Raw genomic sequence first — 57,671 nt, forward strand, 5'->3', positions numbered from 1 at the left:
GTGAATTGCACTGACGGTGAGAGGCACTGTATTTTTAGCCTCATCTTGCTTCACGGCAACGCCACGCACATAACGTCGCAACATAAACGTCATGACACTAGCATTGATCAGCACAGCAATCGTAGCCTTCCAACCCAGTTGCGTTGCCATAAATACAGTATCCCACTGCCAGGTCGCGGCCACCATCAAGACGGGCGGAGCAGCATATGCGGTCAATGTTCCGCCAATAGAGACATTCACGAAAAGCACGCCGATAGTTGCGTATTTAAGCCACTCTGGCATCTCCGGTTTGAACACAAGCGGTGCCAAAATCAATGCTGCCAAAGTCATCGCGGCAGGTTCTGTAATCAAAGAACCGAGTAAAGGTACGATAGCCAGCCCCAGCCACACCTGGACGACTAAGTTATTCAAAGGAACAAAACGAGCAATTTGAAGTATGGCACGCTGCACCATAAGCAGAATTGGGCGTGAAGCGGCAACAACCATCACCACAAAAACAAAGAGAGGCTCAGTGTAGTGACGCGACTCAACATAACTCAACGCCTCACTACCACCAGCGATAAGCGCCATCAAACCTATTAAGATAAAAGCCCAAAAACCAAAAACGACTTCTACTTCGCCCAATAAATGCATTAAACCGGCATGTCTCGGGTACTTGTGCGCAAGCACCTCGATAGATTTAGCACTAAACGTATGTAATAGCGCGACCCCAAAAACAATCGCTGCAATGATTTCTATCGCGGACGCTGTCACCAGCTATTTGCTACACATCTAGGTTATTAACACCCAAAGCATTGCTTTCAATGAAAGCGCGCCTTGGCTCAACTTGATCGCCCATTAAGGTCGTAAATATCTCATCAGCAGCGATCGCATCATCAATCTGTACCCTGAGCAAACGGCGCACTTGAGGATCCATTGTAGTTTCCCAAAGCTGCCCAGGATTCATCTCACCCAATCCTTTATAGCGCTGAATATTCAAGTTGTGTTTGGCTTCTTCAAGTAACCAATCCAACGCTTGCTTAAAGGTGCTGACTGATTGTTCTTTTTCACCACGCTTAATAGTAGCGCCTTGACCCAACAGGTCTTGCAGCATCACAGATACACGGCTGATCTGACGATAATCGCCACTACCCATGAATTCAGCATCAATAATGCAACTTTGCAAGTTACCATGCACATATTTATTGATCTCAAGACGATATGCGCCCATTTCCTGATCAAAAGCCACGATAACTTCAGAGCCGATAGCACCTAGGATAGGACGTAACTTACCAGCGGCGGACTGTGCACTTGCTTCATCCGCCAAACTGATTTCGCCCAAATCTTGCATCGCACGTAACACGCTCTCATCATACAGGGATGAAATCCGGCGAATCACCGCTTCAGTAAGCACCATTTGCTTGGCAATCGCAGCCAAAGGCTCATCCTTGATCGTGTCACCACCCTCGCGGGTAAGCAACTCAGCCCCTTTTAACGCGGATTGCAGCAGATATTCATCTAACTCATGCTGATCCTTAAGGTAACGTTCATCTCTACCCTGTTTCACTTTATAGAGTGGCGGTTGTGCAATATAGATATGCCCGCGCTCGACCAATTGCGACATCTGACGATAGAAGAAGGTTAACAACAAAGTACGGATGTGTGCGCCATCAACGTCAGCATCGGTCATGATGATGATGCGGTGGTAACGTAACTTTTCTACACTAAAATCATCTTTACCAATCCCTGTGCCAAGAGCGGTGATAAGCGTGGCGATTTCCTGAGAGCCGAGTAGTTTGTCAAAACGTGCTTTTTCTACATTGAGAATCTTACCTTTCAAAGGCAAGATAGCTTGATTCTTACGATCTCGCCCTTGTTTCGCTGATCCACCTGCAGAATCACCCTCAACCAGATAGATTTCACACAAAGCCGGGTCTTTTTCTTGGCAATCAGCCAATTTCCCCGGTAAGCCCATCGTATCCATTACGCCTTTACGACGTGTAATCTCGCGCGCCTTACGTGCCGCTTCACGTGCACGTGCCGCTTCGACGATCTTGCCACAGATGATTTTTGCATCAACGGGGTTTTCTTGTAGAAATTCCACAAGCTTGGCGGATACAACCTCTGATACGACAGGTTGCACTTCAGATGAAACCAGCTTGTCTTTCGTTTGTGATGAGAATTTTGGGTCGGGTACTTTCACGGATAATACGCAAGTGATACCTTCGCGCATGTCATCGCCTGTTGTTTCCACTTTGGCTTTCTTCGCCATCTCACTTTGTTCAATGTATTGATTTAGTGTACGCGTCATTGCAGTACGCAAACCAGTCAGGTGGGTACCGCCGTCCCGTTGCGGGATGTTATTGGTAAAGCACTGCACGGTTTCACTATAGGAGTCATTCCATTGCATGGCCACTTCAACTGTCATGCCGTCTTTTTCGCCAATCGCGTAAAAGGTCTTGGGGTGCAAGACTGTTTTTGTACGGTTCATGTATTCAACAAACCCTTTTACACCGCCAGAGTAAGCAAAGTTCTCAGATTTTCCATTACGCTGGTCGATCAATTCGATCTTGACACCATTATTCAAGAAAGAAAGCTCACGGATACGTTTAGCAAGTATCTCAAAATGATATTCAACCAATACGAATGTTTCAACGGAGGCTAAAAAGTGAACTTCTGTGCCACGTCGCTCTGTCGTTCCTGTAACAGCAAGCGGGGCGACGGGTACACCTCGCTTGAATTCCATTTGATGCACTGTGCCGTTACGATAAATCTTCAGTCTTAACCAATCAGATAATGCATTGACCACCGATACACCCACGCCATGCAAACCACCGGAAACCTTATAAGAGTTTTGGTCGAACTTGCCGCCAGCATGTAATTCTGTCATCACGATCTCCGCCGCAGAGCGTTTGGGATCATGCTTATCGTCGTTTTTAATGTCTGTTGGAATACCGCGGCCATTATCTGAGAGGCTAATCGAGTTATCTGGATGGATAATGACCTTGATATCGTCACAATGACCAGCCAGCGCCTCATCAATCGCATTATCTAGTACCTCGAATACCATATGGTGCAAACCACTGCCATCCGAAGTATCGCCAATATACATACCTGGACGTTTACGTACGGCATCTAGGCCTTCAAGAATCTTAATACTGGATGAATCGTAATCAGTCATGCTTTGTCTTTTCAAATAATCTTGCTGTAGGTTTCACGTGAAACATTGGTCAATATTTTTAATATCTAGATGCGCATCGGCATTACTACATATTTGTAGTTGTCATCTTCCGGAACAGTAACGAGGCAGCTGCTATTTGCATCTGCGAATGAGAATATGATGTTTTGGTTATCTACGTTATTCAATACATCAATCATGTAAGTAACATTAAAACCTATATCAAGGGAGTCGCCAGCATACGCTACTTCCAATTCTTCTTCGGCTTCTTCCTGCTCACTATTAGTACTGATTAAACGTAAACTATCTTTACCTAACACCATACGAATACCGCGATATTTCTCATTAGACAATATCGATGCTCGTTGCATAGATAACAGAATTGTCGTTCGATCCACAGTAAAGTTATTCTGGTGGCCTGTTGGAATCACACGCGTATAGTCCGGGAATTTCCCATCGATTACCTTAGAAATCAAACGGATATCGCCAAAAGAGAAGTTTGCTTGGCCGCTTGTGATCTCAATCGTGACTTCTTCGTCACTTTCATCCAGTAACTTGATTAGCTCAATAACCGTTTTTCTTGGCAGGATGATTTCCTGTTTTTCATAAGATTGCGTGAGCTCCGTTGATGTAAAACTTAAGCGGTGCCCATCAGTACCTACAACATTTAAACGATTACCTGATACTTCAAACAATAAACCATTCAAATAATAGCGAATATCTTGTTGCGCCATTGCAAACTCAACCTGTTTGAATAATTTCTTCAGGTTTCTCTGAGCAATGGTAACCGTTGTGCTAACACCACCAACAGCTTTGGTCATCACCGGATAATCTGCTGCAGGTAAGGTTTGTAAGTTAAATCTGCTCTTACCGGTTTTTACCTGAATTCGACTATCAGTAGTCGTCATTGTGATCTCAGCGTCTTCAGGCAACGATCTACAGATATCGACCAGTTTTTTAGCTGAAACCGTGGTCGATAACTCACCGCCAATGTCGGTATGCACAGCTAAAGAAATTTGCATTTCCAGATCAGTTGCCGTTAATACGATTTTTTCATCTTTAGCTTCAACTAGCAGATTGGAAAGAATCGGTAATGTATGCCGTCTTTCAACAATGCTGCTTACGGATGAAAGTGGTTTAAGTAAAGTTTCACGGTTTATTTTGATATTCATCTTTTATAGTCTAAATATAGTATTTAAATTAATAGTAATAATAATGTTGGTTAAATCTGTTGATTATTTAATAAAATATTAATAATCATTTACTTAGTATTAAAAACTGCTTAAGTATAACTACACAGTTTACTGTGGATTAAATGTTAATCATTTTACGCGTATATGAAAAACACAGGTAAACCACATTTTCATACACAGCTTATCCTGCACCTAACTAGTCCCTGATGACTTGTGTTAGAAAACCGATATCACGTGCCAGATTCGTATCATTCTGGCGTAAGCTTTCTATCTCATCACAGGCATGCATGACGGTTGTATGGTGCCTACTACCAAAGGCCTCCCCTATTTCAGGAAAGCTATGATTAGTCAATTCACGGGCTAATGCCATGGCGATCTGTCTTGGCCGGGCAAAATTACGCGAACGCTTTTTACTATACATCTCGGCGACTTTAATCTTATAGTAATCTGCCACGGTTTTTTGTATATTTTCAATCGTAATCTGGCGACCACGTACTGCAATCAAATCCTTAAGTGCTTCTTTCGCGAGATGGACATCAATCGCATGGCCGGTGAACTTGGCCATGGCAACGATCCTGTTCAATGCGCCTTCGAGCTCTCTTACACTTGATCTCACCTGCTTGGCAATAAAGAAAGCCACATCTTCATGTAATAGGAACTTAGCCTCTTCCGCCTTCTTTAATAAAATCGCCACCCGCATTTCTAGCTCAGGCGGCTCAACAGCTACCGTTAAGCCCCAGCTAAAGCGAGTTCTTAACCGTTCATCGACATCCACAATTTCTTTAGGGTAGGTATCACAGGTAATAATAATCTGTTTTTTAGCTTCAATTAAGGAGTTGAATGCATAAAAGAATTCTTCTTGTGTTCGCGTCTTCTTGGCGAAGAATTGAATATCATCGATCAGCAATAAGTCTAATGAATGGTATTGCCGTTTGAATTCGTCAAAAGCTTTGTGTTCATAAGCTTTAACTACATCAGAGACATAGCGCTCAGCATGTAAATAGCGGATCTTGGCGTCTGGTCGTTGAAGCTTTAAATGATTGCCAATGGCTTGTAGCAAATGGGTTTTACCTAATCCGACACCGCCGTAAATAAATAATGGGTTGTAAGCAGTGCCCGGATTCTCGGCTACTTGTAATGCAGCAGCGCGAGCTAACTGGTTGGCTTTACCCGTTACAAAATTGTTGAAGTTAAATGAAGGGTTAAGCCCGTTTGATTCAATCTGGTGCGGCTTGCTCTTTTTGGCAGGCTTTTTCGTGGCTGAGTCATTGTCAGCTGCTGATGACGGTATACCTGCGATTACCTCGGGCAGAATGAGGGACTTTTCAACTTTTGTCGCATGGCTCTTATGGTTTTTCTCTAAAAGCGCTAGTTCAATTTCTACGGGCTGGGGCAATAGCTCTTCAGCTAAAGTCTGAATACGGTTTAAAAACCGGTCTTTTACCCATTGCTGCACAAATCTGTTAGGTGCGAGCAGGCGCATTGATCCCTCTTGGGCTTCAAAATGCAGGGGTTTAATCCAGGTGTTGAATTGTTGTGCTGACAGCTCTTTCTCAAAGCGTCCAAGACAAATAGACCAAAAATTTTCCATCGGTTGCCCGATACCTCAACTGATAGTAAGAATGGTATTTGCTCGAAGAGTCATATTTTTTATATTTCGAGCCCCTGATGCCAAGCAAAACTCAGATGGTCTATTCTCAGATTTTCCTATTCAATGATAGGTTCTAGAATAGCGCCTGATTTTCAATTGGCTTGTGAATTCATTCTAGCGTGTTTGTGAAAACTTATCCACAGGCTTGAGACATAAATTAGATCGCAAGTGATTTGTTAAATAAACATTGACAATGTACTGTTAAATCAGGTTAAATTACGCCCTTTGTTTAGAAACGCACAGAAGTAATCGGAGATTATTATGAAACGTACTTACCAGCCTTCGAAAGTTCGTCGTGCTCGCACCCATGGATTCCTTGTGCGCATGAAAACTCGTGGTGGTCGCGCTGTTATCGCTGCGCGTCGTGCCAAGGGTCGTGCTCGCTTAGCAGTTTAGATTTGTGACGACTTTCGGTTTTGCTTGATTTGATATCTGAATCCAGCTTAGCCAAATACTTAGCTTGACTGATTTTAAGTTCCCACGCCAAGCAAGATTAATTAAAACGGATGATTTTTCATCCGTTTTTAATTTCCGCAAACGGTTATCCGGTCATTTTCTTGCAATACATTATCAATATAACCAATTAGGTTCGCCTCGTCTGGGTTTGATTGTGGGGAAAAAGACAGCACGTTTGGCGGTTGATCGCAATTATATGAAGCGTGTGTTGCGTGAACTTTTTAGAGTGCATCGGCATCAACTGCAAAGTGTAGATCTGGTGATTCGCACGCAGAGAGCGTTTGATGCAAAGGTTTATATGTCGGTTGAACAAGAGTTCAAGCGGGTTTTGACGAAATTGATGCTTAAAACCGAATAGCGGAATATTAGGATGGCGCGCTTATTGGTTTTGCTCATCAGGTTTTATCAATTAACATTGAGCCCGTTTTTTGGCCAGCAATGCAGGTTTGCGCCAACATGTTCGCAGTATGCGATTGATGCGATCAATAAGCATGGTGCTATTCATGGCACAGTTTATAGTGTGCGTCGTTTATCCAAGTGTCACCCATGGCATCCGGGTGGACATGATCCCGTACCATGATGCAGAAGTATTATTAATATTTAGATAAGAGATTTATGGATACTAAGCGACTGATTCTTTTTGTTATTTTCTCTTTTTCAATTCTAATGCTTTGGGATGGTTGGCAACGTCAACATGCCCCAGCGGTCGATCCTACGGTCGCTACGCAAGAACAAGATAGCAGTGTCCCCGAATCCACCAAGTCGCAAACCGTAACTCAACATGCTGAGTTACCTAAAGACTCAGGTTTCAAATTACAGACAGATAAAAACGTTCTGGTTGCGACAGATCTGTATAAGGTGAACATCGATACAGTGGGCGGAGATCTGCGTCGCATCGAGTTAGTAAAACATCGTGCAGCGAATACGGAAAACAAGGACGAGAATCTGATTTTGTTGGATGATCGCTTGTCGCCAGTGTTGTATGTGGCACAAACGGGATTAGTTGGTAATGACTTGCCATCGCATAAGAGCGTCTTTAATACGAGCGCTGATAGCTACACCCTTCAGGAAGGTCAAAGTGCGCTTGAAGTGCGTTTAAGCTGGACTGGTAGCGCGGGTGTGCAAGTGGACAAGGTCTACACTTTCCATCGTGAGAGTTATGTCATTGATGTTGCTTATGAGATTCATAACAACAGTGATGTTGCGATTGATCCTTTGGTTTATTACCAGATCGTGCATGACAGTGAATCCAATCAAGGCTCCGCAATGATGCCTACCTTTACTGGTGGTGCTTATTTCACAGAAGCTGATAAATATAAAAAGGTATCTTTTAAGGATATGGCGAAGACCAACCTTTCGAAGAATACTAACGATGGCTGGGTTGGCTTGGTTCAACACTATTTTGTCAGTGCATGGATACCTCAAGATGGTTTGGCTAGAGAGTTCTATTCTAAGAAACTAACAGATAACATTTTCTCGATTGGTGCAAAAAGTGATCTTGGTACTATTGCGCCTGGCGACACTAAAACAATTGAAGCAAAGTTTTATACGGGCCCTCAAACGCATGATGAACTTATCAAGGCTGCTCCGGGGCTTGAGTACACTGTAGATTATGGCTGGTTGACGATTATTGCCTCGCCGTTGTTCTGGGTATTGTCGGCTATCGAAGATATCGTACATAACTGGGGTGTTGCGATCATTCTGTTAACCATATTGCTCAAGCTGGTGTTTTATCCGCTTTCGGCCAAGAGCTACCGTTCAATGGCGCATATGCGTGAGCTTGCACCGCGTATGCAGCGTATGAAAGAGCAATTTGGCGATGACCGCCAAAAAATGCAGCAAGCTATGATGGAGCTTTATAAGACTGAAAAGATCAATCCGATGGGCGGCTGCCTGCCGATATTGGTGCAGATTCCAGTCTTTATCGCCTTATATTGGGTACTGTTGGGCAGTGTTGAAATGCGCCATGCCCCATTCGTCTTATGGATTCATGACCTCTCTGCAGTAGATCCTTACTATGTATTGCCTATACTGATGGGCGCTACGATGATCATACAGTCCAGATTAAACCCTGCACCTACTGATCCTGTTCAGGCCAAGGTCATGATGTTTATGCCTATCGTATTTAGCGTATTCTTCTTCTTCTTCCCGGCGGGCTTAGTGCTTTACTGGTTGGTGAATAACGTCCTATCGATTGCGCAACAGTGGCATATCAATCGCTCTACAGAGCAAGCTGCAGCCAAGAAGAAAGGAAATGCAGTTCGCTAAAGTATCCGCCGATACGATCGCTGCAATCGCCACTGCCTCCGGTTCGGGCGGCATTGGCATTGTGCGAGTATCCGGCCCTGCCTCTGCATCTATTGCAGCAAGTATTCTGGGCGCATGCCCTCCTCCTCGTCATGCTGCTTATCTTGGTTTTAAAGAAGCAGACGGCAGCTTAATAGATCGCGGCATCGCGATCTATTACTCATCGCCTAATTCATATACTGGTGAAGACGTATTAGAGCTGCAAGCGCATGGCGGGCCTGCGCTCATGCAACTTCTTCTTGCGCGTTGTCTGGCACTTGGTGCGCGACAGGCTGAACCAGGTGAATTCACTCGACGTGCGTATCTCAACGATAAATTAGACCTTGCGCAAGCTGAAGCTGTGGCCGATATCATTAATGCTTCAACCGCTGAAGCCGCGCGCAGTGCTATGCGTTCTCTTTCCGGAGAGTTTTCTCTTCGTATTAATGCCTTGCTTGATCGCCTGATCAATCTGCGTTTGTATGTCGAAGCATGCTTGGATTTTCCTGAAGAAGATATCGACTTTATTACGCAAGGCAGAGTCAGTGAAAAACTGAAAGACATTAGTGATGAGCTTGCTTCTGTTTTCAAAGAAGCAAAGCAAGGTAATTTATTGCGTGAAGGTATTCAGGTCGTACTCATCGGCCAGCCAAATGTCGGTAAATCCAGTTTGACCAATCAGTTGTCTGGCGAAGAGATTGCGATCGTCACACCGATTGCGGGCACAACGCGAGATACGATCAAGAACGTCATCCAGATAAATGGCGTGCCTTTGCATATTATCGATACGGCAGGCCTGCGGGAAACAGAAGACGAAGTGGAACGTTTTGGCATCGCTCGAACTTGGCGAGCTCTAGAAAACGCCAATGTCGCATTATTATTGCTTGATGCAGCTCACGGTATTACGGAAGCAGAAAAATCGATTCTAGCGCGATTGCCGCAAGATTTAGCAAAAATCTGGGTACATAATAAAATTGATCTGAACCAACAGTCACCTAAAATCGAAATGATAGACGGTGACGCACATATTTACCTCTCAGCAAAAACGGGAATTGGTGTCGAGCTGCTTAGAGATCAATTATTGAAGCTTGCTGGATGGCAGGCAACTGGTGAAGGGGTCTTTATGGCAAGGGCTAGGCATCTTGATGCGCTGCAGGTTGTACGGACGCATTTAGGGTTTGCTGTAGATAATCTCTCGTCCCCCGAATTGCTGGCTGAAGAGCTCAGGATTGGCCAGGAGGCGTTAAACAGCATTACCGGTGAATTTACACCGGATGATTTGCTTGGCGAAATCTTTAGCCGATTCTGCATAGGTAAATAGTTTAAATAAAATCAGCAGGTTATTTCTTCGCTCGTTAGTATGCATTAGCCTTGCGTAGTCTCAAATCCAATATCAAAACGCTTAATGTTTCACGTGAAACATTAACTATCACATGACGTGCATCGCGCTTTGCAGTAACATACCCAACCTTACGGCTGATTTAAGTGTAAATGCACATGCAATTCCCTGAAAAATTTGATGTTATTGTGGTTGGCGGCGGTCATGCTGGTGCCGAGGCAGCCCTTGCTGCTGCTCGCATGGGGCAAAAAACACTGCTGCTTACGCATAATATCGAGACTTTGGGGCAAATGTCTTGCAATCCATCGATTGGTGGTATTGGTAAAGGGCATTTGGTGAAAGAGGTGGATGCACTTGGTGGCGCCATGGCGGCTGCTACTGATGAAGGTGGCATACAGTTTCGCATTCTGAACTCCAGCAAAGGCCCGGCAGTCCGTGCTACGCGGGCTCAGGCAGATCGTGTGCTTTATAAGGCGGCCATTCGTCGTCGTTTGGAAAATCAGCCTAATCTTTGGTTATTCCAACAAGCCGTAGATGACATTATCCTGAATGGTGAAGAGGTCGCTGGCGTGGTGACGCAAATAGGCTTGCGCTTTGAGTCGCGAGCGGTAGTGTTGACAGCGGGCACCTTTCTGGCCGGTTTGGTACATGTTGGCTTGTCAAATTATCAAGCCGGGCGTGCTGGTGATCCTCCCGCGGTTTCTCTGGCGGCCAGACTTCGTGAGATTGGTTTGCCAGCAGGCCGTTTGAAAACCGGTACCCCGCCACGTATTGATGGTCGGACAATTGATTATTCTGTCATGCAGGAGCAGCCGGGCGACAATCCTTTGCCTGTATTCTCATTCCTAGGCAATGTGCAGCAACATCCGCAGCAAGTGCCTTGCTGGATCACACATACCAATGAAAGAACGCACGATATCATCCGCAGTGGTCTTGATAGGTCACCGATGTATACCGGCGTGATTGAAGGGGTTGGGCCGCGTTACTGCCCTTCTGTTGAAGATAAGATCCATCGTTTTGCGGATAAAGAATCGCACCAGATTTTTCTAGAGCCTGAAGGCTTAACAACGAATGAGATCTACCCTAATGGAATCTCAACCAGCCTGCCGTTCGATATTCAATATCAATTAGTACGCTCTATTCGCGGACTTGAGCATGCACATATCTTGCGCCCGGGGTACGCGATTGAGTATGACTACTATGATCCACGTGGCCTTAAGAATTCGCTAGAAACTAAAATGGTAAAGGGTTTATTCTTTGCCGGCCAGATCAATGGTACGACCGGGTATGAAGAAGCTGCCGCACAAGGTTTATTGGCTGGTGCGAATGCAGCTTTATATTCAAAAGATGAGCCTAGCTGGTGTCCTGCACGCGACCAAGCATATCTGGGTGTGTTGGTTGATGATTTGATCACACGGGGCGTCAGTGAGCCTTATCGTATGTTTACCAGCCGTGCAGAATACCGTTTGCTGTTGCGGGAAGACAATGCTGATATGCGATTGACGGAGGCTGGTAGAAAGATCGGCTTGGTTGATGATATCCGCTGGGAAGCATTTTCCCGCAAACAGGAAGCCATTCAACGTGAGCAGGAAAGGCTTAAGCGTACTTATATTCATCCCCAGCATTTAACGAAAGCTGATGCTGAGCGGGTGCTGGGCAAAGAGATTGAGCGTGAATATTCCATGTTTGAATTATTGCGTCGTCCAGAAGTAAGCTATGAAGCGCTACTCACTTTGCCAAATGCTGGCGAGGGGGAGTCTGATATTGATGTTCGCCAACAGCTCGAGATAGCAGCTAAATATCAAGGCTATATTGATCGCCAGTATGAAGAGGTTGAGCGTAGTCGTGGCAATGAAGATACCAAATTGCCTGACGATTTGGATTATAAAGATGTACATGGGCTATCTATCGAGGCGCAACAAAAATTGAGTGCACATCGTCCTCAAACACTAGGGCAGGCTGGCCGCATATCTGGCATTACCCCTGCTGCTATCTCATTGTTACTGGTTTATCTAAAACGTAAAAACCGAAGCAAAAAAACGGATATCGCTGCATGAGTGTTGCTCAAATCGCTACATGGGCTGAGAGCTTTCCCTTTGCTTCGCTTGAGGCAAAATTAAAGCTAGGGTTGGAGCAAGCGAATATCGTTTTGCCCGATGCTGCTTGTGAAAAGCTAATGGTCTATCTCGCCCTCTTGCAGAAGTGGAACAAAGTGCACAATTTGACGGCTGTGCGCGACGCTGAGGAAATGGTGACCTTGCATTTGCTGGATAGCCTCGTGATTCTGCCCCACGTAAATGGCGAGAGATTGTTGGATGTGGGTAGCGGCGCCGGGTTGCCAGGTATTCCCTTGGCGATCTGTCTGCCTGATCTTAAAGTAACCGTAATGGATTCTAGCCAGAAAAAAGCCAGCTTTATGCGTCAGGTAAAAGCGGAGTTGAATATTCCTAATCTCGAGGTGATGTGTGGCCGGGTCGAGCAGTTCAAGCCAAAAGAGAAATTCGATATCGTGGTGTCGCGGGCTTTTTCTGAAATCTCCCTTTTTATCAAGCTGACCAAGCATCTCATTAAAGATAATGGGCAATGGCTAGCGATGAAAGGGGTTTATCCAGAGGGTGAGCTTGCCCAGATCGATGCAAAGCCGTCACAGATAGTTCCATTAAGCGTGCCAGGGTTGGATGCACAACGACATTTGGTGTTTATTCCTTTTAGTCATCTCGGGGTGGTTTAAATCATGCGAATTCTCGCCATTACCAATCAAAAAGGTGGGGTAGGTAAAACCACCACGTGCGTGAATCTGGCAGCTAGCTTGGCCGCGACCAAACGCCGTGTATTGCTGATCGATCTTGACCCTCAGGGGAATGCCACCACCGGTAGCGGCATAGAAAAGACGACGCTGAAAAATACGATCTATCATGTGCTGATTGGCCAAAAGACATTCAAAGAGGTAATTCAAACCTCTGAAAAAGGGAAATTTGATATCGCCCCTGCCAATCGTGAGTTGGCTGGTGCAGAGGTCGAGCTGGTGAATGAGATCGCCCGTGAGACAAAACTTAAACACGCATTCGTTGAGCTTGGCGATAGCTATGATTATGTGCTCATCGATTGCCCCCCTGCCCTCAATCTTATTACCGTCAACGCCCTAACAGCAGCGCACGCGGTGATGATTCCGATGCAGTGCGAATACTATGCCTTGGAGGGTTTGTCAGATTTGGTGAATACCATCAAGAAAGTCCGTGCGCATTTAAACCCAGGGCTGGAAATCGAGGGCTTGTTGCGTACCCTTTTCGATAACCGCAATATGCTAGCGCAACAAGTGTCTGCTGATCTTTCGCAGCATTTCGGCGACAAGGTCTATCGTACGGTGATACCGCGTAATGTTCGCTTGGCTGAGGCGCCTAGTTTTGGCGTGCCTGTGTTGTTTTACGACAAAGCATCTAAAGGCGCTAAGGCTTATCTGGCGCTGGCTGGTGAAATCATAAGCCGTGCAAAGCGCGCCGCAAAAAGCGCGACTGTATAAATAAATAACTCGATTCATCACACGATTTAAAGAATATTAGGAATATCGATGGCAAAGCTTAAAGGTTTGGGACGTGGTTTAGATGCATTACTTGCAGGGGATGTCGGCAGTGTCGGCGAGGCTGACTCGCTGCGCATGCTTAAGGTTGATCAACTTCAACCTGGTAAATACCAACCGCGTACGCACATGGATGAGGCTTCGCTTGCTAGCCTAGCGGATTCGATCAAGGCGCAAGGCATCATGCAGCCTATTGTGACGCGTCAGGTAGCACCCGATCGTTTTGAGATCATCGCTGGTGAAAGGCGTTGGCGTGCTTCTCAGTTAGCTGGATTACAGGAAGTGCCTGTCATCGTGCGCGAGATTCCTGATGAATCTGCCTTAGCGATGGCCTTGATAGAGAATATTCAGCGCGAAAATCTTAATCCTCTGGAAGAGTCGACTGGTATCAAGCGCCTGATCGATGAGTTCGGCATGACGCATGAAACCGCGGCTCAAGCCGTTGGCCGTTCTCGTAGTGCCGTGACCAACCTCCTCCGTTTGCAAAATCTGCATGCGATTGTTCAAGATAAGCTCATGCATAGCCTGATTGATATGGGGCATGCGCGTGCGTTGCTGGGTTTGCCAGAGGCCAAACAGATTCTCGCTGCAGAGCAGATCGTGCAAAAAGGCCTCTCGGTACGTGATGCCGAGCAATTAGTAAAAAGATTGTCTAGTGAAGCCAAAAAACCTGCGCCAGCAAAGACGGCTGATAAAGATGTGCTGCGATTACAAGAAGACATCGCAGAAACGCTCGGTGCCGATGTCAAAATCGAAACCTCAAGCAATGGCGCGGGGACCGTGAAAATTCGTTATTCCAGCCTGGATCAGCTCGATGGAATTATCGCGAAATTAAAAGGTTAGGCTTGACTTAATACCGATTAAACAAGACAATCACGGGCTTTTCACGGTTAGCTAAATGCGCTGTAATAAATTTTCTTAGCGGGATACCCGTTTAAGCGTAGCGATGCGGCGCTTATAAATGTAGATAGTGAACAATGGAAAATAACAAAACAGCATCCGTGTACAAGCAAATGGCAAAGTGGCAGATCATGGCGACTTTGTTGGTAGCAGTAGCAGCATTTTTAATTGCAGGCATCCATGGCGCAGTATCTGCGCTGGCGGGGGGTGGTTCTGCAATAGTAGGTGGATTCGCGGCGTCATTAATAGCCAAACGCAGCGAGCGTAATAAAGAGGCTGGAGCCATACTAATTGGCTTACTAAAAGCAGAAGCGGTCAAGATTTTTACGATCATAGCGCTGCTATTTATAACATTTAAAGTTTACTCGGATAAATTGGTGCCCCTAGCGTTGATCGTTGGTCTAGGCGCGGCGGCGATTTTGTCTGGGGCGGCAGTAACTGCCTTAAACGATGAAAAAAGTGAAATATAGGGTTTTGATGTTATGGCGACACACGAATCAACAATGACACCATCAGGTTATATAGCCCACCACTTATCTTTTAATACAAAGTCGGTAGGTGACGGTAGCTTTTGGACATTGCACCTTGATACATTGATCATGTCCGGTATTCTGGGCATCGTTATCTTTGGTTTGTTATGGTGGGTAGTCCGTGGGGCGACGTCAGGTGTACCGACCAAACGCCAAGCGTTTGTTGAATTGTTGATCGGTTTCATCGACGATCAAGTCAAGAATATCTTCCACGGCGACCGCCACAAATTTATTGCGCCTGCCGCACTAACAGTATTTGTCTGGGTGTTGATGATGAATGCCATGGATTTCTTACCTGTGGATGTAATGGGTAAATTCTACGGATTTATCGGTCTTCATGAGTGGCGCAGCGTACCGACTTCAGACGTGAATGCGACATTCGCACTTGCACTATCTGTATGGTTGTTGATGATCTTCTTTGCTATCAAGGTTAAAGGTATCGGCGGCTGGATTCACGAATTATTCTGTTCTCCGTTCGGAACACCTAATTTCAAGAGTATTTGGGGTATCTTGTTTGGCTGGTTGTTGCTTTTAGCCAACTTCGCATTCAACCTGATCGAATACATCTCAAAACCGCTTTCACATTCACTCCGCTTATTTGGCAACATGTATGCGGGCGAAGTGATTTTCTTGCTGCTCGGTCTCTGGGCAGCAACTGGACTAACCGGCACCATATTTGGCGCAATCCTCGGTGCAGGCTGGTCGATTTTCCATATTTTGATTGTCGTGCTACAAGCATTCATTTTCATGATGCTTACTGTCGTCTATTTGTCGATGGCGCACGAAAGTCACTAACTTAAGTAGTAACAAACCTCAATAGCGAAAGGAAATACGATGGAGAGTTTACAATTAGTTGCCATGATTCAGGCATACACAGGTGTTGGTATTGGCCTGATCATTGGTCTAGGTGCTGCTGGTGCCTGTATCGGTATCGGTATCATGTGTGCGAGCTTCTTGGATGGTGCTGCACGTCAACCAGAAATGATCCCTGCTTTGCAAGGTAAAGTATTCCTGTTGTTAGGTCTTATCGATGCTTCATTCATTATCGGTGTTGGTCTGGCTATGATGTTTGCGTTTGCAAACCCATTGTTAAGCGCTGTCGCTGTTTAATCAGGGCTGTTCTAGCCAATAGGCTTAACAGTTAGGAGTAAAAATGAATATTAACCTGACACTATTTGCACAAGCCATTTCATTTGCTGTATTGATCTGGTTCACAGTGAAATTTGTTTGGCCGCCTTTATTGAATGCGATCGAAGTGCGTCAAAAAGAGATTGCTGATGGACTGGCTGCTGGTGAGCGCGGTAGAACAGAATTAGAGCAAGCCTCTAAGCGTTCTGCTGAAGCGATCAACGATGCTAAACAACGTGCTGCTGAGATCATTGCGCAAGCTGAAAAGCGTGCTACTGATCTTGTAGAAGAAGCCAAGGGCAACGCAAAAGCTGAAGGCGATCGCATCATCACTGGTGCTAAAGCTGAAGTTGAGCAAGAAGTGAATCGTGCTAAAGAAAGTCTGCGTCAACAGGTTTCAGAACTAGCGATTGCTGGTGCTGAGAAGATCTTGCGTAAAGAGATCGATGCGAAGGCGCATGCTGAAATCTTAGACGCTATTGCGAAAGAGCTATAAGACATCATGGCTGAAGCGATCACCATAGCAAGACCTTATGCCTCAGCAGTGTTCCGCTTGGCAAAAGAAAAGAAATCGTTAGCGGCTTGGTCAGGTGAACTGGCCTTGCTTGCTGCAATCGCATCCAATGAGCAGATCAAGCTTTCGATTGATGATCCTAAATTAGACGCTGTTGAACTTGAGGCACTAATCCTCAAGATCGCTGAAGGTAAGTTAGGTGAGCAAGCTGTCAACTTGGTAAAAGTCTTGGTTGAATATGGTCGCCTTGCCTTGTTGCCTGAGATTGCAGCTGCCTATGAAGATCTAAAAGCGCAGGATGAAGGAACGTTAGAAGCAGAAATCACTGCGGCAGCGAAACCAACAGATGCGCAAGTGAAAACCGTGGTCAAGCAATTAGAAGCGCGGTTCGGTAAAAAGATAGAAGCACAAATTAAGTTAGACCCACAGATTATTGGTGGAATCAAAATTGTTGTCGGCGATACGGTCATTGACGCCTCAGTCCGTGGCCAGTTGCAAGAGCTGGCCTACACGCTGAAAGGTTAGGAGATTAGGAATGCAGTTATCTACATCAGAAATCAGTGAGCTGATTAAAAGCAGGCTGGAGAATTATTCCACGACTGCTGAAGCACGTACTCAAGGTACCGTGATTTCAGTTACAGACGGTATTGTTCGTATTCATGGCTTGTCCAATGTAATGGCAGGCGAAATGATCGAATTCCCGGGCAACACTTTCGGCTTAGCACTCAACCTCGAGCGCGACTCTGTCGGTGCCGTGGTTCTGGGTGATTATGAACACATTACAGAAGGCGATACCTGCAAATGTACAGGCCGTATTCTGGAAGTGCCAGTTGGTCCAGAGTTAATTGGTCGTGTGGTGAATGCACTGGGTCAGCCGATTGATGGCAAAGGCCCGATCAATGCCAAGTTAACTGACAAGATTGAAAAGATGGCGCCTGGTGTTATTGCGCGTCGTTCTGTTTCACAACCTGTACAAACAGGTATCAAGGCGATCGATTCCATGGTTCCAGTTGGCCGCGGCCAACGTGAGCTGATCATTGGTGACCGTCAAACTGGTAAAACAGCGGTAGCTGTTGATGCGATCATCAACCAAAAAGGTCAAAACATGACCTGTATCTATGTAGCGATCGGCCAAAAGGCATCAACAATCGCTAACGTAGTACGCAAGCTTGAACAATACGGTGCGCTGGAATACACGATTATCGTTGCAGCTTCAGCATCTGATTCAGCAGCATTGCAATACATCGCACCATATGCTGGTTGCACGATGGGTGAATACTTCCGTGACCGTGGTCAAGATGCATTGATCGTTTATGATGATTTGACCAAGCAAGCGATTGCTTATCGTCAAATCTCATTGCTATTGCGTCGTCCACCAGGTCGTGAAGCTTATCCAGGTGACGTGTTCTATCTACACTCACGTTTGCTTGAGCGTGCTGCTCGTGTGAATGAAGACTATGTTGAAGCTTTCACCAAAGGTGAAGTTAAAGGCAAGACAGGTTCATTGACCGCATTGCCTATTATTGAAACACAAGCTGGTGACGTTTCTGCGTTCGTTCCAACTAACGTGATCTCGATCACGGATGGTCAGATTTTCTTGGAAACAGACTTGTTCAATGCTGGTGTACGTCCTGCGATCAACGCCGGTATCTCGGTATCTCGTGTTGGTGGCGCTGCGCAAACTAAGGTGGTTAAGAAACTTGGTGGCGGTGTACGTCTGGCATTGGCTCAGTATCGTGAATTGGCAGCTTTTGCGCAGTTCGCATCTGACCTTGATGAATCTACACGTAAGCAACTTGATCGTGGTCGTACCGTAACAGAACTGATGAAGCAGGCACAATATGCGCCATTGTCAGTGTCTGAAATGGCAATCACCTTGCAAGCAGCGAACAAAGGCTATTTGGATGATGTGCCAGTGAATAAAGTATTGGCATTTGAGTCTGCGTTACACGCATTCATCAAGTCTAAGTACAAGGCATTGTCTGACAAGATCGAGCAGACGCTTGACCTTTCAAAGGACGACGACAAAGCATTGTCTGATGCCATTGAAGATTTCAAGGCCACTAGTGCTTATTAATAGCGCGCTTATTCTAGCCGGAGTTAAAAATGCCTGGTAGCAAGGAAATACGTACCAAGATCAAGAGTGTTGAAAATACACGCAAGATCACTAAGGCGATGGAGATGGTCGCTGCATCCAAAATGCGTAAAGCGCAAGAGCGGATGCGTGCGGCTCGTCCATATGCTGAGAAGATTCGCAATGTAGCAGCGCATTTATCACATGCTCAAGCTGAATACCGCCACCCTTTCTTGATAAAGCGTGACGTTGTTAAGAATATCGGTTTGATCGTGGTGACATCTGATAAAGGTTTGTGTGGCGGCCTAAATACTAACGTATTGCGTATCACCATCAACCAGATGCAAGCATGGGAAGCGCAGAATCATGGTGTGCAGATAAGTGCAGTTGGTAACAAGGGCCTGAGCTTTATGGGCCGTATCAATGCCAATGTTAAGTCACACATCACAGGTCTCGGCGATAAGCCACAGATGGAAAAGCTGATTGGCCCTGTGAAAGTGATGCTGGATGCATATGTTGCTGGCGAAATCGATCAGCTCTATATCGCATACAACCGCTTCATCAATACCATGAAACAAGAGTCAGTGTTGGAGCAATTACTGCCATTGTCTGGTGACAAGGTCGGTGCTCCGGCTGGTCATTGGGATTATATCTACGAACCGGATGCACAAGTCGTCGTTGATGATTTGATGGTGCGTTATATCGAATCATTGATCTTCCAAGCGGTTGCCGAGAACATGGCATCCGAGCAAAGCGCACGTATGGTAGCAATGAAGTCTGCTTCTGATAATGCGAAGACCGTGATTGGTGAATTGAAATTAGTTTATAACAAAGCGCGTCAAGCTGCGATTACCAAAGAAATCTCGGAAATCGTCGGCGGTGCAGCGGCAGTATCAGGTTAAAAGTATTTAAGTAAGAACTACTCAGCATGCTTACATAGGTAAGCATGGGTTATACAAGCAGTATAAACACATAAGTTTAGAGGGAATCTCAAATGAGTGAAGGTAAAATTGTTCAGTGTATCGGCGCCGTAGTCGACGTCGAATTTCCGCGTGATCAAATGCCCAAGGTATATGAAGCCTTGCTGGTGAGCGATGAAGGTTCTACGGCTGAAGTTGGTCTGACCCTCGAAGTTCAACAACAACTAGGCGATGGTATCGTGCGTACGATCGCCATGGGCTCAAGCGATGGCTTGCGTCGTGGTACGGTTGTTAAAGCGACAGGCGCTGGTATCTCTGTACCAGTAGGTACTGCGACACTTGGCCGCATTATGGATGTGTTGGGTCGCCCAATCGATGAAGCTGGCCCGATCGCTACTGAAGAGCGTCGTGAGATCCACCAGAAGGCCCCTGCTTTTGATGAGCTATCTCCTTCTGTGGACTTACTTGAAACAGGTATTAAAGTGATCGACTTGGTATGTCCGTTCGCTAAAGGCGGTAAAGTTGGTTTGTTCGGTGGTGCTGGTGTAGGTAAGACCGTGAACATGCTTGAGCTGATCAACAACATCGCAAAAGAACACTCAGGTTTGTCAGTATTCGCTGGTGTAGGTGAACGTACTCGTGAAGGTAACGACTTCTACCACGAAATGGCAGAAGCTGGCGTTATCAAACTGGATAACCTTGCAGAATCAAAAGTAGCCATGGTGTTTGGTCAAATGAACGAACCACCAGGAAACCGTTTGCGCGTTGCGCTTTCTGGCTTGACGATGGCTGAGAAATTCCGTGACGAAGGTCGTGACATTCTGTTCTTCGTTGATAATATTTACCGTTACACGTTAGCTGGTACTGAAGTATCTGCGCTGTTGGGTCGTATGCCTTCTGCTGTGGGTTATCAACCTACATTGGCTGAAGAAATGGGTCGTTTGCAAGAGCGTATCACTTCAACTAAGACTGGTTCTATTACTTCTATCCAAGCGGTTTATGTGCCTGCGGATGACTTGACCGACCCATCACCAGCAACGACTTTCCAACATTTGGATTCAACCGTTGTGTTGTCTCGTGATATTGCTTCATTGGGTATTTACCCTGCGGTTGATCCATTGGATTCTACTTCACGTCAGCTTGACCCATTGGTTGTTGGTGAAGAGCACTATGGTGTTGCACGTAGCGTACAACAAACATTGCAACGCTATAAAGAGTTGCGCGACATTATCGCGATTCTGGGTATGGACGAATTGGCGCCTGAAGATAAGCTTGCAGTAGCCCGTGCACGTAAGATTCAACGTTTCTTGTCCCAGCCTTTCCACGTTGCTGAAGTGTTTACTGGTGCACCAGGTAAATACGTATCGCTAAAAGACACCATTAAAGGCTTCAAAGGTATTGTGAATGGTGATTACGATCATCTGCCTGAGCAAGCTTTTTACATGGTTGGCGGTATCGAAGAAGCTGTGGAAAAAGCGAAAACGCTTTAATTAGCCGGCAATCAGATAGGTAAACCACATGGCAACAACCATACATATAGATGTCGTAAGTGCAGAAGAGTCGATCTTCTCTGGTGAGGTTGAGTTTATTGTGGCTCCAGCATTGATGGGTGAAGTGGGTATCTATCCAAAACACGCACCATTACTGACTACAATCAAAGCAGGTGCTTTACGCATCAAGTTAGCTGACGCAAGTGAAGAACAACTGATCTTCGTTTCTGGCGGCATACTTGAAGTTCAGCCAGGTATCGTGACCGTGTTAGCTGATACAGCGATTCGCGGGCATGATTTGGATGAAGCAAAAGCGCTTGAAGCTAAGCAACTTGCTGAAGAAGCAATGAAGAACAATACTTCTGAAGTGAATTATGCGAAGGCACAAGCTGAATTGATGGAGGCCTTAGCGCAATTGCAGGCAATTGAGCATCTACGCAAGGTCGGCAAGCGCTAATACGATAAGCAATGCACTAATATGAAAAGGTAGCGTAAGCTACCTTTTTTATTGGACATCAATCCTGATTGATTCGTCTGAACAATCTTTAATATCGAAATGAGTAGTGATTTGACCAAATACGAAAGCATCAGCTGGGTAGAAAATAATCGACAGCATGCTGCCAGATGGCGTTCGGAGAATGGAACCGCTGTCCCCAAACGGGTCGAGGTCATTGATGACACGATGACAGCAGATATTGCCTACAGATTGGCATGTGAAGGGACGGCTTTGCTCTGGCGTGGCGATTTCCAGAATGCGCGTCAATTATTGCAGGCGATGGCAAGGCGTATCGAGAGTAAACCGCGAAAATCAAAGCAGGCTAAAGTGGTGTCGATCACCGAGACATTTCATCTTCACCGACAAGCTCAGGCGCAACGTGCCCGCACGCTGGGTATGCTATTAGTGGAAGTTGGGGTGCAGCATGTAATCAACTTACGCCGGGCGCCTGACATCCGCGAAGCTGCAGAGCAGTTATTTGGCGCTGGCGATAAGCATTACGTAATCTCATTGCGCGAGTTGCTCGGTATCATCGGTGCTTATGAATGGCGTAAGAAAGGCGTCGATATACCCGCATTGGGAGATCGTCGCATACATCCGCATTATGGGGTGTTCTCTCCTGTACGCGGCGAGTACGTAAATCTGGTTGCCGAAACGCCTCTACCTTCAATGGAGCTTGCATTCGATATTGGCACAGGTAGCGGAATACTGGCTGCAGTACTTGCGAGTCGTGGTGTAAAACGTGTTATTGCGACTGATCAAGATACGCGTGCGCTAAATTGTGCACGTGAGAATATCAAGACGCTTGGTTTCAAGAATGTTGAGATTGCGAATGTGGACATGTTCCCTGAGGGGCGTGCGCCTTTGGTGGTATGTAATCCGCCTTGGATACCTGCAAAACCTAGTTCACCTATCGAATATGCTATCTACGATCCAGATAGTCGTATGTTAAAAAACTTCTTGAATGGCTTGGCAGCGCATTTAACCCCTAAGGGCGAGGGTTGGCTGATACTTTCAGATATCGCAGAGCATTTAGGTTTAAGAACACGTGATCAATTATTGCAGTATTTCAACGAAGCCGGTTTAGAGGTCATCGCCAAGATAGATACACGCCCGCATCATCCTAAAGTAATGGATAAGGATGACCCGTTGCATAAGGCACGTGCGGCTGAAGTGACTTCGTTATGGCGATTGGCAGCCATTAAAAAATAATCAGGCAGCTTTTCTATTAGGCCAAAGTAATAGTAATGCGGCGACCAATATGCAAACTGGAATAAATAGCGCTGCATTATGTAGTCTGATCGTAGCAAAAGCGCCGATGAGGGCACCTAATAAAAAGCACAGACAGATCAGGCCAAATAACTTGGCCTCTCTAAAAGCGAGTGGATTGCGTGGCCCTACGGTGCCTTTGAATAATGCTTCAATGCTGCGGCGCAGATTACCTGTTGTCATCACTGAGTTATAAGGTAACGATTCGATATGCGTGAAGCTAGAGTTCTGCATTGCAGCGACAAAAGCGATACCCGGTACCAACCAGTTGCTGGGAAAGGTGTCTGGCAGGAATGCGCCCATGAGCAGAAAGATAATCTCCAGGCCCAGACAAGTGAGCGGCGGATTTGCAAAATATTTTTTAAATTGTGGTAAGCGCATGCAATGCGCAATAAATACCCCAATGATAAACGCGATGATAGGCGGTATATGGCGAAATGCCTGCGCCCAATCGGCTTCAGCGGTGTATACCCCTAAAAGCACGATATTGCCGCTCATGGCGTTGGCAAAGACATTACCGTGACCAACATAGGTGAATGCATCAAGAAAACCGCCTGAGAGCGTTAGTAAGGCAGCAACGCTCATGGAGTTCTCAGATAAAGGGGATGTCGTGGCTATTTTTACCATCATCATATTTCAGTGAATACCAAGAGCCTAGCCGAATTCTTAAAAGTGCGCTACTTGCGCGTATCAGTCGCGGTAAAGCGTGCATTGTGGTTTAATTCTATCTTTGCAAATAATATCTTTTGCGCATCTAATTTATGTCTAAATCCCTGCTTAATATCGTGATCCTCGCTGCGGGCAAGGGCACGCGTATGCATTCGAACAAGCCGAAAGTATTGCATCATCTTGCGGGTGAGCCATTACTGGCACATGTTTTGAAAAGTGCAGCAGCATTAAATCCTGAAAAAATAGTCGTTGTATACGGCTATGGCGGTGAGGCAGTGCCTCAAGCGTTCGCCGATAAGCGTATCACATGGGTGAAACAAACAGAACAATTGGGTACGGGTCATGCTGTTCAGCAGGCAGTACCTTATCTTGATGATGATGCAACGACCTTGATTTTATTGGGCGATGTGCCTTTGATCAGTGCTGCGCACTGTGAAAGCTTGGTTGCGCAGGCGCATAGTCAATTAGCGCTCTTGACCTTCATTAAGCCTGACCCTACAGGGTATGGCCGTATCGTGCGAGATGATCAAGGTAATCCTGCCAGCATCGTCGAGCATAAAGATGCAACAGATGCGCAACGCGCTATACAAGAAGTGAATAGCGGCATCATGGCGGTGTCGAATCAGTATCTAAAGCCATGGTTATCACAGTTGAACAACGAGAATGCCCAAGGCGAATATTACCTGACTGATATCGTTGCCATGGCAGCTAACGATCATGTCACGATAGCAGCTGAGATCTGTGATGATGAATGGCAAGTCGCTGGCATCAATTCAAAGCAGGATCTTGCATCGGTCGAGCGAGTTTACCAAATCAGATATGCACAAAAACTCATGGCAACTGGTGTCACTTTGGCTGACCCGGCACGTATTGATATTCGTGGCGAATTGAATACTGGTCAAGATGTCGAGATTGATGTCGGTTGTGTATTTGAGGGTAACGTGACTATTGCTGATGGCGTTAAGATCGGCGCATACTGCGTGATCAAAGATGCTTCTATCGGTGCAGGTACGGTTATTTCTCCCTATACGCATATTGATCAGGCAAAGGTAGCGAATGATTGCCGTATTGGCCCTTATGCGCGCTTACGACCGGGTACGCAATTGAGCGCCAGCACACATATCGGTAACTTCGTTGAGATCAAGAATAGCCAGATCGATGTCGGTAGCAAGGTCAACCATTTGAGCTATGTCGGTGATAGTACGGTGGGAAAATCGGTGAATATTGGCGCAGGTGTGATCACCTGTAATTATGACGGCGTGAATAAGTCGCGTACGGTGATTGGCGACCATGCATTCATCGGTTCTGATTCACAGTTGATTGCGCCTGTAACGATTGGCGCTGGTGCTACTATTGGTGCTGGGTCAACGGTAAGTAAAGATGCGCCTGCCGATCAATTGACCGTTGCCCGTGCAAGACAGGTAACGATCAATAATTGGAAACGTCCTGAAAAGACCAAGAAGTAACTTATTAAAGTTAGTGTAAAAAAGAGAACAATATGTGTGGAATCGTAGGTGCAGTAGCATCCCGTAATGTAGTACCAATGCTGATAGAAGGCCTCAGCCGGCTCGAATATCGCGGATATGATTCTGCAGGTGTGGCAGTGCTTGATGGCGATATCAAACGAGTCCGTGCAGTGGGTCGTGTCGCTGAGATGCAAAGCAAAGCAGATGCAGAGAAGCTCACAGGCTTTGTTGGTATCGGGCATACGCGTTGGGCGACACATGGCGGTGTAACGGAATCGAATGCACATCCACATGTATCTCGCAGTGAGATCGCCGTTGTTCACAATGGCATCATTGAGAACCATGATGAGCAACGTGATCATCTTAAAGCGCTAGGGTACGTGTTTGAGTCACAAACTGATACTGAAGTGATCGCTCACCTCATTCATTATTACACCGCACAGGATATGGATCTATTAGCGGCTGTTAAAAGCGCGGTTGCTAAATTAACGGGTGCGTTCGCTATCAGCGTTATCTCACTAAAAGCACCTGATTATATGGTGTGCGCCCGTTTAGGTTGCCCTCTATTGATTGGTCTTGGCGAGGGTGAGAATTTTATTGCTTCTGATGTTTCTGCTGTGCTTTCAGTCACTCGTCGTGTCATCTATCTTGAAGATGGTGATGTAGGTGAGATTCGACGTGAAGGTGTGACGATATTCGATCGTAACGATGCGATCGTTACACGTAAAGTGCATATGAGCGATGTGTCATTAGCGTCGATGGAGCTTGGCCCATACGCACATTTCATGCAAAAAGAGATCCATGAGCAGCCGCGTGCTCTAACGGATACGACCGAGGCTGCGATCGATGACGCTAGTTTCTCTACCGCACTGTTTGGCGCAGACGCGGCAGATGTACTGAACAATGTGGATAGCGTACTGATCTTGGCAGCAGGTACCAGTTATTACGCAGGGTTAACGGCCAAATATTGGCTCGAAAGTATCGCTAGAATCACAACCAATGTTGAGATCGCAAGTGAGTATAGATATCGCCAGTCAGTACCGAATCCTAAACAGTTGATTGTTACCATCTCGCAGTCTGGTGAAACTCTAGACACGATGGAAGCACTTAAACATGCAAAGTCACTAGGACAAGAACAGACCTTAGCTATCTGTAATGTACAAGAAAGTGCTATCCCGCGAGCCTCGAAATTAGTGCTTTATACGCGTGCTGGTGCTGAGATCGGTGTTGCTTCAACGAAAGCGTTTACAACACAGCTCGTTGCTCTATTCACACTTGCCGTAACCTTGGCAAAACAGCGGGGCTTACTCACTCCTGAAAAAGAGCAAAGCTATCTTGATGAGTTGCGCCATTTGCCAGGCAGTATTCAGCATGCGTTGAATCTGGAACCGCAAATACGTGAATGGGCAAAGGCTTTCGCAAACAAGCAGAATGCCCTCTTTTTAGGCCGTGGTATGCATTACCCAATTGCTTTAGAGGGTGCATTGAAGCTAAAAGAGATCTCTTATATTCATGCAGAAGCCTACCCCGCTGGTGAACTCAAGCATGGTCCTCTAGCCTTGGTCGATAAAGATATGCCGGTTGTGGTGATTGCTCCCAACGATGCCTTGCTTGAAAAAGTTAAATCTAACATGCAAGAGGTACGTGCACGTGGGGGTGAATTATTCGTGTTCGCTGATCTCGATAGCCATTTTACCGAAAGTGAAGGTGTACATGTGATTCGTACACCTCGCCATGTGGGTGTGTTATCCCCTATTTTGCATACGATCCCAGTGCAACTGCTGGCTTACCACACAGCTTTGCTGAAAGGGACGGATGTGGATAAACCAAGAAATTTAGCCAAGTCTGTAACCGTCGAATAATTTTTTTTAAAAAAGTATTGCACATGTGTATCGGTAATAAAGTTGGAGCGCACGCAATAAAGATAGAACGTACGGAATAAAGTTGGAACGTAGGTTAAAATTAAAAAGGGCATCCATTAATTTGGCTGCCCTTTTATTTTTTTAGTTAATTCTAACTAAGCTAACGCAATAGCCTCACTAACCTTCAGATTTAGATTCTTAAGTCTGCGATTGATGGCAGATGCAATGGATTTAATAACCGCATCTTTTTCTGATTGAAATTGAACATTCTTTACCAACCAGTTAAGTCCTTGGCTGGCAACAATTACGCCAAACGCTTCATCGGCATATGATTCTGAGATCGAATGTACGTCTGATAGATCGATAGAAATAGTCTTTCCTTCACTAACAGCCAGCAGGATTTTTTGACGAACAACAGCTGCTGTCTTACGGGAAGACAGATCAGTACCATCAATATGAATTTGAATGTTGTCCATAATTAACTCCTTAACATATGCATTAGACTTTCGATCTCAGGATCTACAGTCATATCCCTGAGCACTCGTCTGATATTAGCGGTGCAGAACCTACATGCTATAGCGACACCATTCCACTTCTCGCTGCCTGCCAGCCTGTCTCATCAATCGAGGTAAGGTTCTTTTATTTTTCTTCAATCTTTCCACTTGAGGCGAATTTACTTCTAAAGCAATGGCGGAAACCGGCCAATGACGGTCATCCAGCATTGTGATTTTTCAGAAACTCACAGTGTGCGTGTACTACTAACGAGCTCTCAATACGTCGTAATATCGATTTACCCTTCCATAGTTTAATATCAGACTTTTGGTCTATATTAACCACAGTGGCTGCATACAACCACATAAAATATTCTTTTCCTTCAATGACCTATCCATGTCTATAGTAATTTTATGGCATGGTAATTGCTGACATAAACAAAAATACTAATAACACAAAGAAGAAAAAATTATGGGGAATAATTTTGGCTTTGGTTGGTTCCACCTTGTTTGCCAAGGCTCATTCAGCAATTCTATCGCTTTCATTTTGTTTGAATCTGGCACTCAGAAAAGCCAATCGTCTTTTTGTAAAGTACGAGAGGCTTCCCTTCTGCCCGTCCTAAATAAAGCCAAATGCGCGAATAAGGTGCAAAGTCGTTTTTGGGATTCCATACGCTACAGTCATATCTTATCTAAAGAGGTATTTGCGTGAAAATAACTAAAACTACGTCATCCTTAAGCATTAGAAAATTTATCACCTTTCTTGGCTTATTAAGCGCGGCTATTTTCACGGTACCTGCATTTGCAACTGGCTTTGTCGACCTGCCAGCAACAGGATTTACTGTGGGTGTCACCAAATCTCCTTATATAGCGTGTAATGAGACAGGTAATTTTGGGTCATCGGATATAACTCCCCCGTCGACTACAAGCAATAATGTTTGCGCAGTTTTTCCGGCAAATAGAACCACCTCTCCGATATCTGGGTATTCGGCTTTTGCCACACCGTCTACCCGTAACATTGTGATGAATAATTCATACACGAATAATACAAATGTCACGGTAGCCACAATAGAAGAGATTGTATGGAAAAAAGATGGGGCCATAGGTTCCGATGAATCTTGCATCTATGGATCACGATTTACCGCACTAGATGTGGATTATTGGAAAGAATCCGGCCATGGCGGTCAGCAGACTCTAAGTATCAATGGCTTTGCTCGTGCAGGTTTTAGTAGCTTCACTGGATTGAATAGTGTGCAGATGGCTTATTACTACTCATCCGTGTCGGATGAGGTGATCTTCCGGGCAGGTCGCACCTTTACGTCAGTCCAGCACCGAGCAAGTCTTGCGGATGACGAGGTCGCGGCAATAGGGTATGTTGCCCGCCCCACGATCGCCAACGGTCCACCAGCCAGCGCACCCGTCAATGGTGTCGCTTCGTATACCGATCCTCTACCGGTTCCCACTGACGCACAACAAGCAACGACAATTGATGCTAATTGGATCGAATTTACTACAGATGTTAACTATCTGGACGATGACGGTTCTTCGCTAGCAAACTCTTCTATGCTTTATGTCATGGTTACCGGTACCAAAGCGTGCCCTGCTTTGGAAGGTGGAGTACCGACACTTACTGATGATGCCTATAGCTTCCGCCAGACCGGACAGGAAGAGGCGCCGTTACTCGAATTCAAGGTCGCCGGTTATATTCCGGGCGCTGCTAATGTTGGCGCAGTGACAACCACAAACCTGACAGCACCCACCACCATCGCGGCGGGGGTAAGCACAACGCTTAGTGCAGCAGTTACGGGAGTATCGCCTACTGGTATCGTTACTTTCAAGGATGGTAGTACTACATTAGGTACCGGCACATTGACTGGAAGTGGTGCAACGGCTACGGCGACCTTAAATATTGCTTTCAATACCATAGGTTCCCATATCATCACTGCAGAATATAGCGGAGATGCTACTGATGCGCCAAGTGCTTCTGCAGGCCAGACAGTAGAGGTCACCATTGCACCTACCACGACTACTTTGACAGTAGCTTCAACTGCAGTAGCTGGGGCGAATGTGATGCTAACAGCAAACATTAGCAATGCTGCCGCGCCGACTGGAACGGTTACCTTTAAAGAGGGCGCTGCTATTTTGGGTACAGCTACTGTGGTTTCCGGAGTCGCCACATTTACTACCCAGTTCCTGACTGTCGGTACCCACACCAACCTGACTGCAGACTATGCTGGGGATAGCAATAACACCGCCAGCACCTCTGCTGCCAAGACAATCAACATCACCATCGCGACAAGCACGACAGTGTTGACTACTAGTCTCAGCACAGCCGCGGTGAGTCAACCCGTTATTCTGACTGCAACTATTTTTGGTGCTGCACCAACGGGTACGGTGACATTCAAGGACGGAGCGACGACTCTTGGAACTGAAACCCTTGTTTCAGGAACCGTTAGCTATACTGCCACATTCAGCACTGTGGCATCTCACAGCATTACTGCCGTTTATTCTGGCGACACTAACAATACCGCCAGCACTTCGCCAGCAAAAGTGATCAGTGTGGTCGCAAAGCTACCCACTACCACTGTTCTTACTACGGATATTCCTCAAGCAGTTTTGGGGCAGACCGTTATCTTGACAGCTGCTGTTACTGGATTCACGCCAACTGGTACGGTGACATTCAAAGATGGAACTACAACAAAGGGTACAGGCACTTTATCCGGCAGTGGCAATACAACGACAGCAACCTTAAGTACTAGCTTTACAACAGTAGCGTCTCATAGCTTGACTGCAGTTTATGCTGGGGACACAAATGATGCGACCAGTACTTCAGCTGCCGTTATCTTGCCAGTCAAAAATGCCACAACGACGGTGTTGTCACTTTCACCAAATCCAGTCATTGCTAATCAATCAGTGACTGCTACAGCCACTGTAACAGGCGCCACGCCTACAGGTGTCGTTGGTTTTTACGATAACTTCATCATCGTGGATGATCCCTTTACTGTAAATGGCCCGAATTTCCTAGGTAGTGCAACGATTACATCTGGTGTAGCAACGACCACTATTCAACTGCCAGCTACTGGCACTCGCAAGATTGTCGCCTTTTATTATGGTTCAACCACTCATGTATCTAGCTCTGCTACACCAGTTGATGAGATTGTTAATCCAGGATCTTTAAGCACCATCACACTTAATGTGATGCCAACCCCGGTGTTTGTTAATCAAAGTATTAATCTGATAGCGACTGTAAATGGTAACAACCCTACTGGCACAGTAACCTTCAAGGATGGCACTACGGTTATAGGGTCAATTGCAATGGTGAACGGTGTTGCGACGCTTAATACAAGCTTGACCACAGCGAGTACACATAGCATTACAGCATCATATGGAGGGGATTTAGCCAACGCTGGGGTTACATCTCCGGCAACGGCTTTGGTGGTCAGTGCAAAAACGACCACAACTACAGTACTTACTGTTACCCCGACTCCAGCGACCATTGGTCAAACAGTTACCTTCACGGCAACTGTGACCGGATCCACACCAACAGGAACTGTAGACTTTAAACAGGTTTCCACCGGTAGCATTATCGGTACCGCAGCCGTTATGAATGGGATTGCCACCCTTACCAAAAGCTTTACTACTGCTGGAGCTCTGTCGTATACAGCAACCTATTCAGGTGACACGAATAACAACACCAGCGTGTCGGCTGCAAAGAGTCTCACAATTACGGCTGGAAGCACCACAACGACGTTAAACATTTCACCTAACCCCGTGGCTACTGGTCAGTCGGTCACCCTTACTGCGACAGTCATGGGAACTTCGCCGACAGGCACTGTGACCTTCAAAGAAGGAGCGACCATTTTGGGCACGGGCACTCTCAGTGGTGGAATAGCAACATTCAATACAAGCTACCCCGCAGTTGGTGATCATGTAATTACTGCCGTATATGGGGGCAGCACCGGCAACACTACTTCCACATCAGCTATTGTTAATTTGACAGTGGATCTAGCTGGGCCATTAGGAAATCAACAAAACACTTACGATGCTTTAGGACGACTAATTAGTGTCCAGTACGGGAATGGAACGATTGTGAATTACTCCTATGACGCTACCGGTAATAGAACAGAATATACCGTAACGCCTTAAGACATGGGGTATACAAAAGTTAAAAGATAATCGACTTTAAAGATTAGCAACAGGTGAATTTCAGGGACAGCATAATGAGAAAAAATCAAAGCATCTTAAAGAATCTTAAAGCAATTCCTACGATCACTCGAACTCTTACGAGTTTCGTGGCATTTAGTGTTGGCATCGCAATGACTAACGCTCTTGCTGCCAATGAACCTAATCTTGCTAACGCAGAAGTCACCATTGAGGGTCAAGGGACTATTGTTACTAAACCCGGAGCACTTGTCTCATTTAAACAATATGAAGAGTTGCAGAAGGTTCGCACTCTACCTCAGAACATCTACAACAGTACCTTAGGCACTAAATCTGAAAAGAGCGCAGCGATAGCAGCTTCGAGAGTCGCCTTTGATAATGGCCCAATAGCACCGTCTTCCATTACAGAGTTGGCTCGGGCGTTACGCTACGACCCGGATCTGATTTATGCCTATGTACATGACAATATCGAATTTAGTCCTGTATGGGGTATTCAGAAAGGCGCATTAGGCGCTATTCTAGATAATCAAGGGACTGCTGCTGATCAAGCTAGCCTGATGGTTCAATTATTAAGAGCATCAGGCTATACAGCTAGCTATGTAGTGGGGGTGATTAACTTAAGTGCACAGGACGTGAAGGAATTATTCGCGCAAGAAAACTTAAATAATTGTGCTGCGGTAAATATGCTGGGGATGTCTCAGATTCCAGCTTTGATAAGCCCTTTTCCTGCTTGCAATGATAGCCCTTACATCAGTAATACGAGCATCTATCATGTGTGGGTAAAGGTGAACATTGACGGAACGGATTATGTTTTTGATCCCGCGTTCAAAAAACATCAATTTAAATCAGGAATAGATATTGGGTCTTTGTCAGGCTTCGATTTCACAAGCTATACCAATTCAGCCATGATTGGCGCAACTGAAACGCCAAACTATATCCAATCAATCAACCGCACCAATATTCGTAATAATTTGAATACCTATGCTTCCAATTTTGCAACATGGTTGCGCATAAATAAACCTACAGCAACTTTGGATGATGTCATTGGTGGTGCGACCATTATACCAACATCAGATACGCACCTACGTCAGACTTCTTTGCCAAATCAGAACTTTGGCGAGTCGACCTTTTACTGGGATGAGCTCCCTAATTATTTAAGAGTCACTATTCGCATGCAATTGCCCGGCATAGACGAGACTTTATTTATGGATGATATATATGGCAAACGATTGACAGTCACTTACAACGCTTCCAGACAACCAATCATCAAGCTTGATGGTGCTCAAGTGGGCACAACAGGTATCGCTGGGGCAGCTAATACTAAACAAGACATCAATTTCACAGTGCTGCATAACGCATATGTTGAAAATTTTGCGAATCAAAATTTTCAATCAAGTATCAACGTGGGAGGGACATACTTTATAGCCAATAGTGTCGGTTATGTAGGCCGAGGCCTAGTACAAAAGTTTCGGATGGCAGCTCAAGATAAGTTGGCTCAAGGCGTCGTAAGCACTGATGAAACGGTCATGGGGTCAAGCTTAGGTTCTCTGGGAGCACTGTACTCTGCACAAGTTGCGACGACTATTTATACTACCGGCAAGATATTCAATTCCCAGATTGCTCTTCATCATCAGGTGGGTATAGCCGGATATGCTAATTCGACCACTTATGTTGATTTTGCAGGAACATCTGCTTCTTCAATTAGCAACTCGTTGGACAACTCATCGTGGAAAGCATCTGCTTACAGTATCACTACACATGGCAGCATTCTAGAATCAACTGCTGTTAATCAAGCGTTAAACTCACCAGCAGTTTCTACAGTTGAACTTATCGATCGGGCGGTTGTGCTTGGCCAACCAGTGTATGACGCTACTTCAGCAAACTATATCGCTGCAGTAAAGCCAAATCTAACCGGCTGCAATGCAGCTCAGTTAACTTATTACCAGACCCTTCTTGATACGCCCAATAGAAGACTAATTCTACCTAAGAGCTGTTCTATCGTGCAGGGCACATTCACTGGTTTTGGTTTATTTGCATTGACTGAATACAGTGATGGTCATCTGGGAGTCGGAGCGATTATCCATGGGGGGATATTTGGAGGCGCATCTACATCTCTATTTGCACCGGCATCACTAGCTGAATACATTGGAGTGTATAACGTTCCAAGCATATGGGGTGAATTAGGATTTCTTGCACAGCTTGGATTGACGAATTTTAATACTATTAATACCTATACTGACCCTATTGATATGGCGCGAGGGAACTATCTGTATGAGCACACAGACATGAGCGTCGGAGTTGGTGATCAAGCACTGGCATTAACTCGTCAGTATAGTTCAGGGATTAATACGATTGCCGGCCCATTCGGCAAAGGATGGACCCACAATTATGATTCCAGCGCCTCTGTCGGTTCAGATGGATTTCAAGGCATGGGAGAGGATTCTGCACTTGATGCAGTGGGAACTTTAGTCGAACAAAAGGTCGCCTATGAAATTTTAAAGTCCGATCTAACATTGCCTTTAAATAAGATGGTAATGGTGACTTTGGGAGCAAAATGGTTTGGCGACCAACTCATTGATAATACCGTTTTGGTAAATACCGGTTTAAAAGGTGAGTTATTTGTAAAACTCCCTGATGGAACTTATAACCCGCCGCCAGGAAAATCACCCCGCCTGACTCTAAATGCTGGGGCATATACCTACGAGACGGTTAATCGCGAGAAATCAGTTTATAACTTAAGCACTGCAACCAATGGTGCAAATAAGATCGCAAGCTACACTACACCTAGCGGTTTAAAGGTGCTTTACACTTATTCAGGTGCGAATCTGACTTCAGTAAAAAATAGCGTAGGTAGGACGCTTACTTTCACTTATGTGAGCAATCGCATTACTCAAATAGCTGACGGTAATAGCCGTACCGTCAAATATGCTTACGATACAACTACCGGCAATGCTAACAGTGGGACGCTTCTTAAATTTACCGATAGTTTAGTCAAAGATACGACATATCAATATGCAGCTGGACGAATGACCAAGTTGTTCTATCCTAGCTTTCCCTTTACTCCCGCCGCCCTCAACACTTATGACACATTGGGTCGTGTACAAACGCAAACCAATGCCGTTGGTGGACTTTATAGTTATTATTTTGCGGGTAGTCGCTCGGAAGAGGTCGGACCTAATGGCAGAAGTTTAGTCAGTTATTTCGATAGCTTAGGTAACGTTACCAAGTCGATCGACCCACTTGGCCGAATAACGCTTAACACATACGACGGGCAATCACGTTTGGTAAAGAAACAGGCGCCTGAAGGTAACACCATAGAATATACCTATGATGATTATCCTTGTGCCAACGCAGATATGCGTTGTACACAAAACGTAAAGACCATCGTGAAAACCCCGAAACCTGGTTCTAGCCTTGCGCCAATTTCAAACAGTTTCACCTATGAAAGTGCTTTTAATAAAGTCGCGACTGCAACCGATGGTCGAGGGAACATAACGACTTACACATACACTACTTTCGGAAGTCCGCTTACAGTTACCTCACCTACAGATAGTAATGGTGTAGCACCTCTTACAACCTACGCTTATACCACTTTCACACCGACAGCTACAGGCTTCACAACTTTTCCCTTTAATCTGCAAACAGGTCAAACGGTAAAAACTACTGCAAGTAATACCGTTACGAATACTACAAATTACAATACCGCTGCTTTGAAGTTTGTACCTCTGAGTACGGTGCAAGACTCAGGAAGTGGCAAACTTAATATTACTAATACTTTCACCTATGATGCGGTAGGTAATTTGACCATCTTGGATGGGCCAAGAGCTGATGTGACAGACACCGTAACTACTACTTATGATGTAGCACGGCAACCGACACAGATTACTGATGGTCTAGGGAAGCTCACAAAATTAACTTACGATGCCGATGGTCGTCTAACAATCCAGGCTAAACAGATTGGTACAGCATGGCACGTTAGTTGTACTACGTATTCAGCTAGCGGTAAGCCACTAAAGACATGGGGAGCCGCACAAACCGCCTTAGCAACTACATGCTCTTATCCAGCGCCTCCTGTTACCGTTACTGACTATACATACGATTTATTAGATCGAGCTGCCACTGTTACGCAAAATCTTCCTGTCAGTGAAGGTGGCAATCGTGTGAGCCAGATCAATTACAATCTTGACGACACTGTACAAAGCACAATGCAAGGAGTGGGTACTCCACTTGAGCAGACTTACGCCGCTTATACCTATACATTAAACGGATTAAGAGCCACGATTAAAGATGCTAAAAACAATCTCATTACCTATACGTATGATGGATTCGATAGACTAGCTCAAACCAATTATCCAGATCCAACTTCGCCTAATGTTTCATCCTCCACTGATTACACTCAGGCGGATTATGATGCAAATAATAATATAACTAGCTTTAGGACTCGCAAAGGCACCTCCATTACGCAAAACTGGGATAATCTTAATCGTCTGGTTGAACGTAATTATTCGAACCCTGCTGATAGCCTAGCCTTCAGTTACGACCTGCGTGGCCTTAAAACACTTAGCAAATATACAAGTGCTACCGATTCCATTGTGAATACTTGGGACAATGTAGGACGCTTGAAAGATACAACTACTCGCGGTCATGCTATTAGTTATCTCTATGATGCAGCCAGTAACCGTATCAGAACGACTTGGCCGGACAGCTACTATACGACGACTAGTTTTGATGCGTTGAATCGTCCTTTGATAATCAAAGAGAACGGCTCCGTAAACTTAGTCAATTATGCTTACGATGATCTTTCTCGCCGCACTACTACCACTCTTGGAAATAGTACAAGTACGGGTTACCTATATGATACGCAGGGCGGATTAGCAAGCCTCGAACATAATCTATCTGGTACGGCAGAAGACGTAAAATTCAGCTATGCCTATAACCAATTACAGGAAATCAAGAGTAACTACACTAGTAATAGCTTGTATATACACTCCTCCAGTCCGGTAACAAGTACATATATTGCCAATGGACTAAATCAATATACAGAGCAAACACAGAACGCCGCTAACCTATCTTATGGGTATGATGAAAACGGTAACTTAACATCCGAAAATGCCAACACACTGAGCTATGATGAAGATAGCCGCCTGACAGGACAATCAGTAGGTGCGGCTACGCTCAGTTATGATTCAGAAAGTCGTTTGATTAAAACAATCATCAATGGAACAGAGACTCAACTTCTTTATGACGGCACTCGTTTGGTCGCTGAATATGATAATGCTGGAGCACTCCTGAAACGCTATGTTCATGGAAGCGCTGTAGATGAACCCGTAGTAAGTTACGATGGTACTGGTACATCTAACAAGAATTGGTATTACGCCAATAACCAAGGCAGTATCGTTGCATTGGCAAACTCCTCAGGGACAGCTATAGCCACCTATACATATAGTGCCGAAGGCATGCCAGGTGGTACATCGGGCGGTCGATTTAGGTATACCGGCCAGCAAAATCTAGACGGCATGGGTATTTACTATTACAAAGCAAGAATGTATTCCTATGAGTTGGGCCGCTTCTTGCAAACAGATCCTATAGGCATTGAAGATGATATGAATCTCTATGCATATGCAAGCAATAATTCAATTAATAGAGGGGACTCCACTGGATTGGCGGGGATCGCATTTAGAAATGGATTCTCTGGTGAGTCATATCAAGTAGCTGGATTAAGTGATGTTTGGAGTTCAGTAAAGAGTGGAACAAGAAGTGCGTGGAGCATGATAGATCCTCCAGGACCCCATCAGTACAGTTATAGCTACAATGTTTGTAATGGATGTGATGCCTCGGTAGTAAGCCGAACCTCAAATTATTATTCGGTACCCTTTTTAGATCTGGATCCACCACAAGGTTATATGCTTTTAGCAGGTAATAATCCAATTAATCACGGATTTGATGGGACAACTTGGATGAATTCAACTTTACCTGGCCATATGTTTACCGGACGAGTTATAGGCGATACTTCATCGGACGTATATGGTAATGTAAGTATCAATGTTACTGGAACAGGAACTGGATTTGCTCCTCGATTTAATGAGTTCGTGGGTGGGATTTATTTTGGTGGGGTTTGGCCTGCAGCAACTTATATTGATCTTAAATATAACGCAGCTAAAGATTATTTAATTGATCAGTATTACATTTGGACGATTAATTCATTAAGACAACATTAGGTATACGATGATGATTAGATTTCTAATATTTGTAATTCTGGTACCTATAATTACAAGTTGTACCTCCGAAAGGCGGCCGCCCTTATATAGCCTGGAAGTTTATACTACTCATCAAACACGATATGAAGTGGTCGATTTGGTAAAGAAATTTGCACTAAGAGAAAATTTGATTCAATCAAATAATTACGAATCCCCCTCCCCTACAGAAGCAAGCGTGTCAATAAACTTTGCAGATGCGCCACAAAAAAACGCTTGGTTATGGGTAAGTAATGAGAATTTAGTTAACAAAGAACATGTGCAGGTTTTCATTTTCAGACTTGCTAAAGATGAAACCTGTGATATTTGTAAGAAATTAGAATCAAGTGATGAAATGAAAGCGATTAAGGAAAAGTTTGAAATCCACAATGTTGTGAAAAATGGTAATTGGTGAGCATTCTCAACTTATAGGATACGGATTTTAAAAAAATCCCAATCGTTGATTCAGATAATGTGAATACAATAGTATGAATATTAAATTCATACAACTGTATGAAGACGTAGAGATGTATATAAAACATGCTTTGGGCATGTTCACAGATGAATTTATAGCTATTACTTTTGGGAAAGTATTAAGAGATCTTCGGAAGTCTCAAGGAAAATCACAAGAAGTCTTGGGATTGGATGCTGGACTTGAGCGAACGTTTATTTCAATGTTGGAGTTGGGGCAACGAGGCCCTTCACTTGCAACTCAAGTAAAGCTTGCAGAAGGATTGAATATTTCTTTAAAAGAACTAATTGATATGTTCGAGACAGAATTATTAAAGTGAAATGAACATGTCAGCACAATGGTTGATTGGATCGAAACCAATCTTCCACGCATCATGGAAGTAAGAGATGCGAGTGGATTACTAAAAGTTAAAGACCAATAACTGTTGATCTCTTAGTTATTATTAGTCTTTATTGGTTTTAGGTAACTCGTTAGTAGCTTGGCGAACGGCCAAGCATAGCCTTAGTGACTTTCTCTAAGGTACGTTTCGCTGATATACGTGCCATTGCAGCGCCTTGAGCAAGTATCTCATCCAGTTTTTCTGGCTGGGCCAACAATGTCTCATAAGTCTCACGAGGCTTTTCAAGATATACGGTGATAGCTTCTAGAAGTAGATTCTTGGCATCACCATAACCCATCTTACCTTTTACAAAGCTACTACGCATGAATGCGATCTGATCAGCTGTAGCAAAATTCTGATAAAGCTGGAATATCGTAGATGTGTCTGGGTCTTTAGGCTCATTTGGTAATTTCGAATCTGTGACGATGCGCATCACGGATTTCTTTAATTGCCCTGGTTCAGCAAAAATGGGAATGTAATTATCGTAACTCTTACTCATCTTACGACCATCAAGACCCGGGATCGCATTAGCAGTTTCCTGAATGACAGGTTCTGGCATCGATAATATCTGTTTGTTATAGATGTGGTTAAAACTACCAGATATGTCGCGTGCAAACTCTACATGTTGTTTCTGATCTTGCCCGACCGGAACAACGTCTGCGTTATAAAGCAGAATATCAGCTGCCATGAGCGTCGGATAAGTGAATAGCCCCATATTAACCCCAGCATCTGGATCATCACCCTTCTCAGTGTTACGATCGACCACAGCTTTGTAAGCATGAGAACGATTCATCAGGCCTTTGCCTGTGACATTCATCAATAGTGTAGATAGTGCATAGACCTCAGGGATATCAGACTGGCGGAATAATGCCGCCTTAGTGGTATCAAGTCCTAGTGCCAGAAATGTCGCCGCAATCTCATAAGTGTTCCGATTAATGGCTTTACTATCACGTACAGCATTTAGCGCATGTAAGTCAGCAATAAACACATAAGCACGTTTTGCCTGACTAGATAATTCAATGACAGGCTTCACTGCACCAACCATATTGCCTAGATGTGGTGTGCCAGTTGGTTTGATGCCAGTAAGAACGGTTTTTTCTGAGTACATTGTCTGGTTTCTTATACGATTTGACGGCTATTTTAGTGGAAGCAGATCAGTTTTTGTTATTCTGCTCTAGATTTATGTGGGGCATCTTTGGCTAACCAATCCCACCATGCGGCTGGAAGTATATGCATGAGTCTTGCAATCACGCCCATTTGCCATGGGATCACGACAAACCGGCGCTTTGCCGCGATGGCTTTGGCGAATTTAGTGACGGCAACATCTACATCCATTAGGAACGGCATTCTGTAGGTATTGATATCAGTCATTGGAGTACGAATATACCCTGGTGCGATAGTGGTAACTTGGATATTCGATTTGATCATCTCGACGCGTAAGCTTTCAAGATACTTGATCGCAGCTGCCTTAGATGCGCTGTAAGCACCTGCTCCGGGTAGGCCTCGTACACCAGCAACACTTGCGATACCAACAAGCTGACCATGCCCTTGATTCTTCATGGCTTGGATAAAAGGTTGGAACGTGTGCACTAGCCCCAAGACATTGATCTCCATCATCATCTTGAAAGCTTCAATATCCTCTTTGTATTCAGTCAGTGTGCCGCGACTAACGCCTGCATTACCGATGACGATATCAGGTACACCGAAGCGTTCTATAAAATCCTTCGCCGCTTGATCCATCGCGATGGCATCTCTGACATCTAGAGGATAGATGACACAGTCTTTACCCAATTGATTTGCAAATGAGGTTAATTGAGCTTGTCGTCTAGCGACTAGCCCTAAGATGGCACCTTGTTTGGCATAGTAATCTGCCAATGCTTGGCCAATTCCACTGGAAGCACCAGTGATAAACACTTTTAAAGTAGAAACCCGCTGCGGATTTTGAGTCGACACAGCGGGTTTAAGGGTTTGGGTCATGCGAAAAAGTGGAGATTACTTGATGCCTTTTTCGGCCTTAGCTTTGGCGATTAAGTAATCAGCAGTTTTCAACATCTCGTCATTGCCATTCGCCATGCTGCCGGATGTGATGTACTTACCATCGATCACCAAACTTGGTACGCCAGTTGCGCCAGAAGCACGGAAAACTTGTACTGCGCGCATGACTTGGCTGTTGGTTGAGAAGGAGTTATAAGTATCTTTGACTTTTTGGCGATCGAGGCCACTTTGGGCAGTGATCCAGTCGATAGTCGCTGCTTCATCATTGGGTTTTAGCGCACGTTGTTTATGGATAGCGTCAAACAATGGCCCGTGCAGTTTTTCGAGTAGGCCAAGGGTTTCAAGGGTGAAATAAGCTTTTGCCATTGGTGCCCAATCTGGACGCGGCACACCCGGAACGCGTTTGAAATAGACATTCGCTGGTAGCTTTTTGACCCATGCAGCGAGTTGTGGCTCAAACTGGTAGCAATGAGGACAGCCATACCAGAAGATTTCCAAGACTTCGATCTTGGCTGGCGTATCTGTTGGCATTACTTGTGCAACAGGGCTATATTCGTTGCCTGCTTGAGGGTCTGCCATGACATGCGTTGAAAGCAACAGCATCAAAGCGGCCAGAATTTTCTTCATGATATTGAGTCCTTATGTTCGTGGTTATTATTAAACGTCTCGGTTTGAATCTAGCCGACACTATTGGTTCTGTATCGTGCTATTTACTTTAATTAAGTCCGTTGAAAAACCGTTCTTGGATAATTCGGCACGGGTCTTATTGATCTGATCGATATCTGCAAAGGGACCAACGCGTACACGATGCCATACGCCTTTATCAGGAATCGTCGCTGTCTGGACGATGGCTTCCATGCCTAACAATGCCAATTTGGCTTTCATGTTGTCAGCCTCTTGTTCCGTTTGGAATGCACCGGCCTGCAAAAAGTAGCTTTCTTTTGTTTCAGTTGCTTGTGCGGCATTCTGCTTGATCTCTTGCTCGGTTACCTGTTTCTCGCTACCCGGCAGAATGGTATAGAAATCAAAACGTGGTTTGTCTGTGCTATCTACTTGGGCATCTTTGGGGATAGCACTAGTATCAGGTTTTTCAAGAGGTACTTCCGTTGTGGCACCCGGCGTCACCTTGGCGACAAAAGGACTATCCGTGCCTTTGACCAATAAGGCGACACCAACCGAAATGCCTACACCGAGTAAAAGCCCAACCAGCAGGCCTGTGATGAATGGGTTACCCTTGTTGTTACTGCTTGATCTCTGCGCAGTAGGTTTGTAATCTCGGCTCACAATATTTCCTCTTTAAATAATGCTTACATTTTTTCTGGTGCGTTGACGCCCAGTAATTGCAATCCGTTTTTTAATACCTGTTGTGTAGCTTGAATCAGTGCCATGCGCGCGAGCTTAGTAGGCTCATCATCCACTAAAAATTGTTGAGCATTGTAATAGCTATGCAGGTCACTGGCTAAATCTTTTAGATAATTAGCAATCACATGCGGCGCTAGCTCATCTGCGGCATTACTGACTGTTTCAGGGAACTCCCCAAGCTTCTGCATTAACGCTGCTTCATGTGTCGTATCTAGCGGTTTTAGATCAACGGTTTTGAGGCTTTCGCTATCTCCCCCCCATTGATTGAGTACGCTACAGATACGCGCATGCGCATATTGGATGTAGTAGACAGGATTATCGTTGGTTTGTGCCCGTGCCAGATCAATATCGAATACTAATTGTGAGTCTGCACGTCTGGCGGCGAGGAAATAACGTGTGGCATCGCAGCCGACCTCTTCGATCAGGTCGCGCAACGTGACATAGCTGCCCGCTCTCTTGGAAAGCTTTACCTCTTCGCCCCCACGCATGACGGTTACCATCTGATGTAGTACGTAATCAGGCCAGCCTTTAGGGATATTAATATCTAGCGCCTGTAAGCCAGCGCGAACACGCGTGATGGTGCTGTGGTGGTCTGCACCCTGCTCGTTGATGACACGTTCAAAACCACGTTGCCATTTGTCCAGGTGATAAGCGACATCCGGCACAAAATAGGTATAACCACCATCGGTTTTGCGCATGACGCGGTCTTTGTCATCGCCAAAATCGGTGGTGCGCAACCAGAGCGCATCATCCAGCTCATAAGTATGGCCGCTAGCGATCAGGTTCTGTACGGTCTTTTCAACTTTACCTTCTGAATATAAGGCAGACTCGAGCGAGAATACATCAAACTTGATCTGGAATGCGCGAAGATCCAGATCCTGTTCATGGCGTAAGTAAGCCACTGCAAAGCGGCGGATAGACTCACTATCGTTTGCATCACCAGAGCCCGTGACTTGAATGTCATCTGCAATGACCGTGTCTTTTGCCAAAAAGGCTTGCGCGACATCAGCGATATAATCGCCGCGGTAGCCATCTTCCGGCCAGTCTGCATCCTCAGGTGTTAAACCTTGGCAACGGGCTTGCACCGATTTTGTCAGGTTATCGATCTGTACGCCTGCATCGTTATAATAGAACTCACGGGTAACATTCCAGCCATTGGCATCCAGCAGGCGCGATAAACAGTCACCGACTGCTGCACCTCGACCATGACCTACGTGTAATGGGCCAGTGGGGTTGGCTGAAACGAATTCGACTTGTACCTTGCGACCTTGGCCTTGGTTATTGTGGCCAAATTTATCGCCTTGGGTCTGGATATCGCCAACTACCGTGCTTTTGGCATGATTGCTCAAAAAGAAATTGATGAATCCGGCGCCAGCGATCTCGACCTTCTCTACCAAAGTTGAGACGGGCAAAGCCTGAATCAACTGCTCGGCAATTGCGCGCGGGTTCTGGCGCAATGGTTTTGCCAGCATCATGGCTAAATTCGTGGAGAAATCACCGTGTTGTGCGGTTTTTGGCCGTTCGATCTGAATGGCGATATCTGAAGCATCCGCATGCAAGCATTTTGCGGCAGCTGCCAGTAATTCGGTAAGATGTGCTTTCAAAGTAGAATCATGCTTAAAAAAACGTATTTTAACCTATTGATGGCAAGCGCTGAAAAGCAATTCTAATGACCGCACAATCCCCGCAGCAGAATATTCTAAAAATCGCCCTCGATGTACCGATGGATCGTCTGTTTGACTATCTTGCAGGGGATTTTCATGTGGAGGTCGGTCAGCGCGTTGTCGTGCCTTTTGGCAGCCGTAAACGCGTGGGTGTAGTGATTGAAAAGTGCAATAGCACGGATATACCCAGTGGTAAGCTTAAAGCTGTTTTGTCAGCGTTTAATGATGAATATCCTTTGGATGCAGACACGTTCTCTTTGCTACGTTTCTGCGCGGACTATTATCAATATCCCTATGGGCAAGCGCTGCTATCTGCATTGCCGACACGTTTGCGTCAAACTGAGCCAGCGGTATCCCGTAAACAATATGTTTATGCACTGACTGCCACCGGACTAAAAGTTGCCTTGGATGAAATACCCGCACGCCAAGTTGTGCAGCGTCGAATATTCTCGGCTTTATCTGAGCAGCATGAATGTGATGAGTCGGAGCTAAATGCACTCTCGGCAACTTGGCGAAAATCCATGCAGCTATTCATTGAAAAGAGTTGGGTTAGCCGCCGGGAGATATTGGCTGGCTTGCAGCAGGCCTCAGCAAGTTCAGCTGCTTTACCCGCGCTGAATGATGAGCAGGTTAACGCGCTTGATGCGATGCTAAAAGAGGCCGATATTTTCAAGCCCTGGCTGTTGCATGGCATCACAGGTAGTGGAAAAACCGAAGTTTATATGCAGCTTATCCAACGCATACTGACGGATCATCATGGTCAAGTGCTGGTGCTGGTGCCTGAGATCAATCTCACACCGCAGCTGGAATCTCGATTTCGTAGTCGATTACCTGAATTCCCACTCGTCAGTCTCCATAGCAACCTTGGCGAGAGTGAGCGCTTACAAAATTGGCAACTTGCCCAATCTGGTGCTGCGCGTATCGTGATTGGCACCCGCCTTTCCGTATTTACGCCCTTGCCGCAGTTACGACTCATCATCGTGGATGAAGAACACGATGGATCATATAAGCAGCAGGACGGCATGCGCTATCACGCCCGCGATATTGCATTGGTAAGGGCGCAGCGCGCTAAAGTGCCTATCGTGCTTGGTTCTGCTACCCCTGCTTTGGAAACTTGGCATAACGCAACAACAGGCCGATATGGTCACCTGACTTTAACTAACCGTGCGGTTGCACAATCACGTTTGCCAGACATCCGGTGCATCGACGTCAGCCGTAGCGAGATGCAGGATGGATTGTCGCCCATATTGATCACCGCTATGCGCGAAAGATTGGTAAAAGGCGAGCAAAGCTTATTGTTTATTAATCGCCGTGGCTATTCTCCCGTGTTGTTATGCAATGCTTGCCACTGGATTGCGCCGTGCATGCGCTGTAGTAGTCGATTAGTCGTGCATTTACGTCAAGGCCGCTTGCGCTGCCATCATTGCGGACATGAGCAAAAGATCGTGCCCCAATGCCCTAGTTGTGGCAATCCTGATCTACATCCGACAGGGCACGGTACGCAAAGGCTCGAGCAAACATTAGCAGCGCTTATGCCAGAGGCTCGTATCTTAAGGGTTGATAGAGATAGTACGCGGCGTAAGCATGCACTCACTGACATGCTGGCGGCTGTGCATGCAGATGAGGTAGATATACTGGTTGGTACGCAGATGTTGGCTAAAGGGCATGACTTCCCTAACCTCACGCTGGTAGGGGTGATAGATACCGATAGTGCTTTATTTAGCCCGGATTTCCGTGCCGCAGAACGGCTTTTTGCACAATTGATGCAAGTGGCCGGTCGCGCTGGTCGAGCAGATAAAGCGGGTGAGGTGTTGATACAGACCACTTTCCCCGAACATAATCTATTCAATGCATTGCGGGTACAGGATTACAAGGCCTATGCAGATGCCTTGTTACAAGAGCGCGAGATGACACAGTTTCCGCCTTATGCATTTCTCGCTGTTATCAAAGCTGAATCTACCCATTACAGTGAGGCTCAGCAGTTTCTACAGCAAGCGGCAGATGCTGCAAGAGCTTTGAATCTGGATGTCATGGTCTATGACCCAATTCGCCCACAGATGGAACGGTTAAAAGGCATGGAACGCGTGCAGTTGCTATTGCAGGCCAATAGCCGCCAGCCTTTACAGACCTTGCTGCGTAACTTGGTACCTAGTCTGCGTGAAAGTAAGCTGGGTGCCAAGATACGTTGGGCGGTCGATGTAGACCCACAAGAGTTCTAATCTGGGGCTAATATTTTACGATTGGTGAATCATTTTAAAGCTTGCCGCATTTAGCAGGTTTTGCTGATTCGATCTCTGAAACAACGCCTTTTTTATGTTCAACCTCTACACAGGTGCCCACAACTAAAGGTCCATTGTCTGAATCAATTTCGGTTTTATCTGTGACCTCAACTTGTTGTCCGCTAATGATCCATATACCTGCATTACCAACCGGTCTGGTTTCGATTCGACCATAAAACTCTTCGCTTGCCATTGCAGGCACACTAAAAGCACAGATACTTGCAGCGACAGCCAACAGATACTTCAATGATGTAACACCCGATGTTTTTGGAAACGCCATTTTATGCTCCTCAAATCAGAATTGATATTATGTGCATTCATCTTAATTATTCTGTTGCCGCCAATGCATAAGCAAACGGCTGATTCGACTGTAGGAATTGAGGATTATTTTGATATGAATATGCTGGAATCAGTAACTAATGAGAGCCAAACACTGAAAAATCAGCCTGCATTTAGCATGTAAGACCAGTGATACTTCAAAAGCGCGATAGAATAGGTTTATCAATAGGCTAAAGGATCATGCATGTGGTTGCGTACGGAATGTAATATCACCTTTAATGTCAGCATTCCCACTGCATTTACCCTGATGTTGCGGCCGCGTAGCGGTGTAAACCAATGGGTGGCACGGGAATCCTATACCATCAGGCCTAGCGTGCCGGTGGTTGAATATACAGATAGTTATGGCAATCTTTGCCAGCGACTTATTGCGCCTGTTGGTGAGTTCTCCATTAGTACTTCGGCGGATATCCTTACTGCAGACGGTATCGATATTGCCCCCGGTGCGCCGTTTGATGATGTGCAGAATCTCCCCGATGCTGTACTTACCTTTCTGCTGCCATCGCGCTATTGTGAATCTGATAAATTCATCGACCTAGGTCAGCAGATTGTCGAGGGTGTGATCCCTGGTTATGACCAAGTTGCGGCGATAGAGAAATGGATACGCGAGAATATCAAATTCAATTCCGACTCTATCCACTTTCAGCTTTCTGCAGTTGAGGTCAACCAGCAGCGCGAAGGCGTCTGTCGTGAGCTGGCGCATTTAGGCATTGCCCTTTGCCGCGGTCTTTGCATACCGGCACGTATGGTGGTGGGTTTTCTGCACGGACTTGAGCCTATGGATTTTCATGCTTGGTTTGAAGCTTACGTGAATGGTCGCTGGTATACCTTTGATGCCACCCAACCAGAACCACGCGGTGGACGTGTTACCGTTGCTTATGGGCATGATGCCGCTGATGTCGCCATATTCAATCAATTCGGCCCGGCTTTATATCCTGAGTTGATGCAAGTCGGTGTAACTGAGCTGGCTTCAGCGCCGGATTAATCTGGTAAAGAAGAGATGGCATGCAACGTTTAAGAATCAAACACCTGACAGAATATTTCTTTGCGGGCAATGTCATGTTGCAACAGCATCGGCTACTTATTCGTCCGCGTGAAGGGCACGATGTACGCATTGAATCTTCCATGCTGAACATCACCCCCGCTTACAGTATCAAATGGTATCGCGATGTATTCGATAACTCGATGGCGCTGGTGTCATTTTTGGAGCCGAGCAATAAACTCACTATTGCCAGCGAGGTGGTCATTCAGCACTATGAAGAAGCCCCGCTAGATTTCTTTATTGAAGATTATGCGATCAATTACCCATTTAGCTATGCCGAAGCTGATTGGGCCGATCTTGCTGCATTTCAGCAACCTGTATTCCCGAATGACCAACACAAGGTGAATAACTGGCTGATGCAATTGGGTTTGCGTAATGGCAATATCCCTACGGTTAATTTATTAATGACCTTAAATCAGGCCATTAATCGCCAATTCCGTTACCAGATTAGGGAAGAAGCCGGTGTGCAATCTCCCACTTATACCATTAACAACGGCAGTGGTTCATGTCGCGATTACACAACGCTATTTATTGAGGCCTGCCGTTGTTTAGGGCTGGCTAGCCGGTTTGTAAGTGGCTATTTGCATGCCCCGGCGACTGAGGTTGGTAATGCCACGACCCATGCCTGGGCTGAGGTGTATTTGCCTGGTACTGGCTGGAAAGGCTTCGACCCTACGACAGGACAAGTGACGGGTACGCATCATATCGCAGTGGCCGTTGCCCGTAATCCTGAAGCTGTACCGCCTGTTTCCGGCAGTTTTATCGGCGCTGTCGTATTGCCGAGGTTGATCGTGAATGTGCAGGTTAACTTGCTGAATAGCTAGCTCAGGCCTAGTACGCAAATTATTGGTGATATTGCTTGCTTTGGCTTTTTACCGCATCGATCATAGCCGCCGCATTCTCTGGCGGCGTCCATTGTGTAATGCCGTGCCCCAGGTTGAACACATGGCCGTTGCCATGCCCGTAGCTGGCAAGGATACTCGCGACTTCTTTCTCAATAGCTTCAGGCGTGCTGAGCAATATTGCCGGATCCATATTGCCTTGTAGGGCAACTTTATCCCCAACGCGTTTTCTGGCTTCGCCAATATCCACTGTCCAATCTAGACCTAATGCCTCGGCACCGATATTGGCTTGGGCTTCAAGCCATAGTGCACCGCCTTTCGTGAAGACGATACGCGGAACGATACTGCCATTGGCATCACGTGTGAGTCCATTGACGATCTTCTGCATATAATTGAGTGAGAACTCTGTGTAGGCATGATGGGATAGCGCGCCGCCCCACGAATCGAAGATCATGACAGCTTGTGCGCCAGCGGCTATCTGGGCATTGAGATATTGAATAACAGTTTGCGCCGTGATGTCCAGAATACGATGTAATAGATCTGGACGGGTATAAGCCATTTTCTTGATGGTGAGAAAATCTGTACCACCTTTGCCTTCAACCATATAAGTGGCCAGTGTCCACGGGCTACCGGAAAAGCCAATAAGCGGTACGCGACCATCAATAGTCTTGCGAATCTGGCTGACAGCATCGAACACATATTGCAGACTTGCCATATCAGGAATGGTCAGTTTGAGAATATCAGCTTCTTGCTGCAACGTACGTTCGAATTTAGGGCCCTCACCCTCTTCAAAATATAAGCCAAGCCCCATCGCATCTGGTACGGTCAGGATATCCGAAAACAAGATGGCAGCATCCAGTGGGTAACGATCCAACGGCTGCATGGTGACTTCAGTCGCAAAATCCGGGTTCTTGCATAGATCAAGAAAGCTACCTGCTGTTTTGCGGCTGGCACGATACTCAGGCAAATAACGCCCGGCTTGCCGCATCATCCATACTGGGGTGTATTCAGTAGGTTGTCTGAGCAATGCCCGCAGGAAAGTATCGTTCTTAAGTGTGCTCATCGATTGGCCATTTCAAAAAATTCGGGGATACACGAAAACTATCGGTATCCCCGGATTTTACTAAGTTTGTGAATATCGCTTTAGCGAGGAAGTGTCGATGAGCCCATCAAAAACTCATCAACAGCGCGTGCGCACTGGCGTCCTTCGCGAATCGCCCACACCACAAGCGATTGTCCGCGGCGCATGTCACCTGCAGCAAATACTTTAGGTTGAGAAGTCAGGTAGCTGTCTTCTCCTTCAGTACTTGCCTTTGCATTGCCACGGTTATCTTTTTCGATACCAAATGCATCCAGTACTTTTTGCACTGGGCTTACAAAACCCATCGCCAACAATACAAGGTCGGCCTTGATAGTGAATTCTGAACCCGGCACTTCAGCCATTTTGCCGTCTTTCCACTCTACACGTGCGCCGACTAAACCTGTGACTTTGCCATTTTCACCGATCAATCTTTTGGTGGTGATAGACCAGTCACGATCACAGCCCTCTTCATGTGAGCTGGAAGTACGCATTTTGAGTGGCCAGTTTGGCCAAACCATCTCTTTGTTCTCTTTTTCTGGTGGTTGCGGCATCAATTCGAATTGCGTGACGGATGCAGCGCCATGACGGTTGGATGTGCCCACACAATCAGAACCTGTATCACCACCGCCAATGACCACGACGTGTTTGCCCGTTGCTTTGATCTGGTTAGGGATGATATCACCGGCAACGACTTTGTTTTGCGCGACCAGGAAATCCATTGCGAAATGCACGCCATCCAATTCACGGCCTTCAACTGGTAGATCACGTGGATATTCAGCACCGCCAGCAAGCACAACGGCATCGTAGTCTCTGACCACGTCATCTGCTTTAACATTGCCGCCCACGTTCTGATTCACATGGAACTCGACACCTTCTGTTGCCATTTGCAACATGCGGCGATCAATATGACTTTTTTCCATTTTGAAATCAGGAATACCATAACGTAACAAACCGCCAATACGACTTTCTTTTTCCAGAACAACGACATCATGGCCCGCACGTGCAAGTTGTTGTGCAGCAGCTAATCCCGCGGGACCAGAACCCACCACAGCGATTTTCTTGCCGGTTTTATGCTTGGATACCTGTGGCGTGACCCATTCATTTTCCCAAGCTTTATCGATGATCGCATGCTCAATCGATTTGATACCGACAGCATCTGCATTGATATTCAATGTGCATGAAGCTTCGCAAGGTGCTGGACAGATACGGCCAGTGAACTCAGGAAAATTATTGGTCGAATGTAAGACGCTGATCGCCTGTTTCCAATCTTGGTTGAACACCAAGTCATTCCAGTCCGGAATGATGTTGTTCACTGGACACCCGGACATACAGAACGGAATACCGCAATCCATACAGCGCGCGCCCTGTGTCTTGGCATCGGCATCTGACAAATGCAGCACGAACTCTTTATAGTTCTTTACACGGTCAACAACTGGAAGATACCCTTCAGACAGGCGATCATACTCCATGAACCCCGTTACTTTACCCATTAAGCTGCTTCCTTCTTATTTGCGGCGGCTAATTCCAATAGCACGCGCTTGTACTCATTCGGCATGACTTTTACAAACCTGGCGCGGCTGTTTTCCCAATCATTGAGAAGGGATTTTGCGCGATCGCTACCAGAGTATTGTGCATGCTTTTCAATCAATGTCTTCAGCGTGACTTCATCAGGCTGGTTCAGGTGTTGAGCAATGCTGGCATTCGGGTGGTCAGCAGATTCGACCTTCTCAAGGCTGACCATGCTCATGTTGCAGCGTTGGCTGAACATGCCGTCAATGTCATACACATAAGCTACCCCACCAGACATACCTGCTGCGAAGTTAAGGCCAGTCTCACCTAACACGACTACAGTACCACCCGTCATGTATTCACAGCCGTGGTTGCCTACACCTTCTACAACAGCAGAAGCACCTGAGTTACGCACACAGAAACGTTCACCTGCTACGCCACGGAAATAGCTTTCGCCAGTGGTCGCGCCATACATCACGGTATTACCCGCAATGATGTTTTCCTCAGGTTTACCGCGGAACTCAGCAGGTGGCTTGATGACAATACGCGCGCCACAAAGGCCCTTACCTACGTAATCGTTACCTTCACCAGTGAGTTCGAAGGTAATGCCTTTGGTGAGGAATGCGGCAAAGCTTTGACCAGCTGTTCCTCTGAGTTTCACAGTGATCGTATCGTCAGGTAAACCAGCGCGGCCATAACGGCTCGCGATGTTGTAAGAAAGCATCGTGCCCGCAGTGCGGTTGGTGTTGGTGATCGCTGTTTCAATCACTACTTTTTCGCCAGTCTCAAGTGCATTCTTCGCCAGTTCGACCAACTTATTGTCCAGTGCTTTCACCAGACCGTGGTCCTGAAGTTCAGTATGACGGCGCGAAACAGTCTCATGTACTTTAGGCTGATGGAATACTTTACTGAAATCCAGCCCACTGGCTTTCCAGTGTTCGATACCTGCTTGCATATCCAGTAAATCAGCACGACCGATGAGGTCATCGAACTTACGGATGCCCATTGCAGCCATCAATTCGCGTACTTCTTCAGCAACGAAGAAGAAGTAATTAACGACATGCTCAGGTTGGCCGGTAAAACGTTTACGCAATTCAGGATCTTGTGTTGCAACGCCAACCGGGCATGTATTCAGGTGACACTTACGCATCATGATACAGCCCTCAACCACTAGTGGAGCGGTTGCAAAACCGAACTCATCCGCACCCAAGAGTGCGCCAACGACGACATCGCGACCGGTCTTGATCTGACCATCTACCTGCAAGACCACACGACCACGCAATTGATTGATCACCAATGTTTGTTGGGTCTCAGCAAGGCCAAGTTCCCATGGCGTGCCGGCATGCTTGATAGACGATATCGGTGAAGCACCTGTACCGCCATCATGGCCCGCGACCACGATATGGTCGGCTTTTGCTTTTGCTACCCCGGCGGCTACGGTACCGATACCGGTCTCTGAAACCAGTTTTACCGAGATAGAAGCTTTAGGGTTCGCATTTTTTGCATCATGGATCAGCTGCGCTAAGTCTTCGATCGAATAGATATCATGGTGTGGTGGTGGCGAGATCAAGCCAACACCAGGCACTGAGAAGCGCAAGCTGGCGATATAAGGGCTCACCTTGTGGCCTGGCAATTGACCGCCTTCGCCCGGCTTGGCACCTTGCGCCATCTTGAGTTGAATCTGGTCGGCATTCGCCAGGTACTCGGCAGTCACACCAAAACGACCAGAAGCGATCTGTTTGATGCTTGAGCGTAAAGAGTCACCAGCTTTAAGCGGGATGTCTTTTTCGATCATGTCATGGCCGATTACATCTGCCATGGTGCTGTCTTTGGTTAGTGTCGGGAAGCGTTTAGGGTCTTCACCGCCTTCACCAGTATTGGATCTGCCGCCGATACGATTCATGGCGATTGCCAACGTCGCGTGTGCTTCTGTTGAGATAGAACCAAGAGACATCGCGCCCGTTGCAAAACGTTTGACGATCTCTTTTGCTGATTCAACTTCTTCCAGAGGTACAGGTGAGCCAATAGGTTTGATCTCGAACAGGCCGCGCAATGTCATGTGACGGCGTGTCTGGTCATTGATCAGCTTGGCATATTCTTTGTAAGTACTCGCTTCGCCTGTACGCGTTGCGTGTTGTAGTTTGGCGATGGAGTCTGGTGTCCATAAATGCTCTTCGCCACGTACACGGAAAGCATATTCACCGCCTGCATCCAATGCATTAGCCAACACGGGGTCTTCGCCGAATGCATTCTGGTGCAGCCTGAAGCTCTCTTCAGCGACTTCTGGCAGGCCGATACCTTCAATTGTTGTGGCAGTACCTGTGAAGTATTTGCTGATGAACTCAGTATTCAAGCCGATGGCTTCAAATATCTGGCCGCCACAATAAGACTGGTAAGTGGAGATGCCCATTTTGGACATGACCTTATGCAGGCCTTTACCAATTGCCTTGATGAAGTTCTTATTGCTGGTCTTCGGATCTTTGCCACTGTTGACGCTCAATTGGCTGATCGTCTCAAATGCCAGCCAAGGACAGATCGCTTCAGCACCGTAACCACCAAGTAGAGCAAAATGGTGTACTTCACGTGCTGAACCAGTATCAACAACCAAACCAGTATTCGTGCGCAAACCAGCACGAACCAGAGACTGGTGCGTTGCAGAACAGGCCAGTAATGCGGGGATAGCCAAACGCTCATTACCCACTTGGCGGTCTGAAAGAATTAGCAGGTTAAAGCCTGCATGTACTGCATCGCTAGCTGCTTTACATAAAGCAGCTACAGCGTTTTCCATACCTTGCTGACCTTGCGCGACGGGATAAGTGATATCCAGTACTAATGCACGGTAGCGGCCTTGTGTCGCAAGATCGATCGCTTTTAACTGCTCAAGTTCATCCAGCGTCAATACTGGTTGACTGGCTTCTAGGCGAATAGGCGGATTAGTTTCATCGATACCTAGCAAGTTAGGCTTAGGCCCAATGAATGTCACCAGCGACATCACCAATTCTTCACGAATCGGGTCGATAGGCGGATTAGTCACTTGCGCGAACAATTGCTTGAAATAGTAGTAAAGCAGTTTTGGCTTATTTGAGAGGATAGGCAGCGCACTATCGTTACCCATGGAGCCAGCACCTTCTTCACCGTTCGTCAGCATAGGCTGCAGAACGAACTTCAGGTCTTCCTGTGTATAACCGAACGCCTGTTGAAGATCTAACAGGTTCGCTTTTAGCTCAAGCTTGGTATCCATCTTTGGCATATCACCAAGGAAATAGCGTGATTTCTCGATCCACTCCGCATATGGCTTGGCTTGTGCCAGCGTGCTTTTTACTTCGCTATCGTCAATGATGCGGCCTTGTTCCATATCGATCAGGAACATCTTGCCTGGCTGTAAGCGCCATTTTTTGACGATCTTTTCTTCAGGGAATGTCAGTACACCCATTTCAGATGCCAACATCACATGGTCATCATCAGTGATGAGGTAACGTGCCGGACGCAGACCATTACGGTCAAGCGTCGCGCCAATCATACGACCGTCAGTGAACGCGACAGCGGCTGGGCCATCCCACGGCTCCATCAACGCAGCATGGTACTCATAGAAAGCACGACGCTCTTTATCCATCAAGGTGTTGCTGGACCAAGCTTCTGGAATCAGCATCATCATTGCATGCGGTAATGAATAGCCACCTGCAACGAGCAATTCAAGTGCGTTGTCGAATGCAGCAGAGTCAGACTGTCCTTCCGCGATCAGTGGCCAAACCTTTTCAAGGTCTTCACCGATCAATGCAGAGCGCATGGCTTCGTGACGTGCGGCCATCCAGTTCACATTGCCTTGCATGGTGTTGATCTCGCCATTATGGGCGATCATGCGGAATGGGTGTGCCAGTTCCCACGCAGGGAATGTATTGGTAGAGAAACGTTGATGCACTAGGGCAAGTGCCGAGACAAAGCTCTCATCTTTCAGGTCTTTGTAGTAAGTGCCGACTTCGTTGGCTAGTAACATGCCTTTGTAGACGAGTGTGCGGCTTGATAGTGACGGGATATAGAATTGCGCACCATCTTCAAGCTTAAGGGCTCGCACCGCATGCTCGATACGTTTACGGATAACGAATAGTTTACGTTCAAATGCAGTCTGGTCGGCTAGCTGTGCGCTTTTGCCGATGAATACCTGACGCATGATAGGTTCGACTTCACGTGCGGCATTCGCGATATTGCTATTGTCGCGAGGCACATCACGCCAGCCCAGAAAAACCTGAGATTCTTCGTGAATGATACGTGTGATGACAGACTCACAGGCGATATGACCGTTTTCTGATTGTGGCAGGAAGATCATGCCGCAAGCATATTCGCCTGCTGCTGGTAGCGTGATATTGAGCTTCTCGGCTTCCTTCCGCAGGAAGGCATCTGGCATTTGTACCAATATGCCCGCACCATCGCCCAGTTTTGGGTCATACCCTGTTGCACCACGGTGGGTCAGGTTGGCGAGAATCTGCAAACCCTGAGACACGATATTATGGCTTTTCTGGCCTTTAATATGTGCGATAAAGCCCACGCCACAGGCGTCATGCTCATTAGATGGGTTATACAAACCTTGTTTTTCAGGTTTGTTAAGCGATCCTGTCATACTTGGGGTATTCACTTCCATTACCAAACTGATGCCTCCATCTCAATATCGACACGCGTGTGTCTATGTCAAATCCCCTTATAACGCTAGCTAATTCAGGGCGTGGGCACATTTCCCGACCCAATCCACGTTAGGCCACAAAGTAAAAAGGGGAACCTGCAATGTTACCGTCAAAGCGTTATAAGTTCAATAACATAGAGCAAAAATCGTACGAGATGAGTTAGGCACTAACTCTAGTTAGAAATTCCCTGAATATTTTTGACTAATTCTATCTTTAGAATATCGAAGCAGATATTGGCTTAAGCGGATTGTTAGGCCTAATAGATAGAGATTATTAGAGGTTGGAAAAGACTTTATCGGCAGCTTCGATGGTTTGTTGTATTTCTCCAACACCATGTGCTGCCGAGACAAAGCCCGCTTCAAAAGCAGAGGGTGCCAGATAAACGCCTTCATCCAGCATGCCATGAAAAAATCGATTGAAAGCCTCTTTATCACTTTGCATGACTGCATCAAAACTTGTGGGAACAGTTTTGCTGAAGTAAACGCCAAACATGCCGCCGATGCTCTGGGCACTGAAATCCAGTTGATGTTTTTTTGCCGCATTTGTCAGGCCTTCGACTAATTGTGCGGTTTTAGCACTCAGGTCTTGGTAGAAACCTGCTGCCTGAATAAGTTTAAGTGTCGCTAAACCCGCAGCAACCGCGACCGGGTTGCCTGAAAGCGTACCAGCCTGATATACCGGGCCCATCGGAGCCAAGTATTGCATGATGTCGCTACGTCCGCCAAAAGCACCGACAGGCAAACCGCCGCCGATGATTTTGCCTAATGTTGTGAGGTCAGGTTTGATGTTGTAATGCGCTTGAGCACCACCTAGCGCAACACGGAAGCCCGTCATTACTTCGTCAAATATCAATACGGCACCGTGTTTTGTGCAAAGCGCGCGCATACTTTCAAGAAAACCTGTTTTTGGTGTGATCAGGTTCATATTACCGGCAACAGGCTCTACGATAACGCAGGCGATCTCGTCGCCCATCTCTTTAAAGAGTAATTCAAGCGCTTCAATATCGTTATAGGGTAAGGTCAAGGTGTGGGCGGCTACTTCTGCCGGTACACCAGCAGAACTTGGTGTACCGAGAGTGAGCAAGCCTGAGCCCGCTTTCACCAGCAGGGCATCGGCGTGACCGTGGTAGCACCCTTCAAACTTTACGATCTTACTGCGGCTGGTGAAGCCTCTAGCCAAGCGAATAGCGCTCATCGTGGCTTCTGTGCCGGAACTTACCAAGCGTAACTGCTCCATGCTCGGTACCAACTTGCTGACTAGCTCCGCCATTTCCAATTCGCGGGCTGTCGGGGCGCCAAAAGATAAACTATCGCCCGCAGCCTCACGTACAGCTTCGATCACTTCAGGATGTGCATGGCCAAGTACCATCGGCCCCCATGAACCTATGTAATCGATATAAGCTTTGTCATCTTCATCCCAAAGCCAAGCGCCCTTGCCTTTTTTAAAGAATACCGGCGTGCCGCCCACAGATTTGAATGCGCGGACTGGCGAATTAACCCCTCCGGGGATCAGTTTCTGTGATTTCTCGAATAACTGTTGGTTTCTAGAGCTCATGGTATAGATGTCTATTGATTGAATAGTTGAGTGAATTGCTGTGCAGTTTGTTCAATATCATCACTATTCCATAGTGCGCCAATCACCGCGATAGAATCAGCGCCCGCTGCAATGACGGAAGACGCATTCTCATAAGTGATACCGCCTATCGCCACAGTAGGAAGATGAATGGTTGCCTTGGCTTTTGTAAATAGTGTTAAGTCTGCTTTGGGGGCGTGTGGTTTTGTGCCTGATAAGAAGCAAGCGCCGAAAGCAATGTAATCAACCCCATTTTGCTGGGCAAATTGGGCGATCTCCACCTTGTTATAGCAGGATGCACCAATGATTTTGCCATCACCGAGCTTTTTGCGCGCATCACGCAGGCTGCCATCGCTAGAACCAAGATGTACGCCATCTGCATCCAGTTTTAATGCTAACTCTACGTCATCATTGATAATGAATGGCGTGCCGTACTCATGGCAAAGGTCGAGTAGCAAGGAAGCCTGCTCAAAAGCAACTTGTTTGCTTACCGCTTTGTTCCGGTACTGCAGCACGCTTGCGCCGCCTTTTAAGGCTGACCTGACATTGTTCAGTAGTTTATCAATATCAAGTTCGTCTGGCGTGATGGCATAGAGGCCT

The 57,671-nt window shown here is 46.2% G+C and carries 45 protein-coding genes (2 of these 45 cut by a window edge); 28 read left to right on the forward strand and 17 right to left on the reverse strand.

Going from position 1 to position 57,671, the window contains the following annotated elements; all coding sequences use genetic code 11:
• The 4 genes from A7981_RS00305 to dnaA all read right to left on the reverse strand — a co-directional run.
• Window positions 1-753, reverse strand: partial view of a putative Na+/H+ antiporter gene (locus A7981_RS00305; RefSeq protein ID WP_174545128.1) — the 5' portion only. It extends 504 nt beyond the left edge of the window; only the first 753 of its 1,257 coding nucleotides appear in the window; it begins with the start codon at window positions 751-753; the stop codon falls past the left edge of the window.
• Window positions 754-763: 10 nt separating this feature from the next.
• Entirely contained in the window at window positions 764-3,160 is a 2,397-nt protein-coding gene (gyrB, locus tag A7981_RS00310) for a DNA topoisomerase (ATP-hydrolyzing) subunit B (RefSeq protein ID WP_067262395.1), read from the reverse strand.
• A gap of 65 nt (window positions 3,161-3,225) precedes the next feature.
• The gene (gene dnaN / locus A7981_RS00315; protein WP_067262397.1) at window positions 3,226-4,329 is read right to left on the reverse strand and encodes a DNA polymerase III subunit beta; all 1,104 of its coding nucleotides are present in this window, start codon (window positions 4,327-4,329) and stop codon (window positions 3,226-3,228) included.
• A 217-nt stretch (window positions 4,330-4,546) separates the two neighbouring features.
• Window positions 4,547-5,941 (reverse strand): chromosomal replication initiator protein DnaA, encoded by a 1,395-nt coding sequence (dnaA, locus tag A7981_RS00320; RefSeq protein ID WP_067262401.1) that lies wholly within the window; start codon window positions 5,939-5,941, stop codon window positions 4,547-4,549.
• Window positions 5,942-6,262: 321 nt separating this feature from the next.
• Here dnaA and rpmH point away from each other — a divergent pair, with 321 nt between their 5' ends.
• The 19 genes from rpmH to A7981_RS00415 all read left to right on the forward strand — a co-directional run bounded on the left by rpmH (window position 6,263) and on the right by A7981_RS00415 (window position 22,923).
• The gene (gene rpmH / locus A7981_RS00325; protein ID WP_045751845.1) at window positions 6,263-6,397 is read left to right on the forward strand and encodes a 50S ribosomal protein L34; all 135 of its coding nucleotides are present in this window, start codon (window positions 6,263-6,265) and stop codon (window positions 6,395-6,397) included.
• A gap of 64 nt (window positions 6,398-6,461) precedes the next feature.
• Window positions 6,462-6,815, forward strand: coding sequence for a ribonuclease P protein component (gene rnpA / locus A7981_RS00330; RefSeq protein ID WP_067262404.1), 354 nt, complete (start codon window positions 6,462-6,464; stop codon window positions 6,813-6,815).
• A gap of 12 nt (window positions 6,816-6,827) precedes the next feature.
• Window positions 6,828-7,037: a membrane protein insertion efficiency factor YidD gene (yidD, locus tag A7981_RS00335; RefSeq protein WP_067262408.1), complete on the forward strand. Its 210-nt coding sequence runs from the start codon at window positions 6,828-6,830 to the stop codon at window positions 7,035-7,037.
• A 35-nt stretch (window positions 7,038-7,072) separates the two neighbouring features.
• The gene (gene yidC / locus A7981_RS00340; protein WP_067262411.1) at window positions 7,073-8,725 is read left to right on the forward strand and encodes a membrane protein insertase YidC; all 1,653 of its coding nucleotides are present in this window, start codon (window positions 7,073-7,075) and stop codon (window positions 8,723-8,725) included.
• Window positions 8,712-10,064: a tRNA uridine-5-carboxymethylaminomethyl(34) synthesis GTPase MnmE gene (mnmE, locus tag A7981_RS00345; protein ID WP_067262414.1), complete on the forward strand. Its 1,353-nt coding sequence runs from the start codon at window positions 8,712-8,714 to the stop codon at window positions 10,062-10,064. Before yidC ends, mnmE begins: the two co-directional genes overlap by 14 nt.
• A gap of 176 nt (window positions 10,065-10,240) precedes the next feature.
• Window positions 10,241-12,139 carry a tRNA uridine-5-carboxymethylaminomethyl(34) synthesis enzyme MnmG gene (gene mnmG, locus A7981_RS00350; RefSeq protein WP_067266307.1) on the forward strand — a complete coding sequence of 633 codons (1,899 nt, stop codon included), beginning with the start codon at window positions 10,241-10,243 and terminating at the stop codon, window positions 12,137-12,139.
• The gene (gene rsmG / locus A7981_RS00355) at window positions 12,136-12,813 is read left to right on the forward strand and encodes a 16S rRNA (guanine(527)-N(7))-methyltransferase RsmG (protein ID WP_067262418.1); all 678 of its coding nucleotides are present in this window, start codon (window positions 12,136-12,138) and stop codon (window positions 12,811-12,813) included. Before mnmG ends, rsmG begins: the two co-directional genes overlap by 4 nt.
• Before the next feature lie 3 nt (window positions 12,814-12,816).
• The gene (locus A7981_RS00360) at window positions 12,817-13,602 is read left to right on the forward strand and encodes a ParA family protein (RefSeq protein ID WP_067262421.1); all 786 of its coding nucleotides are present in this window, start codon (window positions 12,817-12,819) and stop codon (window positions 13,600-13,602) included.
• Between the two features lie 48 nt (window positions 13,603-13,650).
• The gene (locus A7981_RS00365; RefSeq protein ID WP_067262425.1) at window positions 13,651-14,502 is read left to right on the forward strand and encodes a ParB/RepB/Spo0J family partition protein; all 852 of its coding nucleotides are present in this window, start codon (window positions 13,651-13,653) and stop codon (window positions 14,500-14,502) included.
• Window positions 14,503-14,636: 134 nt separating this feature from the next.
• Window positions 14,637-15,029 (forward strand): ATP synthase subunit I, encoded by a 393-nt coding sequence (locus A7981_RS00370; RefSeq protein WP_067262428.1) that lies wholly within the window; start codon window positions 14,637-14,639, stop codon window positions 15,027-15,029.
• Window positions 15,030-15,041: 12 nt separating this feature from the next.
• Window positions 15,042-15,884, forward strand: coding sequence for a F0F1 ATP synthase subunit A (gene atpB, locus A7981_RS00375; RefSeq protein WP_067262430.1), 843 nt, complete (start codon window positions 15,042-15,044; stop codon window positions 15,882-15,884).
• Window positions 15,885-15,923: 39 nt separating this feature from the next.
• On the forward strand, window positions 15,924-16,199 hold the full coding sequence (gene atpE, locus A7981_RS00380; protein ID WP_067262434.1) for a F0F1 ATP synthase subunit C: 276 nt from the start codon (window positions 15,924-15,926) through the stop codon (window positions 16,197-16,199).
• A 43-nt stretch (window positions 16,200-16,242) separates the two neighbouring features.
• Complete coding sequence (locus tag A7981_RS00385) at window positions 16,243-16,713, forward strand: F0F1 ATP synthase subunit B (RefSeq protein ID WP_067262437.1); 471 nt, start codon at window positions 16,243-16,245, stop codon at window positions 16,711-16,713.
• Window positions 16,714-16,719: 6 nt separating this feature from the next.
• Window positions 16,720-17,256 (forward strand): F0F1 ATP synthase subunit delta, encoded by a 537-nt coding sequence (locus tag A7981_RS00390; RefSeq protein ID WP_067262441.1) that lies wholly within the window; start codon window positions 16,720-16,722, stop codon window positions 17,254-17,256.
• Between the two features lie 10 nt (window positions 17,257-17,266).
• Window positions 17,267-18,808, forward strand: a complete 1,542-nt coding sequence (atpA, locus tag A7981_RS00395; protein ID WP_067262444.1) for a F0F1 ATP synthase subunit alpha — start codon at window positions 17,267-17,269, stop codon at window positions 18,806-18,808.
• A gap of 29 nt (window positions 18,809-18,837) precedes the next feature.
• Window positions 18,838-19,707: a F0F1 ATP synthase subunit gamma gene (gene atpG / locus A7981_RS00400; protein WP_067262448.1), complete on the forward strand. Its 870-nt coding sequence runs from the start codon at window positions 18,838-18,840 to the stop codon at window positions 19,705-19,707.
• A 92-nt stretch (window positions 19,708-19,799) separates the two neighbouring features.
• Window positions 19,800-21,215 carry a F0F1 ATP synthase subunit beta gene (atpD, locus tag A7981_RS00405; protein WP_067262451.1) on the forward strand — a complete coding sequence of 472 codons (1,416 nt, stop codon included), beginning with the start codon at window positions 19,800-19,802 and terminating at the stop codon, window positions 21,213-21,215.
• A gap of 28 nt (window positions 21,216-21,243) precedes the next feature.
• Window positions 21,244-21,672: a F0F1 ATP synthase subunit epsilon gene (locus tag A7981_RS00410; protein ID WP_067262454.1), complete on the forward strand. Its 429-nt coding sequence runs from the start codon at window positions 21,244-21,246 to the stop codon at window positions 21,670-21,672.
• A 99-nt stretch (window positions 21,673-21,771) separates the two neighbouring features.
• Window positions 21,772-22,923, forward strand: a complete 1,152-nt coding sequence (locus A7981_RS00415; RefSeq protein ID WP_067262458.1) for a class I SAM-dependent methyltransferase — start codon at window positions 21,772-21,774, stop codon at window positions 22,921-22,923.
• On the opposite strand, the gene A7981_RS00420 is transcribed toward A7981_RS00415, so the two are convergent.
• Complete coding sequence (locus A7981_RS00420) at window positions 22,924-23,613, reverse strand: YoaK family protein (RefSeq protein ID WP_217234043.1); 690 nt, start codon at window positions 23,611-23,613, stop codon at window positions 22,924-22,926. It abuts the gene before it with no gap.
• A gap of 128 nt (window positions 23,614-23,741) precedes the next feature.
• Here A7981_RS00420 and glmU point away from each other — a divergent pair, with 128 nt between their 5' ends.
• Together glmU and glmS are read left to right on the forward strand one after the other, a co-directional pair.
• The gene (gene glmU / locus A7981_RS00425) at window positions 23,742-25,115 is read left to right on the forward strand and encodes a bifunctional UDP-N-acetylglucosamine diphosphorylase/glucosamine-1-phosphate N-acetyltransferase GlmU (protein ID WP_067262462.1); all 1,374 of its coding nucleotides are present in this window, start codon (window positions 23,742-23,744) and stop codon (window positions 25,113-25,115) included.
• Window positions 25,116-25,147: 32 nt separating this feature from the next.
• Window positions 25,148-26,977 carry a glutamine--fructose-6-phosphate transaminase (isomerizing) gene (glmS, locus tag A7981_RS00430; protein ID WP_067262465.1) on the forward strand — a complete coding sequence of 610 codons (1,830 nt, stop codon included), beginning with the start codon at window positions 25,148-25,150 and terminating at the stop codon, window positions 26,975-26,977.
• Between the two features lie 155 nt (window positions 26,978-27,132).
• Here glmS and A7981_RS00435 read toward each other — a convergent pair whose 3' ends face one another.
• Window positions 27,133-27,453 carry an STAS-like domain-containing protein gene (locus tag A7981_RS00435; protein ID WP_067262468.1) on the reverse strand — a complete coding sequence of 107 codons (321 nt, stop codon included), beginning with the start codon at window positions 27,451-27,453 and terminating at the stop codon, window positions 27,133-27,135.
• A 723-nt stretch (window positions 27,454-28,176) separates the two neighbouring features.
• Between A7981_RS00435 and A7981_RS00440 the strand changes: the two genes are divergently transcribed.
• The 4 genes from A7981_RS00440 (at window position 28,177) to A7981_RS00455 (ending at window position 38,653) form a co-directional block, all read left to right on the forward strand.
• Window positions 28,177-31,614: an Ig-like domain repeat protein gene (locus A7981_RS00440; protein WP_131800920.1), complete on the forward strand. Its 3,438-nt coding sequence runs from the start codon at window positions 28,177-28,179 to the stop codon at window positions 31,612-31,614.
• A gap of 74 nt (window positions 31,615-31,688) precedes the next feature.
• Window positions 31,689-37,847: an RHS repeat-associated core domain-containing protein gene (locus A7981_RS00445; RefSeq protein ID WP_067262471.1), complete on the forward strand. Its 6,159-nt coding sequence runs from the start codon at window positions 31,689-31,691 to the stop codon at window positions 37,845-37,847.
• Window positions 37,848-37,974: 127 nt separating this feature from the next.
• Window positions 37,975-38,277: a hypothetical protein gene (locus A7981_RS00450; RefSeq protein WP_131800921.1), complete on the forward strand. Its 303-nt coding sequence runs from the start codon at window positions 37,975-37,977 to the stop codon at window positions 38,275-38,277.
• 73 nt (window positions 38,278-38,350) lie between these two features.
• Window positions 38,351-38,653, forward strand: coding sequence for a helix-turn-helix domain-containing protein (locus A7981_RS00455; RefSeq protein ID WP_217234045.1), 303 nt, complete (start codon window positions 38,351-38,353; stop codon window positions 38,651-38,653).
• Window positions 38,654-38,804: 151 nt separating this feature from the next.
• Here the strand turns inward: A7981_RS00455 and trpS are convergent, their stop codons facing one another.
• The 5 genes from trpS to argS are packed head-to-tail and all read right to left on the reverse strand — an operon-like array spanning window position 38,805 to window position 43,674.
• Window positions 38,805-39,821 carry a tryptophan--tRNA ligase gene (gene trpS, locus A7981_RS00460; protein ID WP_067262477.1) on the reverse strand — a complete coding sequence of 339 codons (1,017 nt, stop codon included), beginning with the start codon at window positions 39,819-39,821 and terminating at the stop codon, window positions 38,805-38,807.
• Window positions 39,822-39,877: 56 nt separating this feature from the next.
• Window positions 39,878-40,690 (reverse strand): SDR family oxidoreductase, encoded by an 813-nt coding sequence (locus A7981_RS00465; RefSeq protein ID WP_067262481.1) that lies wholly within the window; start codon window positions 40,688-40,690, stop codon window positions 39,878-39,880.
• A gap of 15 nt (window positions 40,691-40,705) precedes the next feature.
• Window positions 40,706-41,335 carry a thiol:disulfide interchange protein DsbA/DsbL gene (locus A7981_RS00470; protein WP_067262484.1) on the reverse strand — a complete coding sequence of 210 codons (630 nt, stop codon included), beginning with the start codon at window positions 41,333-41,335 and terminating at the stop codon, window positions 40,706-40,708.
• Window positions 41,336-41,395: 60 nt separating this feature from the next.
• A complete protein-coding gene (locus tag A7981_RS00475; protein WP_067262488.1) occupies window positions 41,396-41,992 on the reverse strand; it encodes an SPOR domain-containing protein in 597 nt (198 codons plus the stop codon).
• A gap of 23 nt (window positions 41,993-42,015) precedes the next feature.
• On the reverse strand, window positions 42,016-43,674 hold the full coding sequence (gene argS, locus A7981_RS00480) for an arginine--tRNA ligase (RefSeq protein WP_067262491.1): 1,659 nt from the start codon (window positions 43,672-43,674) through the stop codon (window positions 42,016-42,018).
• Window positions 43,675-43,739: 65 nt separating this feature from the next.
• Between argS and A7981_RS00485 the strand changes: the two genes are divergently transcribed.
• Window positions 43,740-45,953 carry a primosomal protein N' gene (locus tag A7981_RS00485; RefSeq protein WP_067262496.1) on the forward strand — a complete coding sequence of 738 codons (2,214 nt, stop codon included), beginning with the start codon at window positions 43,740-43,742 and terminating at the stop codon, window positions 45,951-45,953.
• Between the two features lie 34 nt (window positions 45,954-45,987).
• Here A7981_RS00485 and A7981_RS00490 read toward each other — a convergent pair whose 3' ends face one another.
• Entirely contained in the window at window positions 45,988-46,293 is a 306-nt protein-coding gene (locus A7981_RS00490; RefSeq protein ID WP_067262500.1) for a DUF5666 domain-containing protein, read from the reverse strand.
• A 243-nt stretch (window positions 46,294-46,536) separates the two neighbouring features.
• Here A7981_RS00490 and A7981_RS00500 point away from each other — a divergent pair, with 243 nt between their 5' ends.
• Together A7981_RS00500 and A7981_RS00505 are read left to right on the forward strand one after the other, a co-directional pair.
• Entirely contained in the window at window positions 46,537-47,334 is a 798-nt protein-coding gene (locus tag A7981_RS00500) for a transglutaminase family protein (protein ID WP_067262506.1), read from the forward strand.
• 20 nt (window positions 47,335-47,354) lie between these two features.
• Window positions 47,355-48,215, forward strand: a complete 861-nt coding sequence (locus tag A7981_RS00505; RefSeq protein ID WP_067262509.1) for a transglutaminase family protein — start codon at window positions 47,355-47,357, stop codon at window positions 48,213-48,215.
• Window positions 48,216-48,234: 19 nt separating this feature from the next.
• Here the strand turns inward: A7981_RS00505 and hemE are convergent, their stop codons facing one another.
• From hemE to thiE, 5 genes are all read right to left on the reverse strand, one after another.
• Entirely contained in the window at window positions 48,235-49,296 is a 1,062-nt protein-coding gene (gene hemE / locus A7981_RS00510) for a uroporphyrinogen decarboxylase (protein WP_067262511.1), read from the reverse strand.
• Window positions 49,297-49,376: 80 nt separating this feature from the next.
• Window positions 49,377-50,804 carry a glutamate synthase subunit beta gene (locus tag A7981_RS00515; RefSeq protein WP_067262513.1) on the reverse strand — a complete coding sequence of 476 codons (1,428 nt, stop codon included), beginning with the start codon at window positions 50,802-50,804 and terminating at the stop codon, window positions 49,377-49,379.
• Window positions 50,804-55,459: a glutamate synthase-related protein gene (locus tag A7981_RS00520; protein WP_067262515.1), complete on the reverse strand. Its 4,656-nt coding sequence runs from the start codon at window positions 55,457-55,459 to the stop codon at window positions 50,804-50,806. Before A7981_RS00520 ends, A7981_RS00515 begins: the two co-directional genes overlap by 1 nt.
• 313 nt (window positions 55,460-55,772) lie before the next feature.
• The gene (hemL, locus tag A7981_RS00525) at window positions 55,773-57,053 is read right to left on the reverse strand and encodes a glutamate-1-semialdehyde 2,1-aminomutase (protein WP_067262517.1); all 1,281 of its coding nucleotides are present in this window, start codon (window positions 57,051-57,053) and stop codon (window positions 55,773-55,775) included.
• 11 nt (window positions 57,054-57,064) lie between these two features.
• A protein-coding gene (gene thiE / locus A7981_RS00530; RefSeq protein WP_067262520.1) for a thiamine phosphate synthase crosses the window boundary here: on the reverse strand, window positions 57,065-57,671 show its 3' portion. It continues 29 nt past the right edge of the window; 607 of the gene's 636 nt are visible here — the last part of the coding sequence; its start codon lies beyond the right edge, outside the window; the stop codon is at window positions 57,065-57,067.

Source organism: Methylovorus sp. MM2 (assembly GCF_001648895.1).
GTDB lineage: Bacteria > Pseudomonadota > Gammaproteobacteria > Burkholderiales > Methylophilaceae > MM1.

Bases quoted from the DNA above. Each gene is read 5' to 3' on its own strand.
- A7981_RS00455 (WP_217234045.1), top strand. From the start codon at position 38,351: ATGAATATTAAATTCATACAACTGTATGAAGACGTAGAGATGTATATA.
- atpG (WP_067262448.1), top strand. From the start codon at position 18,838: ATGCCTGGTAGCAAGGAAATACGTACCAAGATCAAGAGTGTTGAAAAT.
- A7981_RS00445 (WP_067262471.1), top strand. From the start codon at position 31,689: ATGAGAAAAAATCAAAGCATCTTAAAGAATCTTAAAGCAATTCCTACG.
- A7981_RS00370 (WP_067262428.1), top strand. From the start codon at position 14,637: ATGGAAAATAACAAAACAGCATCCGTGTACAAGCAAATGGCAAAGTGG.
- A7981_RS00365 (WP_067262425.1), top strand. From the start codon at position 13,651: ATGGCAAAGCTTAAAGGTTTGGGACGTGGTTTAGATGCATTACTTGCA.
- gyrB (WP_067262395.1), bottom strand. From the start codon at position 3,160: ATGACTGATTACGATTCATCCAGTATTAAGATTCTTGAAGGCCTAGAT.
- A7981_RS00470 (WP_067262484.1), bottom strand. From the start codon at position 41,335: ATGAAGAAAATTCTGGCCGCTTTGATGCTGTTGCTTTCAACGCATGTC.
- trpS (WP_067262477.1), bottom strand. From the start codon at position 39,821: ATGTACTCAGAAAAAACCGTTCTTACTGGCATCAAACCAACTGGCACA.
- atpA (WP_067262444.1), top strand. From the start codon at position 17,267: ATGCAGTTATCTACATCAGAAATCAGTGAGCTGATTAAAAGCAGGCTG.
- atpB (WP_067262430.1), top strand. From the start codon at position 15,042: ATGGCGACACACGAATCAACAATGACACCATCAGGTTATATAGCCCAC.
- A7981_RS00505 (WP_067262509.1), top strand. From the start codon at position 47,355: ATGCAACGTTTAAGAATCAAACACCTGACAGAATATTTCTTTGCGGGC.
- A7981_RS00420 (WP_217234043.1), bottom strand. From the start codon at position 23,613: ATGATGATGGTAAAAATAGCCACGACATCCCCTTTATCTGAGAACTCC.
- yidC (WP_067262411.1), top strand. From the start codon at position 7,073: ATGGATACTAAGCGACTGATTCTTTTTGTTATTTTCTCTTTTTCAATT.
- A7981_RS00500 (WP_067262506.1), top strand. From the start codon at position 46,537: ATGTGGTTGCGTACGGAATGTAATATCACCTTTAATGTCAGCATTCCC.
- rsmG (WP_067262418.1), top strand. From the start codon at position 12,136: ATGAGTGTTGCTCAAATCGCTACATGGGCTGAGAGCTTTCCCTTTGCT.
- A7981_RS00435 (WP_067262468.1), bottom strand. From the start codon at position 27,453: ATGGACAACATTCAAATTCATATTGATGGTACTGATCTGTCTTCCCGT.
- A7981_RS00360 (WP_067262421.1), top strand. From the start codon at position 12,817: ATGCGAATTCTCGCCATTACCAATCAAAAAGGTGGGGTAGGTAAAACC.
- A7981_RS00490 (WP_067262500.1), bottom strand. From the start codon at position 46,293: ATGGCGTTTCCAAAAACATCGGGTGTTACATCATTGAAGTATCTGTTG.
- yidD (WP_067262408.1), top strand. From the start codon at position 6,828: ATGGCGCGCTTATTGGTTTTGCTCATCAGGTTTTATCAATTAACATTG.
- mnmE (WP_067262414.1), top strand. From the start codon at position 8,712: ATGCAGTTCGCTAAAGTATCCGCCGATACGATCGCTGCAATCGCCACT.
- dnaA (WP_067262401.1), bottom strand. From the start codon at position 5,941: ATGGAAAATTTTTGGTCTATTTGTCTTGGACGCTTTGAGAAAGAGCTG.
- glmU (WP_067262462.1), top strand. From the start codon at position 23,742: ATGTCTAAATCCCTGCTTAATATCGTGATCCTCGCTGCGGGCAAGGGC.
- A7981_RS00385 (WP_067262437.1), top strand. From the start codon at position 16,243: ATGAATATTAACCTGACACTATTTGCACAAGCCATTTCATTTGCTGTA.
- A7981_RS00415 (WP_067262458.1), top strand. From the start codon at position 21,772: ATGAGTAGTGATTTGACCAAATACGAAAGCATCAGCTGGGTAGAAAAT.
- dnaN (WP_067262397.1), bottom strand. From the start codon at position 4,329: ATGAATATCAAAATAAACCGTGAAACTTTACTTAAACCACTTTCATCC.
- mnmG (WP_067266307.1), top strand. From the start codon at position 10,241: ATGCAATTCCCTGAAAAATTTGATGTTATTGTGGTTGGCGGCGGTCAT.
- A7981_RS00465 (WP_067262481.1), bottom strand. From the start codon at position 40,690: ATGACCCAAACCCTTAAACCCGCTGTGTCGACTCAAAATCCGCAGCGG.
- hemL (WP_067262517.1), bottom strand. From the start codon at position 57,053: ATGAGCTCTAGAAACCAACAGTTATTCGAGAAATCACAGAAACTGATC.
- A7981_RS00515 (WP_067262513.1), bottom strand. From the start codon at position 50,804: ATGGGTAAAGTAACGGGGTTCATGGAGTATGATCGCCTGTCTGAAGGG.
- atpD (WP_067262451.1), top strand. From the start codon at position 19,800: ATGAGTGAAGGTAAAATTGTTCAGTGTATCGGCGCCGTAGTCGACGTC.
- A7981_RS00520 (WP_067262515.1), bottom strand. From the start codon at position 55,459: ATGGAAGTGAATACCCCAAGTATGACAGGATCGCTTAACAAACCTGAA.
- A7981_RS00410 (WP_067262454.1), top strand. From the start codon at position 21,244: ATGGCAACAACCATACATATAGATGTCGTAAGTGCAGAAGAGTCGATC.
- glmS (WP_067262465.1), top strand. From the start codon at position 25,148: ATGTGTGGAATCGTAGGTGCAGTAGCATCCCGTAATGTAGTACCAATG.
- rpmH (WP_045751845.1), top strand. From the start codon at position 6,263: ATGAAACGTACTTACCAGCCTTCGAAAGTTCGTCGTGCTCGCACCCAT.
- hemE (WP_067262511.1), bottom strand. From the start codon at position 49,296: ATGAGCACACTTAAGAACGATACTTTCCTGCGGGCATTGCTCAGACAA.
- A7981_RS00485 (WP_067262496.1), top strand. From the start codon at position 43,740: ATGACCGCACAATCCCCGCAGCAGAATATTCTAAAAATCGCCCTCGAT.
- atpE (WP_067262434.1), top strand. From the start codon at position 15,924: ATGGAGAGTTTACAATTAGTTGCCATGATTCAGGCATACACAGGTGTT.
- A7981_RS00390 (WP_067262441.1), top strand. From the start codon at position 16,720: ATGGCTGAAGCGATCACCATAGCAAGACCTTATGCCTCAGCAGTGTTC.